We start from the raw sequence: 56,935 nt of genomic DNA on the forward strand, positions 1-56,935 counted from the left end.
GGCGTCGAGGAAGCGGGCGAGCGGCAGGGTGGCGGCGCCGACCGTCACCGCGTCCGTCCCGAGCCGGCCCAGCTCGATGGAGGTCTGCGCGCAGGGGTGGTGCAGCGCGTAGGCGGCGGTGGCCTCGCGGACCGCGTCGAGCAGCCGTGGGCCGATCATCAGGCCGGTCCAGCCGGACAGCACGATGCGCTCGGGGTTGAAGAGGTTGACGAGGTCGGCGATGCCCGCACCGAGGTACTCGGCGGTCTCGTCGAGCAGCGCGACGGCCGCCGCGTCGCCGGCCTCGGCGGCGTCGAGGAGGGCGGCGATCGCGGCCTCCTCGCTCACCCCGGTGGGCGCGTCCCAGCGTTCGATGAGCGCCTCGGCGCCGACGTAGGCCTCCAGGCAGCCGCGGGCGCCGCAGCGGCAGCGCCGCCCGCCGACCTGGAGGGTGGTGTGGCCCCACTCCCCCGCGCTGCTGCTGGCGCCGCGGTACGGCTTGCCGTCGGCGACCACGCAGGCGCCGACCCCGGAGCCGAGCAGCGCGATCACGGCGTTGCGGGCGCCACGCCCGGCGCCGAACCACATCTCGGCCTGGCCGAGGGTCTTGGCGCCGTTGTCGATGTGGAGCGGCAGGGCGGTGCCCTCGGCGAGCAGCGCGCCGAGGGGGACGGCGTCCCAGTCGATGGTCTGGCCGTGCACGACCGCGCCCGCGCCGCCGGTGCCCTGCTCGACGATGCCGGGCACGCCGATGCCCACGCCGAGCACGAGGGCGGGATCGACGCGGCTGTCCTCCAGGACGACGGACAGGCCGTCGAGGATGAGCTGGACGACCAGGGCGACGTCGTGACCGCTGTCGGCCAGCGGGCGGTCGGTGGAGGAGAGTTCGGTGAGGGCGAGGTCGAAGAGGGTGACGCGGACCCGGGTCTCGCCGACGTCGACGCCGATGAGGAAGCCGTGGCGGGGGGCGACCTTGAGCATCACGCGGGGGCGTCCGCCGTCGGACTCGACGGAGCCGGCCTCCTCGACGACGCCGTCGGCGATGAGCTCGGCCACGACGTTGCTGATGGAACCTGTGCTCAGGCCGGTGTCCCTGGCCAACTCCTGACGGCTGAGGGGTCCTTCGAAGTACAGGTGACGCAAGAGCGCCGAACGGTTGCCCCGCCGCAGGTCGCGTACGGTCCGCTTGCCTCGGTCTGCCATGGTGCTCCCTCCCCGGCTGAATCTATCGCTGCGCCAAGTCTTGACGCCAGGTTTTCTCAGACGTTAAATCACGCCTTGAATTAAGGCGTGACGTTCTTCACTTCCCGAAGGCACCCACCCTGGAGAGGGATCCCCGGTCATGCACATCACCCGTACCACGGCCGCCGTGACGCTCGCGGCCGCGCTCATCGCCTCCGCCACCGCGTGCGGCGGCGGCTCCTCGACCGACGGCAGCGGCAACGGCAGCCCCAAGGAGCTCACCTACTGGGCCAGCAACCAGGGCGCCAGCCTCGAGGCGGACAAGGCGACCCTGACGCCCGAGCTCAAGAAGTTCGAGAAGCAGACCGGGATCAAGGTCAAGCTCGAGGTCATCCCGTGGTCCGACCTGCTGAACCGGATCCTCGCCGCGGCCACCTCCGGCCAGGGCCCCGACGTGCTCAACATCGGCAACACCTGGTCCGCCTCGCTGCAGGCCACCGGCGCGCTGCGCCCCTTCGACGCCAAGGCCTTCGACGCCATCGGCGGCAAGGACCGCTTCGTCTCCTCGGCCCTGGGCGCGACGGGCGCCGAGGGCAAGGACCCGGCCGCGGTCCCGCTGTACTCGCTGGCGTACGGCCTGTACTACAACAAGAAGATGTTCGCCGACGCGGGCATAGCCAACCCGCCCGCCACCTGGGACGAGCTCGTCGCCGACGGCAAGAAGCTCACCAAGGGCGGCAAGTACGGCCTCGCCGTCGAGGGCGGCAACCTCTCCGAGAACGTCCACCACGCCTTCGTCTTCGGCAAGCAGCACGGCGCCGACTTCTTCGACGCCTCGGGCAAGCCGACGTTCACCACCCCCGAGGCGGTCGCGGCCGTCAAGCAGTACATCGACTTCATCGCCAAGGACAAGATCGCGGCCCCCGGCAACGCCGAGTACGCCGCCAACCAGTCCGTCGCCGACTTCGCCACCGGCAAGGCCGCCATGCTGCTGTGGCAGGCCGCCGGCTCCTCGCTGAAGTCCCACGGCATGAAGCCCGAGGACTACGGCGTCGCCCAGGTGCCGTTCCAGGCCGCGGGCGCCTCCGGCGACACCGCCGTGAACTCGATGGTCGCGGGCATCAACCTGGCCGTCTTCAAGAAGACCGACAACGTCGACGGCGCGCTGAAGTTCGTGAAGTTCATGACCAGCGACGACGAGCAGAAGCTCCTCAACGGCACCTACGGCTCGCTCCCGCCGGTCAAGGCCGCCCAGTCCGACCCGGCCTTCGCCACCCCGGACCTGAAGGTCCTCGCGGACGCGCTCGCCAACAGCGCGGCGCCGCTGCCGCAGGTCGCCAACGAGAGCCAGTTCGAGACCGCCGTCGGCACCGCGATGAAGGACCTGTTCGCCGACGCCGCCGCCGGCAAGCCGGTCACCACCGAGAGCGTCAAGGCCGCCCTCGAAAAGGCCCAGCAGCAGATGCCGGCGTCGTGAGCGTGAAGGAACCGATGACCGCCACCGTGCCGCCCGTCCGGCACAGCTCCAAGACGCCTTCCCCCGGCGGCCGGCGGGCCGCCGGGGGGAGGGCCCCGCTGTCGCGGCTGCGCCTTCCGGTGCGGCTGCGGCGCGCGTCGCTCCCGTACGTCCTGCTGCTGCCGGCCCTCGCGCTGGAACTGCTGATCCACCTGGTGCCGATGGTCGTCGGCGTCGTGATGAGCTTCAAGGAGCTCACGCAGTTCTTCATCAGCGACTGGTCCGCCGCCCCCTGGAAGGGCCTGGACAACTACCGCGTGGCGGTGGACTTCAACGCCCCGGTCGGCGAGGACCTGCTCAAGTCGTTCCTCGTCACCTGCGAGTTCACGGTGCTGGCGGTCGGGCTGTCCTGGCTGTTCGGCACCGCCGCCGCGATCCTCATGCAGGACGCCTTCCGCGGCCGGGGACTGCTGCGCGCGGTCTTCCTGGTGCCGTACGCGCTGCCGGTCTACGCGGCGGTGATCACCTGGTCGTTCATGTTCCAGCGGGACACCGGCATGATCAACCACGTCATCCACGACCAGCTGCACCTCACCGACGGCCGGCCCTTCTGGCTGATCGGCGACAACAGCTTCTACGCGCTGGTGACGGTGTCGGTGTGGCGGCAGTGGCCGTTCGCCTTCCTGTGCCTGATGGCCGGTCTGCAGAACATCCCGCGCGAGCTGTACGAGGCGGCGGCGATGGACGGCGCCGGGATCTGGCAGCAGATCCGCAGGATCACCCTGCCGTCGCTGCGCCCGGTCAACCAGGTGCTGGTGCTGGTGCTGTTCCTGTGGACGTTCAACGACTTCAACACGCCCTACGTGCTGTTCGGGCGGGCGGCGCCGGACGCCGCGGACCTGATCTCGATCCACATCTACCAGTCGTCCTTCGTGACCTGGAACTTCGGCTCCGGCTCGGCGATGTCCGTGCTCCTGCTGCTGTTCCTGCTCGTCGTGACGGTGCTCTACCTGCTCGCGACCTCCCTGAGGAGGAAGGATGCCTGACGTCCGCAGCCCCATGGCCGCGCCGCGCTCCTTCGTGTGGACCCGCCGGATCGTGCTGACCGTGCTGACGGCCTTCGCGCTGGCGCCGGTGTTCGTCATGGTCGTCTCGTCGCTGAAGCCGCTGCAGGACGTGCAGGGCCCGTTCCGCTGGTTCCCCAGCGGCTTCACCCTGCGCCCGTACGCCGACATCTGGCACACCGTGCCGCTCGCCCGGTACTTCGTGAACTCGCTGCTCGTGGCGGGCGGGGCGACGCTGTGCTCGGTCGCGGTGGCGATCTTCGCGGCGTACGCGGTGAGCCGCTACGACTTCAAGGGGCGCCGCTTCTTCTCGGTGACGATCCTGTCCACCCAGATGTTCCCCGGCATCCTCTTCCTGCTGCCGCTCTTCCTGATCTTCGTCAACCTCGGGAACGCGACGGGCATCGCCCTGTACGGCAGCCGCGGCGGCCTGATCCTGACCTACCTCACCTTCTCGCTCCCCTTCTCCATCTGGATGCTGGCGGGCTACTTCGACTCGATCCCCCGGGACCTGGACGAGGCCGCCATGGTCGACGGCTGCGGGCCGCTGGGCGCGCTGTTCCGGGTGGTCGTCCCGGCCGCCGTGCCCGGCATCGTCGCGGTCTGCGTGTACGCCTTCATGACGGCCTGGGGCGAGGTCCTCTTCGCCTCCGTCATGACCAACGACACCACCCGCACGCTCGCCGTCGGCCTGCAGGGCTACGCCACGCAGACCGACGTGTACTGGAACCAGGTCATGGCCGCCTCGCTCGTGGTGAGCGTGCCCGTGGTCGCCGGGTTCCTGCTCCTGCAGCGCTACCTCGTCGCCGGGCTGACCGCCGGCGCCGTCAAGTGAGCCCCACCGCCCCTCAGCGTCCCCCGAACGAAAGGCAGTCCGTGACCCTCGACCTCAGCGCCCTCCCCGACGGATTCGTGTGGGGCGCCGCGACGGCCGCTTACCAGATCGAAGGAGCCGTGGCCGAGGACGGCCGTGCACCATCCATCTGGGACACCTTCTCCCGAACGCCGGGGAAGGTCGCGAACGGCGACACCGGTGACGTCGCCTGCGACCACTACCACCGCGTGCCGGAGGACATCGGCCTGATGGGCCGGCTCGGTCTGGACGCGTACCGCTTCTCCCTCGCCTGGCCGCGTGTGATGCCGCAGGGCGGCGGGCCGGTCAACCCCGCCGGCCTGGCCTTCTACGACCGGCTGGTCGACGGCCTGCTGGAGGCGGGCATCACCCCCTTCCCCACCCTGTACCACTGGGACCTGCCGCAGGCACAGCAGGACCGCGGCGGCTGGCCGGAGCGCGAGACCGCGCTGCGCTTCGCCGACTACGCGGCCGTGGTGGCCGAGCGGCTCGGGGACCGGGTCACCCACTGGGCGACGCTCAACGAGCCGCTGTGCTCGGCCTGGATCGGCCACCTGCAGGGCGTGATGGCCCCCGGCCTCACCGACCTGACGGCCGCCGTCCGCGCCTCGTACCACCTGCACCTGGGCCACGGCCTGGCGGTGCAGGCGCTGCGCGCCGCGGTCCCGCACGCGCAGATCGGCATCGTCAACAACCTCAGCCCCTGCGAGCCGGCCTCCGACCGCCCCGAGGACGTCGCCGCGGCGCTGCGCTCCGACGGCCACACCAACCGCTGGTGGCTGGACCCGATCCACGGCCGCGGCTACCCGCAGGACATGCTGGAGCTGTACGGGGTGGAACTGCCCGTGCAGACGGGCGACATGGAGACCATCGCCGCGCCGCTGGACTGGCTGGGCCTCAACTACTACTTCCGTGACATCGTTGCCGACGACCCGTCGGGGCCGGTCCCCCACACCCGTGCCGTACGCGTCCCGGACGTCCGCCGCACCGCGATGGACTGGGAGGTGCACGCCGGCGGTCTGGAGCGGCTGCTGCTGCGGCTGACCGAGGAGTACGGCGCCCGCAAGATCTACGTCACCGAGAACGGCTCGGCGTACGAGGACCACGTCGGCCCCGACGGCCAGGTCCACGACCCCGAGCGCACCGCCTACCTGGAGGAGCACCTGGCGGCCTGCGCCCGTGCCGTGCGCGGCGGCGCCCCGCTCGCCGGCTACTTCGCCTGGTCGCTGCTGGACAACTTCGAGTGGGCGTACGGCTACGCCAAGCGCTTCGGCCTCGTCCACGTCGACTACGAGACCCAGCGCCGGACCGTGAAGGGCAGCGGCCGCCGCTACGCCGACATCATCGCCGCCCACCGGCGCCGCGCCCGCAGCGCGGCCTGACCTCCCTCGCCATCCCGTCTCCACCCCCCACACAGGAGATCCGCGATGCCACACTCCTCCCACGTCAGACGCCTGGTCGCCGTGCTCGCGGCGGTCGCCGCGGCGTTAGCCGGGTTGGTGCTCGCCGGACCGGGAGCGGCCGCCGCCACGGCCGTCCAGGTCACCATGACCATCACCTCCGACGGCAGGACCGTCGTCAAGGGCCTGCAGGCGCAGACCCCGGCCGCCTTCGAGGCGGGCAACGGCAGCGGCGGCACGGTCATCACGGTGGACCCCGCCGCCCGCTACCAGCCCTTCGAGGGCGGCGGGGCGTCCTTCACCGACAGCGCCGCCTGGCTGATGAACTCCTCCGGCGCCCTGCCGGCGGCCACCCGTGACGCCACCATGCGCAAGCTGTTCTCCCCCACGGAGGGCATCGGCCTGGGCTTCCTGCGCAACCCGATGGGCGCGTCCGACATCGCGCGCAGCCACTACACGTACGACGACACCTGCTGCGACCTGTCGGACTTCTCCATCTCCCGGGACCTGGCCGACGTCCTGCCGCTGACCCAGCAGGCGCGGCAGCTCAACCCGGCACTGAAGATCATGGCGGTGCCGTGGTCGGCGCCGGCGTGGATGAAGGACAACGGCAAGCTGACCCAGATGGGCAAGCTGAAGCCGGAGTTCTACGACACCTACGCGCAGTACTTCGTGAAGTACCTGCAGGCGTACGAGCAGCGCGGCGTCCACGTCGACTACGTCTCGGTGCAGAACGAGCCGCAGTGCTGCGGCGCGAACAGCGGCTACCCCACGATGGAGTGGACGGCGGCCACGCTGCTGGACTTCACCAAGAACCACCTCTTCCCGGCGTTCCGTTCGGCCGGGATCACCACCAAGGCGCTGATCCACGACTGGAACCACGGCGACTGGAACACCACCGGCGCCGGCCAGCTCGCCGACGCCGCCCTGCGCGGCGACCCGCTCTTCGGCGGCGTCGCCTGGCACGGCTACGCGCCCACCCCGCCGAACTACGCGCTGGGCAGCACCGTCCAGAGCCAGTACCCGGGCGTGGCACAGTACGAGACCGAGCACTCCGGCGGCACCTGGGTCACCGACCAGCAGCTGGAGGACCTGCGCGACATCACCGGCTTCACCCGCAACTGGGCCCGCTCCTACGTGAAGTGGTCGCTGGCACTGGACCAGGCGATGGGCCCGCACGCGGGCGGCTGCGGCACCTGCACCGGCCTGATCACGGTGCACAACGGCGACGCGCGCAGCGGGCAGGTCGACTACACCGTCGAGTACTACACGATGGGCCAGCTGACGAAGTTCGCCCGCGCGGGCGCGGTGCGGATCGGCAGCAACGCCACCGACCCGGTGTGGAACACGGCCTTCGTCAACACCGACGGGCAGCGGGTGCTGGTCACCCACAACTCCTCGTCGTCCGCCCAGCAGGTCACGGTCCGCGAGGCCGGGCAGCACTTCTCGTACAGCCTGCCCGCCCGCGCCACGACCACGTTCACCTGGTCCGGTGCGCCGACCGGCGGCGGGGGCGGCGACGGGGACGGCATCAGCACCTCCGCCTGGTACCAGGTGGCCGGCGCCGGCTCCGGCAAGTGCGTGGACGCCAAGGACCGGGGCACCGCCAACGGCACCGCGGTGCAGCAGTGGAGCTGCGTCGCCGGGCAGGCCAACCAGCAGTGGCAGTTCCGCCCGACCGACGGCGGCTACTACCGGGTGGCGAACCGCAACGCGACCGCCACCGAGCAGGTCTGGGACGTCACCGGCGGGGCGTCGGCGACGGCTGACTCCGTGCCGGTGCAGACCTGGCAGTGGTCCTCGGGCGCCAACCAGCAGTGGAAGCCGGTGCTCCAGGCGGACGGGTCGTACGTCCTCACGGCCCGGCACAGCGGCAAGTGCCTGGACGTCACGGCGGCCTCGACGGCCGACGGCGCCCTGCTGCAGCAGTACACCTGCAACGGCACCGCCGCGCAGTCCTTCCGGCTGACACCGGCGGGCTGACCGACCCCGCGCGGCGCCGGCGTACGAGGCAGACGCCGGTGCCGCGCGGCACCAGCGCCCCCTCCGGGGCACCGGGGCCCCGGAGGGGGCGCACTGTCGGCGCCGCGCGCCATACTCACGCCATGGACGCCTTCACGCCCGACGTCTCCGCGGCGCCCCGGCCTGCCCCCGCGTGGGTGGAGTCGATGGGCGGCCCGCTGATCGTCGTTCCCGTCTCCGCCCTGTCCGCCTGGGGCGGCTGCACGGAGCAGGGGATGGTCGTCGGTGACGGGGACGTCCCCGACGACTACGACCGGGCCTGCGCCGTGGACGACCTCGCGGGGGTGATCCCCGTCGGCCGTGACGGCGGACAGGGGCTGGTCCTCGGGGACATGCCCGCCAGGACGTGCTACCTCCCGGCGCACCGGGCCTTCCTGCGCTGGGGCGGCGCCGACTCCGAGGCCGAACTGGTCGCGGCGGCCGAGGCGGTTCTCGCCGATCCCGCCGTCGAGTGGGAGGCGTCCGGGACGTGGCGGACCGACGGGCCCGCGGTGCTCATGGACTCCGCCGAGGCGGGGGGCCTGCTGGGCGTGGAATACCCCGGCGGAGGCAGGCCCGAACAGGCCCCCGTCCCGCTGCCTCCCGGGCACTGGGCGGTACGCGCCTTCCAGACGAGGGCCGGCGACCGCACCTCGCTCGGTCTGGTGCGGCTCGTGCCCGCCGCCTCGTGAAGCCCGTCAGGCCAGGGTGTCCCACCGCCGGGTGAGGCGGTCGGCGCCCGCGTCGGTCAGCGAGCCCCACAGGCGCAGCCGGGCGATGCCGCCGTCGGGGTAGGTCTCCAGGCGTACGTGGGTGGCGGGCGGGACGTCGACCAGGAAGCGGTGGACGGTGTCGGGCTGCAGGGGGGTGCGGGGCAGGATCTCGAACCACTCGCCGTCCTCGCCGTCGCGGCCGAGCAGGGCGGCCCAGCCGGGGGCGTTGCCCTTGTAGTAGCCGGTGTCGATCTCGGCGGCGCGGACGACGCCCTGCCCGGCGAGGCGGTAGCGCGCCCAGTCGTGGCCCTTGTCGCGGCGGCGGCGGGTCTCCCAGCCGTCGCCCATGCGGCGGGACGTGCCCGGCAGGATCGGGTTGAGCGGGGAGGAGTAGAAGCGGTCGGAGACGTCCTCGGCGGTGCCGCCGTTCTCCAGCGCGACCAGGTCGAAGGTGCCGAGCGCGGTCAGCCACGCCGGGTCGGGGACGACCTCGCCGTGGACGCGGAGCCGGGCGATGCCGCCGTCGGGGAACTGCTTGAGCCGCAGGTGGGTGAAGCGGCGCTCCACGGCCACCTCGAAGCCGTTGGCGGCGTGGCCGCCGACGGCCGTGCGGGGCACGAGTTCCGTCCACCGCACGCCGTCGGCGAGGAGGTCCGCGGGCGCGGCGGCCAGGGGCGCGCAGGTGGCCTCGACGGCGATCTGCTGGGGGTGGTTGCCGCGGAAGTGGGCGGTGTCCACGACCAGGCCGCGCACGACCCCGGGGGCGGCCAGGCGGATCAGTGCCCAGTCGTGGTCGGCGTCGGCGGGGTGCGGGTCGGCGGCGTCGGTGCCGCGGCGGCGGCGGGTCTCCCAGCCGTCCATGACCTGGCCCTTGTGGCCGAAGTGCTCGGCGCGGAACTCGGGGCGTCCGGGGACGAGCAGGTTCTCCCGCTCGGCGAAGAACTCGTCGTTGGCGGCGATCACCCCGGCGCCCAGGCGCCGGTCGGCGAGGTCGACGAGGCCCGTGAAGGGCAGGTCGGCGCCGCGGTAGTCGGCGTAGGGGTCCCCTCCGGGGTACGGCTGGGCGGCGCCGGTGTACCGGGGTGTGGCGGTCACGCGTTCTCCCTTGCGATGAGGCGGCCGGAGGGGTGGGCCGGGGTGCCGTGGTCGGCGATCCGCTCGCCGCGCAGCCAGGTGCTCCGTACGACCCCCTGGAGGGTGCGGCCCGCGTAGGCGGTGACCCGGTTGCGGTGGTGCAGCGCCGACGGGTCCACGGTGAAGCTCTCGTCGGGCGCCAGGACGGCGAAGTCGGCGTCGTGGCCGGGCGCGACGGCGCCCTTGGTGGTGAGTCCGGCCAGGCGCGCCGGGCCCCGCGCCATCCAGCGGACCACGTCGGCGAGCGTGGCGCCACGCCGGCGGGCCTCGGTCCAGATCGCGGGCAGGCCGAGCTGGAGGGAGGAGATCCCGCCCCAGGCGGCGCCGAAGTCGCCGGTGTCGAGGTGCTTGAGGTCGACGGTGGAGGGCGAGTGGTCGGAGACGACGCAGTCGAGGGTGCCGTCGAGCAGGCCCTGCCACAGGGCCTCCCGGTTGCCCGCCTCGCGGATCGGCGGGCAGCACTTGAACTGGGTCGCGCCGTCCGGGACCTCCTCGGCGGTGAGCGTCAGGTAGTGCGGGCAGGTCTCGGCCGTCAGGCGTACGCCGTCGCGGCGGGCGGCGGCGATCAGGGGCAGGGCCTCGGCGGAGGACAGGTGCAGGACGTGCACCCGGCAGTCCAGGCGGCGGGCGAGGGCGATCAGCGACTCGACGGCGGCGTTCTCGGCGGCGCGGGGGCGGGAGGCGAGGAAGCCGGCGTACGCGGGCCCGGAGGGCTGCGGGGCGCGGTCGATGAGCCGGGGGTCCTCGGCGTGGACGATCAGCAGCCCGTCGAAGCGGGCGATCTCGCGCATCGCCTCCTCCAGTTCGGCCGGGGCGAGCTGCGGGAACTCCTCGACGCCGGAGGGCAGCAGAAAGCACTTGAAGCCGAAGACCCCGGCGTCGTGGAGCGGGCGCAGGTCCTTGGTGTTGCCGGGGACGGCGCCGCCCCAGAAGCCGACGTCGGTGTGGATCCGGCCGCGGGCGGTCGCGCGCTTGACCTCCAGGTGGGCGGTGGTGGTGGTCGGGGGGACGCTGTTGAGCGGCATGTCGACCAGCGTCGTGACGCCGCCGGCGGCGGCGGCCCGGGTGGCGGTCTCGAAGCCCTCCCACTCGGTGCGGCCGGGGTCGTTGACGTGCACGTGGGTGTCGACCAGGCCGGGGAGCAGGGCGTCCGCGCCGAGGTCGACCAGGCGGGCGCCGGGAGGGGGCTCGGTCCCGTACGGCAGGACGGCGGCGATCCGGCCGCCGGCGACGGCCACGTCGGCGGGGCGCTCGCCCTGCGGTGTGACCACCCGTGGTGAACGCAGCACCAGTTCGATCCCGTCAGCGGCCTCGGACACGCGTTCCCCTTCCACCGGCGTCCCACAGAAATTCAACGTTCTGTTGAAATGCATCCTCCGCTCGCGCGCGAGCCCGCGTCAACCCCTGCCCGGGCACCACGGGAGGCTCCGGCAGTACAGTTGGAGAATTCCACCCAATGGAATGCGTTTTCCACGCCCACCGGCCACCGCCGCGCCCACGACCGCCCCGAACGGCGATCGCATGCCTGGTCAGGGTCGGTAGGCTGCACCACTACACCGTCCGCCTGGGGAGGAAACGTGGCGTCAGACCGCGCCGGGGGCGTGCAGTCCCTCGAACGCGCCTTCGACCTGCTGGAGCGGATGGCCGACGCGGGCGGGGAGGTGGGCCTCAGCGAACTGTCCGCGAGCAGCGGGCTGCCCCTGCCCACGATCCACCGTCTGATGCGCACCCTGGTCGACTGCGGCTACGTGCGCCAGCAGCCCAACCGCCGCTACGCGCTGGGACCCCGGCTGATCCGCCTCGGCGAGAGCTCGGCCCGCCTCCTGGGCACCTGGGCCCGCCCCTACCTGGCGGAACTGGTCGAGGCGACCGGCGAGACCGCCAACATGGCGCTCCTGGACGGGGACGAGGTCGTCTACGTCGCCCAGGTCCCCTCGCGGCACTCGATGCGGATGTTCACCGAGGTCGGACGGCGCGTCCTGCCGCACTCCACCGGCGTCGGCAAGGCCCTGCTGGCGCACGTCCCGCCGGAGGAGGTACGTGCCCTGCTGGCCCGCACCGGGATGCCGGCGGCCACCGAGCGGACCATCGTCGACCCGGACGCCTTCCTCGCGGAACTGGAGCACATCCGCGGCCAGGGCTACGCCGTGGACGACAACGAGCAGGAGGTCGGGGTCCGCTGCCTGGCGGTCACCGTCCCCGACTCCCCCACGGCCGCCGCCATCTCCATCTCCGGACCCGCCGGACGGTTGACCGAGGCGGCCACGGAGAAGATCGTGCCGGTGCTGCACGGTGTGGCACGGCAACTGTCGTCCGCGCTGGCCAGCAACGGCGCCGCCTAAGGCGGGGCGTCACGATTCCACCCCTCGGGTCCGGTGCCGTGCGGGCGGTGACGGTGCCCGCGTTGGCCGCCCTCCTGGTGCTCGCGCCGGGGCGCCGCCGGCACCGCGTGAGGCCGCGCCGCCGGACACGGTGCCGCCGAGCGGCGGGGCCGGCGTCGCGGCCATCGGGGTCGCACCCATCGCGCTCACGCTGCGGATGCCGCTCGCCCAGGCCCTCGCGCGCGACGTCGAGCCGACGCGGATGCGCCGGCCCGGCCGGCGCGGAACCGGTGCGAGGGCCCGCCCAGGGCGGCTCGGGGCACCTCACGGCGGTCCCACGGCGGCTTGACCTCGAGCGCACTCCAAGGCCTACGGTCCTACCGTAGCGACCACGACCCCGGACGGGGAGAACCATGCAACTGGGCCTGCACCTCACGAAATTCGACCATCCCCAGGGACCCGCCGGGCTCGCGCCCGCGCTCGCGGCGGCCGGCGAGGCCGCCGAGTCGGCCGGCGCGGGCTGGCTGTCGGTGATGGACCACTACTTCCAGATGGAGAACAACGGGGGCGCCGAGGCGGCGATGCTGGAGGCCTACACGACGCTGGGCTTCCTCGCCGCCCGCACCTCCTCCGTACGGCTGGGCGTCCTCGTCACGGGGATCACCTACCGCCATCCCGGCCTGCTGGCGAAGATCGCGACCACCCTCGACGTACTGTCGGGCGGCCGGGCGACCCTGGGCCTCGGCGCGGCCTGGTACGAGCGTGAGCACCTGGGCCTGGGCGTGCCCTTCCCGCCGCTCGCGGAGCGCTTCGAGCGGCTGGAGGAGACGCTGCGGATCTGCCTGCAGATGTGGGACCAGGACGACGACGGCCCCTTCAAGGGCACGCACTACTCACTGGCCGAGACCCGCTGCACGCCGCCCCCGGTGAGCACCCCCCGCCCCGAGATCATGATCGGGGGCGGCGGCGAGCGGAAGACGCTCCGCCTGGTCGCCCGGTACGCGGACGCCTGCAACCTCTTCGCCTCCTCGACCGCCGACGTCGCGCACAAGCTGGACGTGCTGCGCGCGCACTGCGACGAGGCCGGACGCGACTACGCGCGGATCCGCAAGACCATGCTCTTCGTCGGCGACTCCCTCCGCGCCGGCGACACCGACGCCTTCGTCGCCGAGATGGCCGGTTACGCCGAACTCGGCATCGACACGGTCATCGTGGTCCCGCCGGACGCCGAACCGGCCGGCTGGATCGACAGCCACTGCGCGCCGGCCGTCCCCCGGCTGGCCGAGCTCGGCTGACCGGCCCCGCGGGCACCCCGCGTCACTCGGGACGCGGGGTGCCGAACAGCTCGATCGCCCGCCGGACCTCGGTGAGGGCACCGGCCAGGGCGCTGACGGAGCCGAGCGCCCCGGCGATCGCGAGTAGGCCGCGACGCAGCCGCAGGACGTCCGGGACGCCGGCGGTCGCGGCGGCGGCCAGCGCGGAGAGCTCGTCCTCGGCGATGTGCCGGTCCGGTAAGTTGGCGCGGTACCCGGCGAGTTCACGGCGACACCGGGCGACCGCGGCCCGCAGGGCGGTCACCCTCGGATCGAGGGTCCCCTCGTCGTCGACCGCCGCGCGGGCGGCCATGTCCTTCACCACAGATACGTCCCCCACAGGTAGGCCCCCGGTGATTCCCATGGACGGCCGGCCCCATCCGGTCCGCCGTATCGGGGAGGACAGTAAACGCGACGGAGCGCTTCCCCCGCTATACGGAGAGCGAAATCCGCCGTAACTTCCTGCCTCACGTGACGACTTGCCGACATTAACGTCCGGGGGCCGCGGTTCGGTTCCAGTCAACGAGTTCCCAGTGCCCCGCGCCGTCACGCCGCCACCGGGCCATCGAGGCGTTGACCACGCGCGCGTCACCCGGCGGCGGGGGCCCGAGCAGCCGGCGCAGCGCCAGCACCACCGCGTCGTGCGTGACGAGCAGCAGGGGCGGCCCCGGACGGGCGACGGCGTCCGCAAGGAAGTCCCCGACGCGGGCCTCGACGTCCCGCGGCGACTCCCCGCCCGGCGGGCGGTAGGCCGCCTCGCCCTCGCGCTCGCGCCGCCGCGCCTCCTCGGGGAAGCGCTCGCGGACCCCCTGCGGGGTGAGCAGTTCCAGCAGGCCCATGCCGCGGTCCCGGAGGCGTTCGTCGTAGGTGACGGGCGGGCGTTCGCGGCCCGCGGCCGTACCGGCCTCCTCGACGGCGCGCAGGGTCTGCCGGGCCCGCTCGAAGGGTGAGCAGCGCACGCGGCCGGGCGCCTCGGCGCCCGGCAGGGCCAGCAGGTCGCGGCCGAGCCGGGCCGACTGCTCCCGCCCGAGCGCGGTCAGCGCCACGTCGGCGTCCCTGACCCCGTCCAGGGACCTGCCGCGGGCGAAGGCCGCGTTCGCCTCGCTCTCGCCGTGACGTACGGCGATGATCCAGCGCGTCATGGCCGGTCCTTTCCCCCGCTCCCCGTCCACGGTATCCAGGGGGCATGGAACGCGACGCGGGCACGGGCGCCATCGCCGGGCTGCTGCTGGCGGCCGGCGGGGGCAGGCGGCTGGGCGGCTGCCCGAAAGCACTGCTGGAGTACGACGGCCGGCCGCTGGTCGAGCACGCGGCGCGGGCCCTGCGCGCCGGCGGCTGCGACCCGGTGCACATCGTGCTGGGCGCGGCCGCCGCGCAGGTGCGCCGACAGGCCGCCCTGGACGACTACGCCGTCACCGTGAACCCGCACTGGGAGCAGGGCATGGGCTCCTCGCTGCGCGCCGGCCTGGAGGCACTGGCGGGCACCGGCGCGCCGGCCGTGGTCGTGGCACTGGTGGACCAGCCCGGGATCGGCGCCGCGGCGGTGGCCCGGGTGGTGGCCGCCTACGCCTCGCCGCGCACCCTCGCCTGCGCCACGTACGGCGGCAGGCGGGGCCACCCGATCCTGCTGGGCGCGGCCCACTGGGCGGCGATCGCCGCGAGTGCGGCCGGGGACCAGGGGGCACGCTCCTACCTGAGGCGGCACGAGGAGGCGATCGCACGCGTCGAGTGCGGGGACGTCGCGGTCCCCGCCGACATCGACACCCCCGACGACCTGTGGCTGCTGGCGCACCCGCCGGAGCCCCCTGCACCGGGTGCCACAAAACGTTGAACTTCCACCATGCAAAAACTATGCTCCACCCAGCAGAAGCGCCCGTACGGTCGGCGCGCCTCGCAGCCGAAAACCGCCCCGTCCGGCACCCCGTGCCAGGGCCGGAGCGCGGTGGCCGCCCGGCTCCCCCGGCCGCACGGCACCCCTCATCGGCAAGAGGAGAGTCAGGTTCATGTCCGCACCAGGGACCGCACCGCACGCCGTCGTCGCCGACACCGCACCCCCCGTCGAGCGCGCGGAGGAGGTGCTCACCGACGCGGCGCTCGCCTTCCTCGCCGAACTGCACCACCGGTTCGCGCCCCGCCGCGCCGAACTCCTCGCCAAGCGCAAGGACCGCCGCGCCGAGATCGCCCGCACCGGCACCCTGGACTTCCTCCCGGAGACCGCCCACATCCGCGAGGGCGACTGGCGCGTCGCCGACGCCCCCGCCGCGCTCGACGACCGCCGGGTGGAGATCACCGGCCCCACCGACCGCAAGATGACCATCAACGCCCTCAACTCCGGCGCGCGGATCTGGCTCGCCGACTTCGAGGACGCCTCCGCCCCCACCTGGGAGAACGTCATCGGGGGCCAGGTCAACCTCATCGACGCCTACGAACGCCGCATCGACTTCACCTCCCCCGAGGGCAAGACCTACGCCCTGCGGGACGATACGGAACTCGCCACCGTCGTCACCCGCCCCCGCGGCTGGCACCTCGACGAGCGCCACCTGACCGTCGACGGCGAGCCCGTCCCCGGCGCCCTCGTCGACTTCGGCCTGTACTTCTTCCACAACGCACGGCGCCTGCTCGCCAAGGGCAAGGGCCCCTACTTCTACCTCCCCAAGACCGAGTCCCACCTCGAAGCCCGCCTGTGGAACGACGTGTTCGTCTTCGCCCAGGACCACCTGGGCATCGCACAGGGCACTATCCGCGCCACCGTCCTCATCGAGACGATCACCGCGGCCTTCGAGATGGACGAGATCCTCCACGAGCTGCGCGACCACGCCTCCGGCCTCAACGCGGGCCGCTGGGACTACCTGTTCTCCATCGTCAAGAACTTCCGCGACGCCGGCGAGCGCTTCGTCCTGCCCGACCGCAACGCCGTGACGATGACCGCGCCCTTCATGCGCGCCTACACCGAACTACTGGTCCGCACCTGCCACAAGCGCGGCGCCCACGCCATCGGCGGCATGGCCGCCTTCATCCCCTCCCGGCGCGACGCCGAGGTCAACGCGGTCGCCTTCGAGAAGGTCAAGGCCGACAAGGACCGCGAGGCCCACGACGGCTTCGACGGCTCCTGGGTCGCCCACCCCGACCTGGTGCCGATCGCCCGCGCCTGTTTCGACGCCGTCCTCGGCGACCGGCCGAACCAGAAGGACCGGCTGCGCGAGGACGTCCACGTCACCGCCGCCGACCTGCTGGCCGTCGACTCCCTGGAGGCGAAGCCCACCTACGAGGGACTGCGCAACGCCGTCCAGGTCGGCACCCGCTACATCGAGGCATGGCTGCGGGGCATGGGCGCCGTCGCCATCTTCAACCTCATGGAGGACGCCGCCACCGCCGAGATCTCCCGCTCCCAGATCTGGCAGTGGGTCAACGCGGGCGTCGTCTTCGCCGACAACGGCGAGAAGGCCACCGCCGACCTCGTACGCTCCCTGGCCGGCCGGGAACTCGCCGCCATCCGCGAGGACATCGGCGAACAGGCCTTCGCCGCGGGCCGCTGGCAGCAGGCCCACGACCTGCTGCTGAAGACGGCGCTCGACGAGACCTACGTCGACTTCCTCACCCTGCCCGCGTACGAACTGCTCGACTGACCCTCCCGCGCGGGACCCCGGCCGCACCCGTCGGGGCCCCGCGCGTCACCCCCGCCGCACGTGCCGGCCGTCCCGGGAAAACACACGCACCGGTCCAGGGGGCGCTGGCATGATCGTCGGCATGCCAGCACCACGACCGCGCGCCGTGCGGCCCAGCCTGCACATCCCGGTGGACTTCGAGGCGGACGGGCCCATCCCCGGCCCGTACCCCATGCTCAGCCTCGGGGCCGCCGAGGGCAGCGAACCGGCCGCAGCGACGGCCGACTCCGGCCGCCTCGACATGAAGACGCGGTACGCGGCCGAGGCCGGCGTCCCGCTGCGCGCCGTCGCCAAGGGCACGGCCGAACTCTTCCCCGACCGCATGGCCTGGAGGGGCACGCCACATGCCCTTTGACCACAACGACCACTACCACCGGCTGCTCCTGCGCAAGGTCCCGCCCGGCGCCCTCACCGCCCTGGACGTCGGATGCGGCACCGGCCGCTTCGCCCGCCGCCTGGCCGCCCGCGGACTGCGGGTCGACGCGATCGACGCCTCCCCGGAAGCCGTGGCCGCGGCCGGGACCGCGCCCGGGGTCACCTTCCGCGTCGCCGACATCACCCGCGTGGACCTCCCCACGGCCCACTACGACCTCATCACCAGCCTGGCCAGCCTGCACCACGTACCGTTCGACACGGTCACCGCGCTGCGCGCCGCGCTCGCCCCCGGCGGGACCCTGCTCGTCCTGGGCTGCTACCCCGAGCGCACCCCCGCCGACTGGGCGGTCAGCCTGGCCGCCGTCCCCGTCAACGCCGCCGCCCGGCTCGCCGTCGCCACCGCCGACCGGATCCGCGGCCACCACCCGCAACCGGTCCGGGCACCCGTACACCCACCGGGCACACCCCTGCCGCAGATCCGCACCGAAGCGGCACAACTGCTGCCGGGCAGCCGCATCCGACGCCTGCTGTTCTGGCGCTACCTGCTGGCGTACCGCGAAGGGACGGGCGGCTGAACCGTCCGGCCGGCCCGCTCAGGCCTGGCCGGTGTCGAAACGGCTGACCTTGCCGTCGTCCACGGTGAAGCGCCACTTGGTACGCATCTCGCCCCACGCGTCGTTGCGGTAGTCGGCGATCAGGGTGAGCCCCGCCGAGTCCTGGGACTGCACGTCCATGTGACCGTGGGACTCGAAGATCTCGCGGTCCGCCCACTCCTTCAGATTGCGGTCGGAGCCGTCGTCGGACATCGTCGCGTTCTCGGCGAGCGCGGCCTCGAAGGCCTCGCGGTCCCCGGCGTTCACCGCCGAGACGAAGGCGCGGACGGCCGGCTCGTTGAGGGCGTCGGTGCGGATCATCGCTGCTGCTCCCTGTGCTCACGGGTCGTGCCCCCAGCCTCGCCCGAGCGGCCGCGGCGCGCTACCCGGAGCCCGGCGGCCACCCCGCCGTTCACCCGCGGGGACCGCCATGGCTGGCCCGGCGACGGGACCACGGGGACCCTTGGACCCAGTCCGGCGACCCGAGAGCGACGGCAGGAGCACACGCGTGGCGAGTGGGGGCGAGGACCTCACCGACGAAGGACGCGACGTACTGCGGTACGTCCGGCTGCTCCCCGTCGTGCTGCTCGTCGGCGGCTTCCTGGTCGACTACCTGACCCCCGCCCAGTTCAGCGCCACCGCCTTCTACTCCGTGGCCCCCATGCTCGCGGCCCCCCTGATGTCCCTGACCGGCACCGTGCTGGTCGGGCTCGGCGCCGTCGCCGCCGACGCGGGCATCCTCAGCCACTTCGGCTACATCAGCGGCCCCGGCGGCATCAGCGAACTGCTGTCGATCAGCGCGGTCGCCGTCGTCGCCGTGTTCATCAACCGCCTGCTCCACATCCGGGACGTCCGGCTGCGCTCCGCACGCAGCGTCGCCGCCGCCGTGCAACGGGCCGTGCTGCCCGAACCACCGCGGCGCGTCGGGCCGTACCGCATCGCCGCCCGCTACGAGACCGCGGAGGCCGAGGCGGAGATCGGCGGCGACCTCTACGCCGTCCAGGAAACGCCCTACGGGCTGCGCTGCATCATGGGCGACGTGCGCGGCAAGGGCATGGCGGCCGTGGAGGCGGCCACCGTGGTGCTCGGCGCGTTCCGCATGGCCGCCGACGAGGAACCCACCCTCGCCGGGGTGGCGACACGGATGGACCGGGCGCTGTGGCGCGAGGCCGAACGCCGCGAGGGCATGGACCGCCTGGAGTGGTTCGCCACCGCCGTCCTCGCCGAGTTCCCGCCCGGCGGCACCGCACTGCGCCTGGTCAACCGCGGCCACCCGCCCCCGCTGGTCCTGCACGACGGCACCGTGCGCTACGCCGAACCCGCCGGTCACGCCCTGCCCCTGGGCATGGGCCTCGGCGACGTGACCGACGAGGCCGACACGGTCCCCTTCCCGCCCGGCTCGGCCCTGCTGATGCACACCGACGGCGTGACCGAGGCGCGCGACGCCGACGGCACCTTCTACGACCCCGTCACCCGGCTGGCCGGGGTGCCGTTCACCGGCCCCGCCGAACTGCTCGACGCCCTCCTGGACGACGTCCACGCGCACACCGGCGGCCCCCGCAGCGACGACATGGCGCTCCTGGCGGTCTGCCGGGACTGAACCGCCCGGCTCCATGGCCTGGGGCGCCCGCGGCGCGCGGTGTTCTCGACCCTCGCATTACTTTTCTCCACCCGTCTGTCAGCGTCGGCCCCTACCCTGCTGCCGTGAACGCGCCCGCCCTCCGCCAGCTCCGCGCCGTCCTGGAACGTGCCCTGGCCGACCCGCACATCGCCACGTCCCGTTCCCGGGAGGAACGGCTGAGAAAGGCCACCGCCGTGCTGGAACGGGCGGCCGCTGACGTACCGTCGCAGGCGCTGCGCAGCCTCGACGACCTGTTCGACGACGCAGTCCTCGGCCACCCCGGCCGGCCGGAGACCGTGCTCGGCCGCATCGCGGCAGGCCTGTACCGCACCCGGGCCGGGCAGGTCGGCAGGGAGCTCACCCCGGCGAGCCAGCGCGACATCATGGACGGCATCGCCGACCTCAACCGGGCGGCCGGGCGCCCCCCGTTCGGGTGGCAGGCCCGCGGGATGCGCCCGTGGTCCAAGCACACCAAGGAGCCCCTGGACTTCACCGGGCACATCGTGCTGCGCCGGGCGCTGAGCACCCCCGTGGAGCCGCGCCGCGAGCCGTACCGGCTGCGGCTGCTGGCGGCGCTGGAGGTGTTGTGGGCGACGGCGGTGCCCCGCGAGGGCCTGGTGGCCGCCGACGTCACCGACCTGTCCGGGCAGGAGTCCCGCATCCGGCTCACCGTGAACCTGCCCGGCCGGACCGCCGCGACCCGGCAGGAGTTCACGCTTCCCCGGTCGGCCCGGGCCGCGCTGCGGCTCTGGCTGCCGGTGCGCCGGGAGGTCGTCGCCCTGCACCTGGACGCCGGACCCGACCACCCCGCCAACCAGGCCCTGTTCGTCACCCTGCGGCACACCGTGGCCGAGCCGGCCTCGGGCGCCGCCCGGATGGTGCCGCCCGGCATCCGCATCACCGGGAACGGTCTGGAGACCGACTACAGCAAGTGGGCCCGCAGGCTCAACGGCGACCACGCCGGGCAGAAGGGCTGGCCGGTGCCGACGGACCTCTACACCGTCGCCCGCGGCGGCGCCGTCCGGCGCGAGGCCCAGGGCCGCTCCCAGGGCCGCGGCCCCGCGGCCCGCTAGACCGGGCACAAGCGGCCCGGGCGCAGGCGGCCGGGGCAACGCCGAACGCCGGGCCCCGCCCGGGCAGGGCGGGGCCCGGCACCGGCCGGGGGGCCGTCCCTCCCCCGGCCGGGGTCAGCGCAGGACCGCGGCGGTCATCCCGCCAGGCCCGCGATCCGCGCGAGCCGCCGGGCCTCGTCACGGGTGGCGCGCGCGATGGCCTGCTCGTCGGCGGTGACGAGCCGGCCGTCCTCCACCACCGGCCGGCCGTTCACCAGGGAGAGGGTGACGGGGGCCGCCGCTCCGAGGACCAGCGCGGTGACCGGGTCGGCGATCGAGGAGTGGGCGAGGGTGTCCATCCGCCACAGGACGAGGTCGGCGAGCTTGCCCGGCTCCAGGGAACCGATCTCCGCGGCCCGGCCGAGTACCTGGGCGCCGCCGTACGTGCCCAGCCGCAGTGCCTGACGGGCGGTCAGTGCGGCCTCGCGGTGGGCGCCGAGGCGGTTGATGAGCAGCGCGTTGCGCAGCTCGGTGTGCAGCTCGCCCGATTCGTTGGACGCGGTGCCGTCCACGCCGAGGCCGACCGGGACGCCGGCGGCGAGCATGTCGGGGACGCGGGCGATGCCGGCGGCCAGGCGTGCGTTGGAGGAGGGGCAGTGGGCGACACCGGTCCGCGTGCGGGCGAAGGCGGCGATGTCCGAGTCGCCCATGTGGACGCAGTGCGCCATCCACACGTCCTCGCCGAGCCAGCCGGTGGACTCGAAGTAGTCCGTCGGCCCCATGCCGAACAGCTCCTTGCAGAACTGCTCCTCCTCCACCGTCTCGCTGCCGTGGGTGTGCAGCCGCACGCCCTTGCGCCGGGCGAGTCCGGCGCCCTGGCGCAGCAGTTCGGTGGAGACCGAGAACGGCGAGCACGGCGCGACGGCGATCTGCGTCATGGCGTCGGGGGAGGCGTCGTGGTGCCGGTCGATCGTCTCCTCGGTGGCGACGAGCGCCTCGTCGAGGCTCTCGACGGCGAAGTCCGGGGGCAGGCCGCCGTCGGACTCGCCGCGGTCCATCGAGCCGCGGGCGAGGGTGAAGCGCACGCCCATGTCCGAGGCGGCCCGGATGATGGAGCCGGACAGGTCGCCGGTGCCGCGCGGGAAGACGTAGTGGTGGTCCATGGCGGTGGTGACCCCGCCGCGGGCCATCATCGCCAGGGAGCCCTGGGCGGCCGCGTGGGTCATCCGCTCGTCGATGCGGGCCCAGACGGGGTAGAGGGCGACGAGCCAGTCGAAGAGGTTGTGGTCGGTGGCCAGGCCCCGGGTGAGCCACTGGTAGAAGTGGTGGTGGGTGTTGACCAGGCCGGGGGTGAGCAGGTGACCGGTGCCGTCCACCCTCCGTACGACGCCGTCGAGTGCGGCGGGGGCGGGGCCCGCGCCGACGGACTCGATGCGGTTGCCGGCGACGACGACGTGGCCGGCCGGGTGTTCCGTGCCGTGCGCGTCGACGGTGGCGACGGCGCAGTTCTCGATGACGATGCGCTCTGCTGCGGCGGTCATGGCGGGGCCTCTCAGTCCGTCACCGGGATGCGGGGCTCGGTGCCGGCGCGCAGGACCGTGCCCTCGATGAGGCCGTAGGGGCGGTCGGCCGCGAAGTACACCGCGCTGTCGGGGGTGTCGTTCTTCAGGCCGAACGGCTCGAGGTCGACGAGGAAGTGGTGCTTGTTGGGGAGCGAGAGCCGCACCTCGTCGATCTCGGGGCGGTGCTCGACGACCCGGTCGCCCATCGCGTACAGCGTCTGCTGCAGGGAGAGCGAGTAGGTGCCTGCGAAGGCGTCGAGGAGGTGGCGGCGGACCTCGGCCCAGGACTCCTCCCAGGGCGGGGCGGGGTCCTCGTCGCGGGTCCAGCCGAACCGCCAGCGGGCGCTGACCTCGGTGGCGAGGACGCGGTCACGGGTCTCCGGCAGCGTGGTGTAGCGGTCCTTGACGAAGCCCCAGAACTCGGAGTTGGTGGTGTTCATGACCACGAGGTCCTTCAGTCCGGAGACGACCTGCCACCGCCCGCCGTCGAAGGTGACCTCGGTGGTGCGGGTCTCCCGGCCGCCGCGGACGAAGGAGTGCTCCTGCGTGATCCGCTCCCAGGCGTACTCCTCGATGCGGATCCTGGCCCGCTCGATGGACCCCTGGCTCGTGACGAAGTGCCGGGCGAGATGGATGCCGAACTGCTCGGGGGAGTCGATGCCGTACTGCTTGGCGAAGGCGAAGACGGTGTTCTTGGTGGTGTCGGTGGGCAGTACGGCGGCGTTGCTGCCGGAGTAGTGGACGTCGTCCATGGCGCCGGAGAGGGCGACCGAGACGTTGAGGTCCCTGACGTGGTGGGTCCCGCCGTCGCGGGTGACGCGGACGACGCGGGTCTCCGCCTTGCCGTACTGGTTCTGGCCGAGTCGGGTGGGCGACATGTCGGTGCTAGCTCCCTCGGTATACGGAGTAGCCGAACGGGTTGAGCAGCAGCGGTACGTGGTAGTGCTCGCCCGGCTCGACGGCGAAGACGATCGCCACCTCCGGGAAGAAGGCTCCGCTGTCCCTGGTGCGGGGGGCGTCCTGCTGGTCCTCGGCTCGACTGCGGTGGGCGGTGCTCTCACGGGAGAGGTAGGGCTCGGTGGCGAACTCCAGCCGTACGTGGCTCGTGCCCTCCGGCGGGTCGGGCAGGTCCTTGCAGCGGCCGTCGGCGTCGGTCGCCGAGGCCCCGTGCGGCACCCAGGGGGCCCCGCTCCCGGTGCGCACCGACAGGGCGACGGCGACGCCCCGTGCGGGGCGGCCGGCGCTGGTGTCCAGGACGTGCGTGGAGACGGAGGTCATGAGGGGTCCTCTGCGGCGGTCTCGACGAGCCGGGTGAGCCTGATGCGGTTGATCTTCCCCAGTTCGGTGCGGACGATCTCGCGTTCGGTGCCGGTGTCGTTGCCGGTGCGCTCCTTGAGCGCGGCCAGCATCTGCTCCCCGGTCCTGCCGGTGGCGCAGATGAGGAAGACGTGGCCGTGCCGCTCCTGGTAGGCGAGGTTCAGTGCGAGCAGTTCCTCGCGTTCGGAGTCCCGCACCCCGCCCTGTTCGCGGGCGGAGACCGGGTCGCCGGGCCGGGGGCGGCCGATCGGCGGGTGTCCCGCCATCGCCTCGGCCAGGTCGCCGGCGGTGAGGCCGGCCGTCGCGGTGTCGGAGGCGGCGAGCAGCGCGTCGAGGGTGTCGTACGGGCGGGCCGCCATGACGGCGGCACCCCAGGAGCGGCTCGCGCAGACCTCGTGCAGCAGCGCGACCGCCTCCGGTCCGCCGGCGGCGTTGAGCCGGGCCAGGCCCGGGGATGGGCTGGAAGTCACAACGGCACGCTAGGAGCCCTCACCACGTGACGTCAACAGTTTGTTGAAAAATGGCGCCGATGACGCCCGGACGGACGCCTCGGGACGGCTAGCGGCCTTCCTTCGCCGCGTTCTCCCTGTTGAGGTAGTTGTAGACGGTGAAGCGGCTCACGCCGAGCGCCGACGCGACCGTCTCCACCCCGTGCCGCACCGAGAAGGCGCCGCGCTCCTCCAGAATGCGGACGACCGTCTGCTTCTCCTTGCGCCCGAGCTCGGACAGCGCCTTGCCGTGCCGGCGCTCGAGGTCGGCCAGGATGTGGTCGAGCGAGTCCGCGAGGTGCGGCAGCCGTACGGCGACCACCTGCGCGCCCTCCCAGCTGAGCACGACGTCGTCACCGCGCGCCTCGCCCGGGGGCACCAGTTCGGCGCCCATGGCGTCGGCGAGCGGCTTGATCGCCGCGCTGAGCGGATGCTCGACCGGCCCGGTCACCGGTCCGCCTCCCCCACGACGTTGACCTGCAGCGACACCCGGGTCGCGCCGGCCTCCAGGGTGCGCCGCAGCAGATCGCCGACCACGGCGACCACCTGCTCGGTGCCGCCCTCGGCCGAGTTGCCGAAGGGCCCGACGTCGACGGCGTCCAGCCCGGCCGCCTCCAGGACCTCACGCCCCACCACGGCGTGCCGCGGGGGCTCGTCCAGGTCGAACGGCTCGGTGGTGAATTCGAGTTTCAGGCGCACGTCCACAACCTAGCTGGTCAGGGGCTTTCCGGGACATCCCCCTTGACAGCCGCCCGTCGGCTCGTGGAGTCTTCCGTTAAGTAGAAACTACTTTCCGCAATACGGAAGGGCGCATGTGATGGGCTTCGACTCCACGCGCTTCGATGTGAACCTCTCGATCCTCTTCACCGAACTCCCGCTCCTGGAGCGCCCCGCGGCGGCCGCCGCGGCCGGCTTCTCCGCGGTCGAGCTGTGGTGGCCGTGGACCCGGATGCCGACCCCTCCGCAGGCCGAACTCGACGCGCTGCGCGGCGCGCTGGAGGGGGCCGGCACCCAGTTGGTGGGGCTGAACTTCTACGCGGGCGAACTGCCCGGCCCCGACCGCGGCGCCCTGTCCGTGCCGGGCGAGGAGTCCGCGCGCTTCCGCGCCAACATCGACGTCGCCGCCGACTTCGCCCGCTCGGTGGGCTGCACGGCGCTCAACGCGCTGTACGGCAACCGGGTGGACGGCGTGAGTCCCGATGCGCAGGACGAACTCGCCCTGGAGAACCTGGTGCGGGCCGCGCACGCGGCCGACCGGGTCGGCGCGGTGTTGCTGGTCGAGGCCCTCAACAAGCCCGAGTCGCCGCGCTATCCGCTGGTGAGCGCGGCCGCCGCGGTCGAGGTGGTCGACAAGGTCAACGCCGAGACCGGCCTGGGCAACGCAAGGTTCCTGCTGGACCTGTACCACCTGTCGATGAACGGCGAGGACCTGCCCGCCGTCATCGACGCCTACGCGGACCGCACCGGCCACGTCCAGATCGCCGACGACCCCGGCCGCGGCGCGCCCGGCACGGGTTCCCTGCCGCTGTCCGCCCTCCTGGACCGGCTGCGCGACCGGGGCTACGACGGCTGGGTGGGGCTGGAGTACAAGCCGGGCGCGCAGGGCAGCGCCGCCTCCTTCGACTGGCTCGCCGACGCCGACAAGTAATCCGGAGAGGACATCATGACCACCACACTTCCCGCGGTCGCGTGGATCGGCCTCGGCATCATGGGCTCCCCGATGTCGGAGAACCTCATCAAGGCCGGGTACTCCGTCACCGGCCACACCCTGGAGCAGGACAAGCTCGACCGCCTGGCCGCGGCCGGCGGCACGCCCGCCGCCTCGGTCGCGGAAGCCGTGAAGGACGCCGACGTGGTCGTCACCATGGTCCCCGCCTCCCCCCAGGTGGAGGCCGTCGCCTACGGCGAGGACGGCATCCTGGCGAACGCCCGGCCGGGCGCGCTCCTGATCGACATGTCGTCGATCACCCCGCAGACCTCCGTCGACCTGGCGAAGGCCGCGGCCGAAAGGCACATCCGGGTCCTGGACGCCCCCGTCTCCGGAGGCGAGGCGGGAGCCGTCGAGGCGGTGCTGTCGATCATGGTCGGCGGGGCGCGGGCCGACTTCGACGAGGCGCGGCCCCTTTTCGACGCCCTCGGCAAGACCGTCGTCCTGTGCGGTCCGCACGGCGCCGGCCAGACCGTGAAGGCGGCCAACCAGCTGATCGTCGCAGTCAATATCCAGGCGTGCGCGGAGGCCGTGGTCTTCCTGGAGAAGTCCGGCGTCGACCTCACCGCGGCCCTGGAGGTGCTGGGCGGCGGCCTGGCCGGATCCACGGTGCTGACCCGCAAGAAGCGCAACTTCCTCGACCGCGCGTACGCCCCGGGCTTCCGCATCGACCTGCACCACAAGGACATGGGCATCGTCACCGACGCCGCCCGGAACGTCGGCGCCGCACTGCCCGTCGGCTCGGTCGTGGCGAACCTCGTCGCCTCACTGCGGGCCCAGGGCGACGGCGGCCTGGACCACTCCGCCCTGCTGCGCGGCGTGGAGCGCCTTTCCGGTCTCCCGGTCACCGGCTGACCCCCGACTTCCGGGCGGCGGCGCCCTGACCTGTCCTGTCGCGCCCGATGGGGCGCCGCCGCCCGGAACCACGAACGTCCGCGCCGCCGAGAACTTCTGAGGGGTAGGTCGAGGCGGCGCGGACCGGTCTCCGCCCGGGGACCCGTTCCGCGGCCGGGCCGGACGCGGAGCGGGTCCCCGGGCGGCTGCGTGCACCGGCGCGACCGGGACGGCAAGACGGGTGCGCGACGGGCTCCCCTTGCGGGACCATGGACGGCAGGACCGTCCCGGCGAGCACCCTGCGCCGCCGCACCGCCGCACCGCCCAGGAGTCGCGAACCATGGCAGAGAGCGTGCCCGTGCGCTGTCCGGCCTGCCGCCGGGAGCACGCCTACACCGCACCCACCTTCCCCTGCGCCTGCGGCACACCGCTGGCCCTGCCGATCCTGCGCGGCGGCATCCCGCTGCAGATCCGCCACCGGTCCTGGGACGACTCCTGGGTGGCCATGCGCTGCCCGGACTGCGGCCGCGACGAGCAGTGGCCGCAGCCCGAACTCGGCTGCGACTGCGGGGCGGTGGTCCGGCTGCCGGTGGACACCCGGGCCCTGCGGATGCCCGAGCGGCGCCCCGTCCCGCCGGTGCGGCAGGCCGGCCCCGGGCCCGTGGCGCCCGCGCCGCGGCCGCCGTTCCGGCCGGTGACCATCCGTACCGCGCGGGACGCGGTCGCCGCCGCCGCGCAGTACCTGAAGTGGCTCGGCTTCGCGGGCGTACGCTCCGCGGAGGACCGCTCGGCCAACGGCATCGACCTGCGCGGTGAGGGTGTCGTGGCCCAGGTCGACCCGACGACGCGGCCGACACCGCTGCGGGAGGTGGAGACCCTCTGGCTCAACTGCCTCAACGAGGACTCCACCGGCGCCTTCTTCTCCCTGGCGGGCTACGCCCATGACGCGCGGCTGCGCGCGGACCGGCTGGGGGTGCCGCTCTTCGTCATGGACCTCACCGGCACGCCGCAGCCGGTCAACGACGCCGCCGACGTCCTGATCAGGACGGGCCCGCACGCCACGCCCTGAGCCGGGACGAGCTCAGCCCCGCCCTTCACCGTCCGTGGTCACTCGGGTCGCGCGACCGCCGCTCCCGGGGGAGTATCGAGAGGTTCCCCCTCCGTACGGCAACCCCAGGACTACGTCAAGGACGCAGCGATGTCTACGGCCCTTCTGAAGCGCAAGCTCGACAAATCCTTCCGCCGTCTGGACACGGACGGCAACGGATATGCCGAGCGCGCCGACTTCCAGGACGTCGGCGCGCGGCTGATCCACGGCTTCGGCATGTCCCCCACCTCGCCCAAGGGAAAGGCGGTGGCGGTACGGCTCGACGCCGTCTGGGCGGAGCTGGCGGCGTACGCCGACAGAGACCGCGACGGCCGGCTGTCCTCCGCGGAGTACCACCACGGCATGACCAAGGCCTTCATCGAGGGACCGGCCTTCGACCCGGTCTTCCACCCGGCGGCCGAGGCCGTCGCCCATCTGTGCGACACCGACGGCGACGGCCACGTCGTGCGCGGGGAGTTCGAGGTCCTGCAGCGGGCCTTCAACACGCCCGTCACGGACATCGCCGCCGCCTTCAACCGCATCGACACCGACGGCGACGGGTGTGTGAGCACGGCCGAGCTGGTGGCGGCCATCCGCGCCTACTACATCGGCACCGACCCCGAGGCCCCCGGCAACTGGCTGTTCGGGCCGCTCTAGCGAACCGCCGGGGCCCTCCCCGGGGCGGTCGTGGAGCCCGGCCGCCGCGCCCGGGAGGTCAGGGCGGGGCGGCCGGTGGCGCGGTCGGGCCCGGGCTCAGGTGCCCGTGAGCGGGATGATCTCGGTGGGCGCGTGGCCGGGTTCGGTGGCCAGCTCCTCGAACTCCACGACGTTGCCGATGTCGTTGGTGACGCTCATGGCGATGTTGGTGACCCGTTCCAGGATCGCCTCGACGACGACCGGCACCCGGTACTCGGCCGCGAGCTTCTTGGCCTGCTCGAAGGCCGCGCCGAGCCCGGCCGGGTCGGTGACCCGGATCGCCTTGCAGCCCAGGCCCTCGGCGACCTTGACGTGGTCGACGCCGTAGACGCCCAGCTCGGGCGAGTTGACGTTCTCGAACTCCAGGTTGACCTGGAAGTCGATGTCGAACGCCCGCTGCGCCTGGCGGATCAGGCCCAGGTAGGAGTTGTTCACCAGGACGTGGACGTACGGGATCCGGTGCTGCGCGCCGACCGCGAGCTCCTCGATCATGAACTGGAAGTCGTAGTCGCCCGAGAGGGCCACCACCGGCGTCCCCGGGTCGGCCTTCGCCACGCCCAGGGCGGCCGGCACGGTCCAGCCGAGGGGGCCGGCCTGGCCGCAGTTGATCCAGTGGCGCGGCCGGTAGACGTGCAGCATCTGCGCGCCCGCGATCTGGGAGAGGCCGATCGTGGTGACGTAGCGGGTGTCGGGGCCGAAGGCGCGGTTCATCTCCTCGTACACGCGCTGGGGCTTGATGGGGATGTCGTCGAAGTGCGTACGGCGGTGCAGGGTCGCCTTGCGCTCCCGGGCCGAGGCGGCCCAGGCGCCGCGGTCGGGCAGTTCGCCGGCGGCCTTGAGTTCGGCGGCCACGTCGACGAAGAGCCGCAGCGCGGCGCCGGCGTCGGAGGCGATCCCGTAGTCGGGGGCGAAGATCTTGCCGATCTGGGTGGGTTCGATGTCGACGTGCACGAAGGTGCGGCCCTCGGTGTAGACGTCGATCCGGCCGGTGTGGCGGTTGGCCCAGCGGTTGCCGATGCCCAGGACGAAGTCGGACTCCAGGAAGGTCGCGTTGCCGTAGCGGTGCGAGGTCTGCAGGCCGACCATGCCCGCGTTGAGGTCGTGGTCGTCCGGGATGGCTCCCCAGCCCATCAGGGTCGGCACCACCGGGGTGCCGGTCAGTTCGGCGAACTCCACCAGCAGACCGGCCGCGTCGGCGTTGATCACCCCGCCGCCCGCGACGATCAGCGGCCGCTCGGCGGCGGTCATCATGGCCAGCGCCTTCTCGATCTGACGGCGGGTGGCGGCCGGCTTCCAGACCGGCAGCGGCTCGTACGTCTCGGGGTCGAACTCGATCTCGGTGAGCTGGACGTCGACCGGCAGGTCGATCAGGACCGGGCCGGGACGCCCGGAGCGCATCAGGTGGAAGGCCTTCTGGAAGACGCCGGGGACCTGGGCCGCCTCCAGGACGGTGGTGGCCGCCTTGGTCACGGGCGCGGCGATGGCCGCGATGTCCACGGCCTGGAAGTCCTCCTTGTGGATCACCGCGGTGGGCGCCTGCCCGGTGATGCAGAGGATCGGGATCGAGTCGCCGGTCGCGGAGTAGAGGCCGGTGATCATGTCGGTGCCGGCGGGCCCCGACGTGCCGATGCACACGCCGATGTTGCCGGGGGCGGTGCGTGTGTAGCCCTCCGCCATGTGCGAGGCGCCCTCCACGTGCCGGGCCAGCGTGTGCTGGATGCCACCGGAGGCCTTGAGGGCGGCGTAGAAGGGGTTGATCGCGGCGCCGGGCACGCCGAACGCGGTGTCCACGCCCTCGCGCTTGAGGATCTCCACTGCCGCTCGGGCGGCGGTCATTCGAGGCATTCGGTCACTCCTGCGTCGTCCTGCGGTCCAGGTTGTCGCGCCCGGTGCTCCATATTCCGCATTACGGAAGTTGTCTTTTATTATGCGGAACTACTGTGAACATAGGGCGCCCCCGGCGCGCGGGTCAAGAAGGGGACGCGAAAGCCGTTCGGCAATCGGGTCGATCGATGTCGGTACCAACCAGTAGGGTTCCGCTCGCCCTTCACATCGGCTTCACACGGACCCCAGGTGATCTCCTTGACCACGCCGACGCCGTCGCCCGCGCAGTCCCAGCACCCGTCCCAGCCCCAACCCCAGCCGCAGGCACAGGCGGTGCCGCCGGCCGCTCGGCCGAGGCCGCTGCCGCCCTTCGGGCAGGAGGTGCCCGGTTACGGACGCTCCTGCCTGTTCTGCGGCTCGGTGCCGGCGGTCCAGGCGACCGTCCGGGGCCACCAGGGCATGGTCGTGATGATGCGCTTCCTGAAGGTCCGGGCGCCGTTCTGCCGGCGCTGCGGCATCGCCAAGCACCGCGAGATGGTCTCCAACAGCCTGGTGCAGGGCTGGTGGAGTCCGACCTCGATGCTGTTCAACCCGCTCACCCTGCTGGTCAACCTGTTCCAGCGCTGGAAGATCAACCGCCTGCCCGAGCCGGTCCCCGGCGCCCCCGGCACGCCCGCCGACCCCGGCCGGCCGATCCTGCTCCGCCCCACCGCCCTGGGCCTGCTGATACCCGTCATCCTCATCGGCGGCGGCTGGCTGGTGTTCCACGACGACGCCGAGTACGCCGAGGTCGGCGACTGCGTCCACAGCAGCGGCGACGTCCTCTTCCCGGACGTGTCGGTCGTCGACTGCGGTTCCGCGAAGGCCGAGTTCGAGGTCGTCGGGCGCTTCGACGACACCGCCGACACCGGCCGCTGCGACGCCTACCCGCGCACGGTGGCCACGTTCCGGGCGGAGCACGGCTCGACCAAGTACGTCCTGTGCCTGGCGCGGAACGACAACACCTGACCGCCGCCCGCGCGGACCGCCGGACCGGGCCTCAGCCGCGGCTCCACTTCTGGTCGTCCGCGCCGGTGCAGCTCCACAGCCGCAGCCTGGTGCCGTTGACCCCCGGTGATTCCTCCGCCTCCACGCACTTGTCGGCCTGGACGTTGACCAGGTCGTGAGCGGCGTTGAGGCGGAACTGCTGGGCGCCGGTACCGTTGCAGTCCACCAGCTGGACGGCCGCGCCGTCGTCCCGCGAACCGCCCGCGACGTCCATGCACTTGCCCCGGGAGCGGATGCTGCCGTCCGGCTTGATCTGCCAGGACTGCGCCGCGCTGCCCGTGCAGTCCCAGATCTGCAGCGGCGAGCCCCACGGAGGGCTGCCGTCGATGCAACGGCCCGAGTCGTGGCTCCGGATCGCCGTGCCGGAGCCCGCGGCGGAACGGGACGGGCCGGCGGTGGGATGCTGCACCGCTCCCCCGCCCGTGGCGCCGGCCGTGGCCTTGCCCCCGGTCGCGCTCGGGGTGGCGGTCGGGCCGCCTCGGGAACCGGCCTCCGGCGACCGCCGCCCGGTGTCCCCGGGGGACGGTGACCGCCCGCCGGAGGGGCTCGCAGTGGCGGGGCCGGCCCCCGGTGCCTCGCCGGCCGGGCCCTCGTCCGCGAGGGTGGCGGCGGCCGGGCCGTGGTCCTCCTCACCCGAACCCCGCACGAGGAACGGCACGCAGACCAGCACGCCGACCGCGAGACCCGCGCCGAGCAGCAGGAGCGGGCGGGACCACCCGCGGCGCGCACGGGAAGGCGCGGGCTCCGCCGCGGCGGGGGCCTGCGGGCCCGTCCCCACAGCCGTCGCCGGCAGGTGCCCCTCGTCGTGCGCGGGCGCGGGCGCGGTACGGGACGCGAAGGCGAGCCCGGCCGCGAAGCCGTCCGCGTAGGAGGACTCCGGTTCCGCGGCCTCCTCGGGCCGCTCGGGAAGGGCGGCGGCCTGCCTGGCCCGCAGCGTCGGGGCGTCGCCGCCGGTCCAGTCCGGGGGGTTCCGGCTGGTGGTGGCGGATGCGTCGGCGATCGCGGACGTCCTCCGGGTCCGCCGTGGCAGCGCCGTACCGGCGGGGGACGGCGCCGCCGGGGTCTCGTCGGCCGTGGGCGCCGGCCCGTCGGGAGAAGCCGTCATGAATCCTTCCAAACCCAGATGTGCACACAGCAGCCCCGCCGCGTGGTCCGGAGCTGCTTTCGGCACACCGTCCCCCAGGGGCATCCGCGCTGCGCGGTCAGCCCGGACAGGGCTCACGCGGCAGTGCAGCTCGCACCCTAGCAACCGCTCCCGGCCGTGACGACGCGCCTGATGACGGCACTGTGGCCGCCCGGTGAACGGAGGTCGTCCTGTGGGTGACGGTGTCCCTCAGGGCCTGCGGCGGTGGGGTTCCCACGTGCGGCGGACGTCGTTCCACAGGTAGCGGGTGCCGGCGCCCTCGGCCCCGCCGGTCGTGGCCCAGACACCCTGCGGGTGGTCGCCGAGGGTGTCGGTCCAGGCGATCTCCAGGCCGGCGACCTCCGGATGGCCGAGGTCCAGCCGCTGGAACTGGGCGACCGCCTCGACCGGCAGCAAGGGGTGCACCTGCACCCGGGTGCGGGAGGCCTCGTCCTCCAGCCGGAGCACCCCGCCGCCCTCGCGCCGGACCGAACCGAGTTTCTGCACCGCCGCGATGAAGGCGGCCGCCGTCCGTTCCTCCTCGGTGGCCCCGCGCCGCCGCCACAAGCCCCAGCCGCCCACGCGCGCCGCCGTGATCTCGCCGAGCCTGGTCCCCACCGCCTGCAGGAACGAGCTCAGCAGGACCACCCCGCCCGCACCGACCACCGCGGACACCAGCTCCGGGATCGCGGACTGGTCACCGCTCCCCGGCCGGGCGTCCTCCCAGTGAGCCATCCCCGTCGCCCCCATCTCCCGTACGTCTCCGGTGTGTTGTCAGGGTAACGGCGGCGGCTACTGTGGCGCGCGTGATCATCTGGCTGAACGGCACTTTCGGCGCGGGCAAGACCACGACGTGCTCGCACCTGGTGCGGCTCGTCCCCGGCGCCCACGTCTTCGACACCGAACAGGTCGGTTTCATGCTGGGGCACGTGCTGCACGAGGCCGTGCCCGTACGGGACTTCCAGGAGTGGCCCCCCTGGCGGGCGCTCACCGTGGCGTCGCTCGCCCAGGTGCACGCCTACCTCGGCGGGACGCTGATCGTGCCGCAGACCGTGCTGGTGGAGGGGTACTGGCGGGAGGTCGAGGCGGGGCTGGAGCGGGCCGGGCTGCCCGTGCGGCACTTCCTGCTGCACACCGACCCCGCCACCCTCACCCGCAGGATCGAGCGGGACACGGTGGAGACCGGCGCCCGGCAGTGGCGGCTGGACCACCTGGAGGAGTACGCCAAGGCCCTGCCCTGGCTGCGGGCGGCGGCGACGGTGCTCGACACGACCGCCGCGCCGCCGGAGGCGGTGGCGCGGCAGGTCGCGGACCTCACGCGGGCCTGAAGGACTCCCGCAGCTCGACCTTGCGGACCTTGCCGCTGACGGTCATCGGGAAGGCGTCCATCAGCCGCAGGTGGCGCGGCACCTTGTAGTGGGCGAGCCGGCCGCGGCAGAACTCGCCGAGCTCCTCCACCGTCAGCGCGGCCGCCGGGTCCTTGAGGATGACGCAGGCCAGGATCTCCTCGCCGTACCGCTCGTCAGGGACGCCGACCACCTGGACGTCCGCGATCTTGGGGTGGGCGTAGAGGAACTCCTCGATCTCGCGCGGGTAGACGTTCTCACCGCCGCGGATGATCATGTCCTTGATGCGGCCCACGATCTGCAGGTAGCCGTCCTCCCGCATCACGGCGAGGTCGCCGGTGTGCATCCAGCGGCCGGCGTCGATCGCCTCCGCGGTCTTGTCCGGCTCGTCCCAGTAACCCAGCATCACCGAGTAGCCGCGGGTGCACAGTTCGCCCGCCGTGCCGCGCGGCACCGTCACGCCGTCCGGGTCGACGACCTTGACCTCGACGTGCGGCAGCACCCGGCCGACGGTGCCGGTGCGGCGCTCGAGGTCGTCGTCCCGGCGGGTCTGGGTGGAGACCGGCGAGGTCTCGGTCATGCCGTAGCAGATGGACACCTCGGCCATGTGCATCTCGGCGACGACCCGCTTCATCACCTCGACCGGGCAGGGCGAGCCCGCCATGATGCCGGTGCGCAGCGAGGAGAGGTCGTACGTCGCGAAGTCCGGCAGGTTGAGCTCGGCGATGAACATCGTCGGCACCCCGTACAGCGAGGTGCAGCGCTCCTGCTCGACCGCGCGCAGCGTCGCCGCCGGGTCGAATCCGGGTGCCGGGATGACGATGCAGGCGCCGTGCGAGGTGGCGCCCAGGTTTCCCATGACCATGCCGAAGCAGTGGTAGAAGGGCACCGGCAGGCAGACCCGGTCCTGCTCGCTGTAGCCCACCTGCTCGCCCACGAAGTAGCCGTTGTTGAGGATGTTGTGGTGGGAGAGGGTCGCGCCCTTGGGGAAGCCGGTCGTGCCCGAGGTGTACTGGATGTTGACCGGGTCGTCGCAGGACAGTTCCGCCCCGCGCTCGGCGAGCTGCTCGTGGGGGACGTGGGCCCCGGCCTCGACGAGGGCGTCCCACGTCGGGTCGCCGATGTACACGACCTCGGTGAGCGAGCGGCACCCGCCCCGCACCTGCTCCACCATGGCGCGGTAGTCGCTGGACTTGAACGCGGTGGAGGCGACCAGCACCTCGATGCCGGCCTGGTCGAGCACGAACGCCAGCTCGTGGACGCGGTAGGCCGGGTTGATGTTGACCATGATCGCGCCGATGCGGGCGGTGGCGTACTGGACGAGCACCCACTCGGGGCAGTTGACGGCCCAGATGCCCACCCGGTCGCCCTTGCCGACGCCCTTGGCGAGCAGGCCGCGCGCCACGTCGTCGACGGCGGCGCCGAACGCGGCGTAGGTCCAGCGGCGGCCGCTGGGGACGTCGACCAGCGCGTCGCGGTCCGGCCAGGCGGCGACGGCCCGGTCCAGGTTGCGGCCGATGGTGTCGCCGAGCAGCGCGGTGGTGCCGGTGCCGCTCGCGTACGACGGCTCGACGGGGCTCGCGGGGGTGCTCACCTGTGGTCCTCCTCGCGGTACTCGGTGCCGACGGCACCCTCGGCGGTGCGCCGGCGCAGCTCGATGCGGCGGATCTTGCCGGACACGGTCTTGGGCAGCTCGGCGAACTCGATGCGCCGCACCCGCTTGTACGGGGCGAGCACGGCCCGCGAGTGCGCGAAGAGCGCCGCGGCGGTCTCCGGGCCCGGCTCCCAGCCCTCGGCGAGGACGACGTACGCCTTGGGCACGGCCAGCCGCAGCGGGTCGGGCGCCGGGACGACGGCGGCCTCCGCCACGCACTCGTGCTCCAGCAGGGCGCTCTCCAGCTCGAAGGGGGAGATCTTGTAGTCGGAGGCCTTGAAGACGTCGTCGGCGCGCCCGATGTAGGTGATGTAGCCGTCGGCGTCGCGGGAGCCGATGTCGCCGGTGCGGTACCAGCCGCCGGCCATGGCCTCGGCGGTGCGCTCCGGGTCGCCCTCGTAGCCGGTCATCAGGCCCACCGGGCGGGCGGACAGGTCGAGGCAGATCTCCCCCTCGTCGCCGGGCTTGCCGGTGACCGGGTCGAGGAGTTCCACCGTGTAGCCGGGGCTCGGACGGCCCATGGAGCCCGGCTTGAGCGGCTGCCCGGGCGGGTTGGAGACCTGGACGGCCGTCTCGGTCTGGCCGAAGCCGTCCCGGATGGTGAGGCCCCAGGTGCGTCGCACGTGCTCGATGACCTCCGGGTTGAGCGGCTCGCCGGCGGCGACGACCTCGCGCGGCGGGGTGCGCAGCGCGCCGAGGTCGGCCTGGATCAGCATCCGCCAGACGGTGGGCGGCGCGCAGAAGCTGGTGACGCCGGCCCGGTCCATCTCGGCCATGAGGCGGCCCGCGTCGAAGCGCGCGTAGTTGTGGATGAAGACCGTCGCCTCGGCGTTCCACGGCGCGAAGAGGTTGGACCAGGCGTGCTTGGCCCAGCCGGGCGAGGAGATGTTGAGGTGGACGTCGCCGGGGCGCAGGCCGATCCAGTACATCGTCGCCAGGTGGCCCACGGGGTAGGACAGGTGGGTGTGTTCGACGAGCTTGGGCTTCGCGGTGGTGCCCGAGGTGAAGTACAGCATCAGCGGGTCGTCGCCGCGGGTGTCCCCGTCGGGCGCGAAGTCCGCGGGGGCGTCGTACGCGTCCTCGTAGGCGTGCCAGCCCGCGGGCGCGCCGCCGACGGCGATCCTGGTGTACTCCCCCGGCACCTGGTCGAACTTCGCCGCGTCCGCCGCGCGGACGATCACGTGCCGGGCCCGGCCGCGCTCCACGCGGTCGGTGAGGTCGGCGGGACCGAGCAGCGGGGTGGCCGGGATGACCACGGCCCGCAGCTTCATGGCGGCCAGGGCGGTCTCCCAGAGCTCGGTCTGGTTGCCCAGCATGACCACGATCCGGTCGCCGGCGCCCACCCCGAGGCCGCGGAGGCGGTTCGCGACCCGGGCCGAGCGCTCGGACATCGCGGCGAAGGAGACGGCCGACTCGGTGCCGTCCTCCTCGACGATGTGCAGGGCGGTGCGGTCGTTGTCGCGGGCGATGACGTCGAACCAGTCCAGCGCCCAGTTGAAGTGCTCGGGCCGCGGCCAGCGGAAGCCCTCGTACGCCGCCTTGTAGTCCTCGCGGTGGCGCAGCAAGAAGTCCCGGGCCTCCCGGAACTCTTCCGTCCGGCTGGTTGCCGTCATGTGTCCTCCTCGTTGCCGGCCCGCTCAGTAGCATCCTGTTGTCAGTGACGAGGCTCTCACTACCCCCGGACGGGGGTGAAGGAGCGGCGAGGGCGTGACGGGATCGGGCGAGGCGGCGGAGCTGCGGGCGGCGCTGCTGCGGATGAGGCGCACCAGCGGTCTGCCGGTGGCCTTCGGAGGGCTGCTCCCGGAACCGGGGCGGCTGCGGATCTCCGAGCTGTCCGGCACGGCCACGGCCTCCCTCCAGGGGCTCACCGTCACCGCGGGCAACGGCCTCGGCGGCAAGACGATCGCGCTCTCCCGGCCGCTCGCCGTCACCGACTACAGCACGTCGCGGGTGATCAGCCACGAGTACGACGCGGCGGTGGGCGCCGAAGGCCTGCGCTCGGTCCTGGCGGTGCCGGTGGTCGTACGGCGCCGGGTGCGCGGGGTGCTCTACGGTGCGCTGCGCCATCCGCTGGCGCTCGGCGACCGCCCGGTGAGCGCCGCGGTGGAGGCCGCGCGCGAACTGGAGCAGCGGCTGGTGGTCCGGGACGAGGCCGACCGCCTGCTGTCGACGTGCCGGCAGCCGACCACGGGCGACCCTGCGGCCTGGGAGGAGGTCCGCGAGGCCCACGGGGAACTGCGGGCGCTGGCCGGCCGGGTCGCCGATCCGCTGCTGCGGCAGGAACTGCTCGCCGCGTGCGGCCGGCTGGCGGCGGCGACCGGCGCCGCCGGTGCCGGGCAACGCTCCCCCACCGGGTGGCCGGTGGCGCTCTCCTCCCGGGAGCTGGACGTACTGGCGTGCGTGGCCACGGGGGCCACCAACGCCGCCGCCGCCGACCGGCTGGGGCTGCGCCCGGAGACGGTCAAGAGCTACCTGCGCTCGGCCATGCGCAAGCTCGGCGCCCGCACCCGCCTCGAGGCGGTCGTCGCCGCCCGCCGTGCCGGCCTGCTCCCCTGAGGTGCCGGCCCGCGCGGACCGCTGCGGCCCCGGTGCGACATTGACGACAAAGCGGCCGCGTCGGCCGCTCCCCGGTGGCGCGTTCACCCGCAAAGCACCGTGAGCGGGGCAGGACCGGAAGTCCGGACAAGCCGCCATGTTCGGTTCACCCAGGGTTATTTTGGGGTTTGACCGCCGGCGGGATCGGACCGATCATTCGGGGTGTGTCCACCGGCACGCGCGGGACGGGGGCCGGCCTGACGAATGGTCCGGTGTTCAACAGACCGTTGCCCCCGTGCGTTTCCCGATGTGCCGCCCATTGCACGACATCCATTCGGCGACGGCGGTGAATTTCCCTACACCGGACGGAAGTCGAAGGGCCGCGCCCGCACCGGCGGATTTCCGTGGCTCTTTGCATAACATTGTCCCGGACACGACACGAGGGGAGCGGCGACCGTGGAGCAGGTCTTCGACGTGCCGGCCAGACCCCGACCCGACCAGGTGATCGGGCGAGGTGACGTCCTCGCGCGGGCCCGCGGGCATCTGGCCCAAGGGGGCAGCCTGCTGCTGTACGGACCTGCCGGAATCGGGAAGTCCACCGTATTGCGGACGCTCGCCGAGGAATACGGTGGCGAGCCGACGGTACTGCGCTGTTCCGCCACGGAGTCCGAATCGCACCTGCCCTTCCTCGCCCTGGTCGATCTGCTCGGCCTGGTCGCCGACCAGGTGTCCGACAGCCTGCCCGCACCGCAGCGGGCCGCGCTGGAGTCGGCGCTCACCGGCCGCGGGGAGTCCTCCCTGCAACGGGACGGGCTCGCGCTGCGGCTGGCCGTGCTGTCGGTGCTGCGGGCACTGGCCGCCGACGGCCCGGTGCTGATCGTCGTGGACGACCTGCAGTGGATGGACCCCGCCAGCGCCGAGCTGCTGGCCTTCGCGGCCCGCCGGGTCGCCGAGCTGCCGGTGCGGGTGCTGGGCGCCGTACGCACCGAGGCCGATCCGCAGGACCAGCACGACCGCTACCTGCGCGCCTTCCCGCAGGACGTGCGCACGCTGCGGGTGACCCCGTTGTCCCGGCCGGAGGTCTCCGAACTCCTCGACGGGCGCGGTCACACCGGGCTGCCGCGGGCGGTCGTCCGGGACATCCACCGCACCAGCGGCGGCAATCCGCTCTTCGCCCTGGAGCTCGGCCGCGCCCTCGCGGAGAGCCGCACCCCGCCCCGCCCCGGGGAGCCGCTGCCGGTGCCGACCTCGCTGCGCACCCTGGTGCTCAACCGGCTCGAGATGCTCTCCGCGGACACCCGCCGCACCCTGCTCATCGCCAGCGCGGGCGCCCGCCCGACCCTTGCGACGCTGCGCAGCGCCGGCCGCGCCAACGCCGAGAGCGAGACGGGCGTGGCCGCCTCGCTCGGCCTGGTGGAGATGGACCACCACGACGGCACCGGCCTGGTGCGATTCGCGCACCCGCTGATATCCGCGGCGCTGTACGCGGAGGCGACCCCGGAGGACCGGCGCAGCGCCCACGCCGCGCTGGCGTCGGCGGCCGGCGACCCGATCGAGCGGGCCCGGCACCTGGCGCTGGCGACGAGCGGCAAGGACGAACGGGTCGCGGCGAGCCTGGCCGAGGCCGCGGACGAGGCCCGGGCCCGCGGCGCCCCCTCGGTGGCCGCCCAACTCGGCCTGCTGGCCGCCCGGCACACCCCCGAGGGCGCGGTGCCCACCGCGGACGAGCGGCGGCTGCGGGCCGCCGAGGACGCGCTGACCGCCGCCGAGCCCGAGCTCGCCCGGGCCACCGCCCGCGAGGTGCTGGCGCAGGCCACGGTCCCGGCGGACCGGGTGCGGGCGTGGAGCGTGGTGATCGACTCGGTCGGGCAGGCCCTGTCCGAGGTCGACGACGTCTTCCCGCAGGCCCTGGCGGACGCGGGCGACGACCCGCGGCTGCAGGGCCTGGTGCGCTACCAGCTCGCCTGGCGGGCCCTGGTGGACGGCCAGATGCACGAGGCGCGCGCCGAGGCCGCCCGCTCGGCGGCGCTCGCCGCGCGGGCCGGCGACCGGCGCACCGAGTTGCTGGCGCTGTCCTTCAAGGCGCTCAACGAGACGTTGGTAGGGCATCCCGACGCCGCCGCGACCCTGGCCCAGGCCTCCGCGGAGCCGCAGGACCCGGACGTGGCCATGAACCACAACGGCCCGGTCTACATCCGCTCCCGCTACCTGCTGATGAGCGATCAGCTCGACGAGGCGCGCACCGCGCTGACCTGGCTGGCCGGTGAGGCCCGTCAGCGGGGCGCGGTGGAGAGCGAGGTCTACTCGGTGCGCAGCCTCGCCGAGATCGAGCTGCGCTCCGGCCGCTGCGGCACGGCGCTGGACCTGGCCCGCGAGAGCCTGCGGCTGGCCGAGGACACCGGCATCGGCGAGGGCTTCGCGCTGCAGATCTCGGCCCTGACGGAGGCGGCGGGCGGCACGGTGGAACGCGCCCTGTCCCTGGCCGGGGACGCGGTGCGGCGGGCCGAGGCCGACAGCGACATGCCGTACATGACACGCGCGTTGTACGCGCTCGGGCACGCGCGGCTGGTCGGCGCCGACCCGCAGGGCGCGGTGGACGCGCTGCGGGTGGTGCGCGCGCTGGAACGCGAGATGGGCGTGACGGAGCCCGCGCGCGGCCGCTGGCAGGGCGACCTGGCCGAGGCACTGGTGCTGACCGGCGCGCTCGGTGAGGCGCGTGAGGTCATCGACGAGACCCGCAGGCACGCCCTGCGGCTCGGCCGGCAGAGCATCCTGGCCGTCCTGGAGCGCGCCGAGGGGATGCTGCTCGCCGCCCGCGGCGACACCGACGGGGCGGTGGCGGTGCTGAACGGGGCCCGGCAGCGGCTGGTCGCGCTCGGGTACGGGCTGGAGGAGGCGCGCGCCGTCTTCGCGCTGGCCCAGGTGGAGGCGGACCGGCGCAACCGCGCGGCGGCCCGGGTGGCGCTGGACGAGGCAGGCCGGTTGTTCCGGCGGTCGAAGGCCCTGCCGTGGCTGGGGCAGGTGGGCCCGGCCCCGGCGGCCCCCTCGGCGGCCGCGCCGCCGGAGCTGGACGGGCTGGCCTCGATGGAACGTCAGGTGGCCGCGCTGGTCCTGGAGGGTGCCACCAACCGGGAGATCGCCGCGACGCTGTTCATCAGCGTGAAGACGGTCGAGGCGACCCTGACCCGGGTCTACCGCAAGCTCGGCATCCGCTCACGGGTGGACATCGTGCGACTGGCCGCGGGCCGCCGGGCCGGCTGAGGCGAGCCCGGCCCGGCGGCGCTGTTCGGCGCACACCGGACACGTGACGTGACCGAGGGGTTTCCCTACGCAACCGGGGTTAGGGGGTTCCCTCATTGGGGCGCGGGGGCCGCGACCCTAGCCTGGGTCCCGCACAGAGCAAGCAGGTTGACCCGTCCCACGAGTGCACGTGCGCCAACTCGCCCCTCGTTCACGGTCGTCGACGATGACGTCGGCCCAGGCCGTGCCGTACGCGTGGGATGAAGCGCCGCCCCACCGGTGACCCGCGCGTTCCCCCCACCGGCATCCTGAGGAGCTCCACGTCAGGGCTCGACCGTGCGAGGAAGGCCGCCGCGGTCGCGGCGACCGCGGCCGCCGGGGCGGCGGCCCGAATGAACTCCTGACCATGAGTCAGGCTGCGCCAGGGGTCGCTGCGGGCTGCCACGAGCCGCCCGCAGCGACCCCTCTCCATGTCAGCGGCCGCGGTCGGCGGCGTCGACCGCGGCGTAGATGCGGTCGAAGACGGGCCCCAGGCTCTCCAGCTCGCCCGGCTCCAGCGGGTCCAGGACCATCCGGCGCACCGTCTCCACGTGCGCGGGCGCGGAGGCCACGAGCTTCTCGTACCCTTCGGGCGTGAGGATCGCCAGGGTGTAGCGGCCGTCCCCGGGGTCCGGCTCGCGGCGGACGAAGCCCTGGTGCTCCAGGCGCCGCACCACGTGCGACAGCCGCGACAGGGACGAGCTCGCCCGGTCCGCGAGCACGCTCATCCTGATGGTGTGCCGCTCCTGCTCGGAGAGCATCGCGAGGACGTGGTACTCCATCCAGTTCAGGTCGGCGTCGCGCTCCAGCTCGCGTTCCAGGGCCGGCAGGAGCCGGGCCATGACCCTGGCCATCGACATCCACGCGGTCAGCTCTCCGCCCTGCAGCCAGCGCGGCTCCATCGCGGCGGGGGCGGGCGGTACCGCTGTGTTCTTCGTCATGCTCCCCAGGCTATCGGACCGCTTGAAGCTTCAAGTCGATCTGCTACAGTGCACTTGAAGCTTCAAGTTGAAGCTTCAATTCGTACCCCCCAGCACCGCACAGATCGGGAATCACGCCTCATGACCAGGATCGGCATCATCCTCGGCAGCACCCGCCCCGGCCGGAACGGCGAGAAGGTCGCCCACTGGGTCGTCGAGCAGGCCGCCAAGCACGCCGGCGACGCGACCTTCGAGCTCGTGGACCTCGCCGACTACCCGCTCCCCCACCTCGACGAGCCGATCCCGCCGGCCATGGGCCAGTACCAGAACGCCCACACCAAGGAGTGGGCCGCCAAGATCGCCGGCTTCGACGGCTTCATCTTCGTCACCCCGGAGTACAACCACTCCACCTCGGGCGTGCTGAAGAACGCCATCGACTACCTGCACGCCGAGTGGAACCACAAGGCGCTCGGCGTCGTGTCCTACGGCTCCGTGGGCGGCGCCCGCGCCGCCGAGCACCTGCGGCTGATCGCCGGCGAGCTGAAGATGGCCGACGTGCGCTCCCAGGTCGCGCTCTCCCTCTTCACCGACTTCGTCAACTTCAGCGAGTTCGCCCCCGGCGAGCACCAGGCCGCCAGCCTGTCGACCCTCATCGACGAGGTCATCGAGTGGAGCAGCGCTCTGGCGCCGCTGCGCGGCTGACCCCGCACCGGTCCGGCGACCGGGCAGGGCACGCGAGGACCGGGGCCGAGCGGGGTGATCCTCCGCCCGGCCCCGGCGTGCTGCCCGTTCCGGTCAGGCGAAGCGCACGTCGTGGTGGTCGGCCTCCGGGTCGGAGGCGGCGAGCAGCCGCCTGCCCTCGGCCTCCAGCGCGTCACGGTCGGCGGCCGCGAGCGGCGCGAACGACACCACCGTGACGACCGCGGAGCCACGCGACCGGTCGGTGCTCCAGGTGCCGGCCACGAATCCGTCGACGAGGACCGTGCCGCGGACGATGCCGTTGGCCGTCATCACCCGGCGGACGTGCTCCCGGGCGAGGATCCGCGAGCGGTCGGCGTGGGAGAGCACGAGGTTGTCGAAATCCGCGACGAAGCGGGCGCCCACCGGCAGGTCCGGGTCGGGCAGGGGCGCGGCGTCGGGGGCGTCGTAGAGCACCCGGCCGTCCTCGTCGCGGTAGCCGCGCAGATCCATCGAGGCGAAGACCTCGCGCAACCCGGTGAGCCCCGACCACTTCTGCGCGTCGGCGACGGAGGCGGGGCCGAAGGCCGCCAGGTAGCGGCGCACCAGCTCCTGGGGGTCGCAGGCCGCGGCAGGGGGACGTCCGAGCCAGGACCCGGCCGTGGTGTACGCGGTCCGTCCGGACACCCCCCAGACGCCGCGCGGCGGCACCTGCACCAGCGGCAGCCAGTTGCGCAGCGCGTTGACCAGGGAGGCGGGATCGGCGTCCGGCCAGCGCGGGCCGAGCAGGTCGCGCAGCTCGCCCGGGGTGCGCGGCTCTTCCTCGACCAGCGCCCGGCAGGCGGCGACGGCCTCGTCGCGGTCCACCCCGCGCACCCCCGGGCCCCAGGTGCCCTGGGCGATCTGCCGGTCCAGCAGCGGCTGCAGCACCGGCCGCAGCCGCAGGGCGTCGTCCGCGGTGACCAGGTGGACGGTGCCGCGCAACAGCGCGATCCGGACGACCCCCCGGTCCAGCAGCAGACGGGACAGGTCGCCGAAGGCGAAGCCGTCGAGCCGGGTCCACAGCGCGGCGTACGCCGCGTGCGGGGCCTGGGACTGAAGGCCCACCAGATGCCCGACCGCCTCCAGGGGGCCCATCGCCGACCGCTCCAGCAGCAGTTGCCGGTCCAGCAGGGCCCGGTTGAGCGTACGGCGGCCCAGTACGGCCCCCGGTGTCGTCCTGCGCATGCGGACACCGTACGGCCCGGAAGAACTCGGGGGTAACGCTCGCCCCGGCCGTGCCCGGGAGTGTAGACATAGCCTATGGCCGGGCCGAGCGATCACCGCGCCTCCAGGGAGCGGGGGCTGCGAGCGCTGCTGGCCGGACGCAGCGTGGCGGGACAGGTCTTCCTGCTGCAGGTCGTGGTCGTGGTGCTGCTGGTCGCCGCGGCGGTCGTCGAACTCGTCGTCCAGGCACGGCACGACAGCCAACAGGAGGCCCGCAACCGGTCGGTGGCGGTGGCGACCACCTTCGCGAGCTCGCCGGGCATCGTGGCGGCGCTGGAGTCGCCCGACCCGACGGCGGTCCTGCAACCGGAGGCCGAACGGGCCCGCCGGCTCTCCGGTGTGGACTTCATCGTGGTGACGGACCGGCAGGGGATCCGCTACACCCACCCCAAGCCCGACCGCATCGGCAAGACGTTCGTCGGGGACATCGAACCGGTCCTGCACGGCCGGATGGTCACCGAGAACATCGTCGGCACCATCGGCCCGCTGGTGCAGGCGAACGTGCCGGTCCTCGACGACCGGGGCGAGGTCGTCGGCATGGTGTCCTCCGGCATCACCATCGCCAAGGTCAGCGGCGCGGTCAACGACCAACTGCCGGTCATGCTGGGCGTCGCGGCAGCGGTGCTGGCCCTGGCCACCGGCGGCACCTGGCTGATCGCCAGACGCCTCACCCGGCAGACCAGGGGCCTCGGCCCGGTCGAGATGACGCGCATGTACGAGCACCACGACGCCGTACTGCACGCCGTGCGCGAGGGCGTCCTCATCCTGGACGGCGACCGGCGGCTGCTGCTCGCCAACGACGAGGCACGACGTCTGCTGGACCTGCCCGCCGACGCGGAGGGCCGGCCCGTCACAAGGCTCGGGCTCGACGAGCGGGCCTGCGAACTGCTGGCCTCCGGCCGCGACGCCACCGACGAGGTGCTGCCCGCCGGCGACCGGCTGCTGGTGCTCAACAACCGCCACACCGACCGCAACGGCGGCCCGCCGGGCAGCGTGGCGACCCTGCGCGACGCGACCGAACTGCGGGTGCTGTCCGGCCGCGCCGAGACCGCCAGGACCCGGCTGCGGCTGCTGTACGACGCGAGCATGGGCATCGGCACCACGCTGGACATCAGCAGGACCGCCGAGGAACTGGCGCAGGTCTCGGTACCGCGCTTCGCCGACTACGTCACCGTGGACCTCGCGGCACGGGTGCTGCGCGGCGACGAGCCGCTGACGGGCCCGTCGGTGGAGATGCGCCGGGTCGCGGTGAACGGCATCCGCGACGACCACCCGCTGTACCCCGCGGGGCACCCGCTGCTCTTCGTGCCGTCCAGCCCGCAGGCGGCCGGCATCGCCGGCGGCAGGGCCGTCCTGGAGCCCCGGCTCGCGGACTCCCCCGGCTGGCAGGCGCAGGACCCGCAGCGCAGCGCCCGGGTCGTCGGCTTCGGCATCCACTCGCTGATCTGCGCCCCGCTGAGCGCCCGCGGCGTGCTCCTGGGGATGGCCAACTTCTGGCGCTCGCAGGCCCCGGAGCCCTTCGACGAGGATGACCTCACGCTCGCCGAGGAACTGGCGGCGCGGGCCGCGGTGTGCATCGACAACGCCCGCCGCTACACCCGCGAGCACACGATGGCGGTCACCCTGCAGCACAGCCTGCTGCCGCGGGAACTGCCCCGGCTGACCGCCCTGGACGCTGCCTACCGCTACCTGCCCGCGCAGGCGGGGGTGGGCGGCGACTGGTTCGACGTGCTGCCGCTGCCCGGAGCGCGGGTCGCCCTGGTGGTGGGCGACGTCGTGGGCCACGGGCTGCACGCGGCCGCCACGATGGGCCGGCTGCGCACCGCGGTGCACAACTTCAGCACCCTGGACCTGCCGCCCGACGAACTGCTCGGGCACCTCGACGAGTTGGTCGGCCGGATCGACCAGAACGACTCCGGGCCCGCCGGCGACGGCGCCGCCCCCGCGGGCGCCACCGTCGCGGGCGCGACCTGCCTGTACGCCGTCTACGACCCGGTGACGGGCACCTGCACGATGGCCCGCGCCGGGCACCTGCTCCCCGCGGTCGTGCACCCCGACGGGACCGTGGAGTTCCCCGACGTACCGGCCGGGCCGCCACTGGGCCTGGGCGGACTGCCCTTCGAGGCGGTGGAACTGACGCTCCCCGAGGGCAGCAGCCTGGTGCTGTACACCGACGGCCTGGTCGAGGACCGCGACCGGGACATCGACGAGGGCCTGGAACTCCTGCGCCGTTCCCTGTCCCGGGCCGGCCGCGACCCCGAGCAGACCTGCCGGGACGTCTTCGAGACCATGCTGCCCGCCCGGCCCGGCGACGACATCGCGCTCCTCGTCGCCCGCACGCGGGTCCTGCCCGCCGACCGCGTCGCGGACTGGGACGTGCCCAGCGACCCCGCCGCGGTCTCCGGCGTGCGCGCGGCGGTCCAGCGGCGGCTGGCGGCGTGGGGGCTGGAGGAGCTGTCCTTCACGACGGAGCTGCTGCTGAGCGAGCTCATCACCAACGCCATCCGGTACGGGGCCGAACCCATCCGGGTGCGCCTGATCCTCGACCAGGCGCTGATATGCGAGGTCTCCGACGCCGGCAGCACCTCCCCGCACCTGCGCTACGCGGCCGCGACGGATGAGGGCGGGCGGGGGCTGTTCCTCGTCTCGCAGTTCGCCGAGCGCTGGGGCACGCGCTACACGCCCGAGGGCAAGGTGATCTGGGCCGAGCAGCTGCTGCGGTAGCCGTCCGGGGTGCGTTCTGTGGGGCCCGGTTGTCGTGTGCGGGTTGTTTGCGCCTGCGCACAACAGCCGGGCGACCCGGCGCAGCCGCCCGCACCTTCACACCCCGCACAGCCCCGCAGGGCGCGCACCGTGGATCGGGTCGTCCACGCCCCTCAGGGGACGCCCCGATCCCCCGTGGCGGTGGGCCACGATCTCCGCGGCGATGGACAGCGCGGTCTCCTCGGGCGTGCGGGCGCCGAGGTCGAGCCCGATCGGGCTGTGCAGCCGGGCCAGTTCGGACTCACCGAGGCCCGTCTCGCGCAGCCGGGCCAGGCGCTGCTCGTGGGTGCGCCGGGAGCCCATCGCGCCGACGTAGGCGACGGGCATGCGCAGGGCCCGCTCCAGCAGCGGTACGTCGAACTTGGCGTCGTGGGTGAGGACGCAGACGACGGTGCGGCCGTCGACCGGGGTGCGCTCCAGATAGCGGTGCGGCCACTCGACGACGACCTCGTCGGCCTCCGGGAAGCGCCGGGCGGTCGCGAAGACCGGGCGTGCGTCGCAGACCGTCACCCGGTAGCCGAGGAACGTGCCGACCCGCACCAGGGCGGCGGCGAAGTCGATCGCCCCGAACACCAGCAGGCGCGGCGGCGGGGTGGCGACCTCGACGAGCAGGGTGAGCGGCTCACCGCAGCGGCTGCCGTCCGCGCCGATGTTGACGGTGGCGGTGCGGCCCGCGTCCAGCAGGGCGTGGGCCTCGGCCGCGGCGGTGCGGTCCAGATCCGGGTCGCCGAGGGTGCCCTCGTACGATCCGCCGGGGCGCACCAGGAGGGTGCGGCCGGGCAGGCCGGCGGGACCCGCCACGACCCTCGCCACGGCCGCCGCCTCCCCGCGGGAGGCGGCGGCCAGTGCCGCGGTGAGCTGCGGCTGCGCCCCGGGCACGATCCGCTGGACGAAGATGTCGATGACGCCGCCGCAGGTCAGCCCCACGGCGAAGGCGTCGTCGTCGGAGTACCCGAAGCGCTGGAGGACCGGCTCGCCGGTCTCCAGCACCTCTTGGCAGAGTTCGTAGACGGCGCCTTCCACGCACCCGCCGGACACGCTGCCGACCGCGGTGCCCTCGGCGTCGACGGCGAGCGCGGCGCCGGGCTGCCGGGGGGCGCTGCCGCCGACCGTGACGACGGTAGCGACGGCGAACGGCCTGCCCTGGGCGGACCAGCGGTCGAGCTCGTCGGCGATGTCCAGCATGGCGGGGACTCCTTCTAGCTGACGCCGAGCCAGCCCTCGAGCGGGTGCAGGGCGAAGTAGACGACGAAGACGGCCGTGAGCACCCACATGAAGACCCCGGGCTCACGGAACCTGCCCTGGGCCGACTTGATCGCGGTGTACGCGATGACCCCGGCGCCGACCCCGGCGGTGATGGAGTACGTGAAGGGCATCAGGGCCACGGTGAGGAATACGGGCACGGCCACCGAGCGGTCGCCCCAGTCCACGTGCCGGGCGTTGCCCATCATCATGGCGCCGATCACCACCAGGGCCGCCGCGGCGACCTGGCCGGGGACGATCTGCGCCAGCGGGGTGAAGAACAGCCCGGCGGCGAAGAGCACGCCGGTGACCACGGAGGACAGGCCCGTACGGGCGCCCTCGCCGACGCCGGTCGCGGACTCGACGAAGACGGTCTGACCGGAGGCCCCGGAGAACCCGCCGACCGCGCCGCCCGCGCCGTCGATGAACAGGGCCCTGCCGAGCCCCGGCATGCGTCCCTGGTCGTCGGCGAGCTCCGCCTCCGTGCCGACGCCGATGATGGTGGCCATCGCGTCGAAGAAGCCGGCCAGCACCAGCGTGAAGACGATCATGCCGACGCTCAGGGCCCCGATGTGCTGCCACCCGCCGAACTCGACCTGCCCGAACAGCCCGAAGTCGGGCGCGGAGGCCAGGTGTCCGGGCAGTTCGGGGACGGTCAGTCCCCACACCTTCGCGTCGGTGCCGCCGGCCGCGTGGACGGCCACGGCCAGGACGGTACCGGTGACGATGCCGATGAGGATGGCACCGGGGGTCCCGCGCGCCTGGAGCATGAAGATCAGCAGCAGGGTGACGCAGAAGACCAGCACCGGCCAGCCGGCCAGCTGTCCGCCGGCACCCAGGGTGAGCGGGCTGCCCTCGCCCCGGCCCACGAACCCGGCGTTGACCAGCCCGATGAGGGCGATGAACAGGCCGATGCCGATGGTGATCCCGTGCTTGAGCGGCAGCGGGATCGCGTTCATGATGACCTCCCGCAGACCGGAGACCACCAGAGCCACGATCACCACGCCGTACAGCACGCACATCCCCATCGCCTGGGGCCAGGTCATGTGCGGGGCGACCTGCGTGGCGAGCACCCCGGAGACGGACAGCCCCGCGGCGAGAGCGAGCGGCACCTTGCCGACGAGGCCCATGAGGAGGGTGGAGACGGCGGCGGCCAGCGCGGTCGCCGTGATCAGCCCGGTCTGGCCGAGCCGGTGCCCGTCCACGTCGGGCCCGGACAGCAGCAGCGGGTTGAGCAGCAGGATGTACGCCATCGCCATGAAGGTCGTCAGACCTCCGCGGAGCTCGCGGGCGACGGTCGAGCCGCGTGCGGATATGTGGAAGTACCGGTCGAGCCTGCCGCGTCCGGCCGGCGGGCGCGGCTGCGCGCCGGGACCGTCCGGGGCGGTTCTGTGCAGGGCTGACGGGGTCGACTGGGTCATGCGGTGCCACTCCCAAGGTTCACAGGGACACCCGGACGGCCTGCGCCGTGCGGGATTTGGGATGGTCCGCAGCACGACCCGGGGGACGGCCCGAGAGTGGTGCGGCGACCGCCCGGCGCCGGACGGCGCCGGGCGGAGCTGTCTCACGTACCGGTCAGGTGCTCCGGCCGCACCGGTACGCGGGCCAGGGCCAGACCGGTCGCCGCGCGGATCGCGGCGACGACGGCCGGGGTGGAGGACAGGGTCGAGGCCTCGCCGACGCCGCGCAGCCCGTACGGGGCGTGGTCGTCGGCGAGTTCGAGGACGTCGACCGGGATAGGCGGCGTGTCGAGGATGGTGGGGATCAGGTAGTCGGTGAAGGACGGGTTGCGCACCGTGGCCTTGTCGGAGACGAGGATCTCCTCCATGACGGCCAGGCCCAGGCCCTGGGTCGTGCCGCCCTGGATCTGGCCGACGACCGACAGCGGGTTGAGCGCCTTGCCGACGTCCTGGGCGCAGGCGAGTTCGACGACCTTGACCAGGCCGAGTTCGGTGTCCACCTCCACGACGGCGCGGTGCGCGGCGAAGGAGTACTGGACGTGCCCGCGACCCTGGCCGGTGCGCAGGTCGAAGGGCTCGGTGGGGCGGTGCCGCCACTCCCGCTCGACGTCGATCGCCTCGTCGCCCAGCACCTCGGCGAGCTCCGCCAGCACCTCCCCGCCGTCGGTGACGACCTTGCCCCCCTCCAGCAGGAGTTCGGCGGTGGCCCAGGCGGGGTGGTGGGTGCCGAGCTTGGCGCGGCCCATCTCCAGGACGCGTTCGCGCACCGCCTCGCAGGTGTGCTTCACCGCGCCGCCGGTGACGTACGTCTGCCGGGAGGCGGAGGTGGAGCCGGCCGAACCGACCTGGGTGTCGGCGGGGTTGATGGTGACCTGGGTGACGCCGAGTTCGGTGCGGGCGATCTGGGCGTGGACGGTGACGCCGCCCTGGCCGACCTCGGCCATCGCGGTGTGGACGGTGGCCACCGGCTCGCCGGCGATCACCTCCAGGCGGACGCGGGCGGTGGAGTAGTCGTCGAAGCCCTCGGAGAAGCCGACGTTCTTGATGCCCACGGCGTAGCCGACACCGCGGACGACGCCCTCGCCGTGGGTGGTGTTGGACAGCCCGCCGGGCAGCGCGCGGACGTCCACGGCGCCGCCGGCGCTCTCCCACTCCCGCTCGGGCGGCATCGGCATCGCCTTGACGCGGCGCAGCAGTTCGGCGACGGGCGCCGGGGAGTCGACGACCTGCCCGGTGGGCAGCGTGCCGCCCTGGGACATGGCGTTGAGCCGCCGGAACTCCACCGGGTCCATGTCGAGCGCCGCCGCGAGCTTGTCCATCTGCGCCTCGTAGGCGAAGCAGGCCTGGACCGCCCCGAAGCCGCGCATGGCGCCGCAGGGCGGGTTGTTGGTGTAGAGCGCGAGCGCCTCGATGTCGACGTCGTCGATGACGTACGGGCCGGCGCTGAGGGAGGAGGCGTTGCCGACGACGGCCGGGGAGGAGGAGGCGTAGGCGCCGCCGTCCAGCACGATGCGGCACCGCATGTGGGTGATCTTCCCGTCGCGGGTGGCGCCGTGTTCGTAGTGCAGCTTGGCGGGGTGCCGGTGGACGTGCCCGAAGAAGGACTCGAAGCGGTTGTAGACCATCTTGACGGGCCTGCCGGTGCGCAGCGCCAGCAGGCAGGCGTGGATCTGCATCGACAGGTCCTCGCGGCCGCCGAAGGCGCCGCCGACGCCGGAGAGCGTCATGCGGACCTTCTCCTCGGGCAGGCCCAGGACGGGCGCGATCTGGCGGAGGTCGGCGTGCAGCCACTGGGTGGCGATGTAGAGGTCGACGCCGCCGTCCTCGGCGGGGACGGCGAGGCCCGACTCGGGGCCGAGGAAGGCCTGGTCCTGCATGCCGACCTCGTAGTCGCCGGTGACGACCACGTCGGCCCGCCGGGCGGCCGCGTCGGCGTCGCCGCGGACGATCGGCTGGCGGTGCACGACGTTGGGGTGCGGGACGTGGCCGCTGTGGTGGTCGGTGCGGCCCGCGTGGAGCAGGGGCGCGTCCGGGGCGGTGGCGGTCGCCTCGTCGACGACGACGGGCAGCTGCCGGTACTCGACCTTGATCTTGGCGGCGGCGCGCCGGGCGGTCTCGGGGTGGTCGGCGGCGACCAGCGCGACCGGTTCGCCGTGGTGGCGGACCCGGCCGGGGGCCAGGACGGGGGTGTCCTGGATCTCCAGCCCGTAGTGCCGCACGGCGGTCGGCAGGTCGTCGTAGGTGAGCACGGCGTGCACACCGGGCTGGGCCAGCGCCTGCGAGACGTCGAGGGAGACGATCTCGGCGTGCGCGTGCGGGCTGCGCAGCGTGTGGCCCCAGAGCATGTCCTCGTGCCACAGGTCGGAGGCGTAGGCGAACTCCCCGGTGGTCTTGAGGACGCCGTCGGGGCGCAGGGTGGACTCGCCGATGCCGCCGCGGGTCTCGCTGCCCTGGGTGGTGGGGGTGGGGGTGCGGGTCACGCCCATGGCGTCAGGCCTCCGTCCCCGTGCGGGCGGCCGCGAGGCGGACCGCGTCGAGGATCTTCTCGTAGCCGGTGCAGCGGCACAGGTTGCCCGAGAGCGCCTCACGGATGTCGCCGTCGGTGGGCTGGGCGTTGCGCTCCAGCAGTTCGTCGGCGGCGACCAGCAGCCCGGGGGTGCAGAAGCCGCACTGGACGGCGCCGGCGTCGATGAAGGCCTGCTGGACCGGCGACAGCTGCGTGGCCGGGCCGGCCGGACGCGCCTGCCACTGCTGTGCGGCGCCCGGGTCGGTGCCGGGGCCCGCCTCCCCCGTGGCGCGCTCCTTGGCGAAGTCCGCCAGGCCCTCGACGGTCACGACCTCGCGGCCCTGCACCTGGCCGGCGGCGACCAGGCACGCGCACACCGGCACTCCGTCCAGCCGGACCGTGCAGGAGCCGCATTCGCCCTGCTCGCAGGCGTTCTTGGAGCCGGGCAGGCCCATGCGCTCGCGCAGGACGTACAGCAGGCTCTCGCCCTCCCACACGTCGTCGGCGTCCTGGCGCCGTCCGTTGACGGTGAAGGTCACGCGCATCGGGCGCTCCTCTCGTTGCCGCGGTACTCGTCCCAGGTCCAGCCGAGGGTGCGGCGGGCCATGACCTGCAGTGCGTGGCGGCGGTAGGCGGCGCTGCCGCGTACGTCGTCGATGGGGCTGGCGCAGGCGGCGACCAGCTCCGCGAACTGGCGGGCCACGGACGGCGGGACGCTCCCCGCGCTGTCCCACAGGCCCTCCTCCTCCAGCGCCGCGGTCAGGAACTCCTCGGCGGTGGTGGCACGGACCGGGGTGGGCGCGGCCGAGCCGATGCCCGTGCGCACCGTGCGGGTGGCCGGGTGCAGGGCCAGGCCGAAGGCGCAGACCGCGATGACCATGGCGTTGCGCGTGCCGACCTTGGAGAACTGCTGGGGGCCGTCGGCCTTGGCGATGTGCACGGCGCGGATCAGCTCGTCCGGCGCGAGGGCGTTGCGCTTCACCCCGGTGTAGAACTCCTCGACCGGGATGAGCCGGGTGCCGCGTACGGACACCGCCTCCACCTCGGCACCGGCGGCGAGCAGCGGAGGGTGCGAGTCCCCGGCAGGCGACGCGGCGCCGAGGTTGCCGCCGACGCTGCCGCGGTTGCGGATCTGCGGCGAACCCACGGTGCGGGCGGCGAGCGCGAGGCCGGGCAGTTCCCTGCCCAGGGCCTCGATGACGCGGGCGTAGGGGACCGCGGCGCCCAGCCGTACGGTCTCCTCCCCCACCTCCCACTCGTACAGGTCACGGACCCGGTTCAGGTCCAGCAGGACATCGGGCCGGCGGTGGTCGAAGTTGATCTCGACCATCACGTCGGTGCCACCCGCGATGGGTACGGCCGTGGGGTGCTCCGCCTTGGCGGCGAGGGCCTCCTCCCAGGTCGCGGGACGCAGGAAGTCCATGAGCGCTCTCTTCTTCGTCGGGGGACGGGATGGCTTTTCATGTCCTGTTCACGCTGTGTGACCCAGTACACGTCCGGGCACCGTGCCGGGTGCAGTCACCGAACGCATGAAGCACTTCGCTGGTCGGTAGGCTGGTCTTGTAGATTCCTCCGAAAGACGCGGACCTGAAACCTGTCGGCATCGACACGGCAACACCGATGCAATCGAGTGGGCGCCACCCTGGTACCGCCTCAGAGACGGAAGCGTTCGAGACAAGGCGACGACGATGCGGCTGCGCGCACTGCTGGACACCGATGCCCTCGGCCTGCGGCTGCTCGGCGGCGAGGAGGAGCTGGACCGCACGGTCCGTGGCGTGATGACCACCGACCTGAAGGACCCCAGCCGCTACCTCTCCGGCGGCGAGCTGGTGCTGACCGGCCTGGCGTGGCGCCGCGCGCCGGACGACTCCGAGCGCTTCGTGCGGATCCTCGCCGCGGCCGGTGTCGCCGGTCTCGCGGCCGGCGAGGCCGAGCTGGGCTCGGTCCCGGACGACCTGGTCCTGGCCTGCGCCCGGCACCGGCTGCCGCTGTTCGCGGTCGACGAGGACGTCGCCTTCGCCTCCATCACCGAGCACGTGGTGCGCCAGGTGTCCACCGAGCGGGCCGGGGACCTGGCCGCCGTGGTGGAACGGCACCGCCGGCTGATGACCTCCGGGCCCGAGGGCGGCGGGCCCGACGCCGTCCTGGACCTGCTCGGCAGCGACCTCGACCTGCGCGCCTGGGTGCTGTCCACGACCGGCCGCAGGATCGCCGGCTCCGACCACCCGCTGCCCGCCGGCGTACGGGCCGAACTCGCCGGCGAGCACCTGGCCGCCGCCCGGACGGACCGCCCCTGGCCGCACCGCGCCTACACCGCGGGCCGCCACTACTCGCTCTTCCCCATCCGCAGCGGCGACCCGGCCGACGACATCCGCGGCACCCTGCTCTCGGACTGGTTCCTGGCGGTCGACGCCGACACGGGCGACTGGCCGGCCGAACGCCTGGACCTGCTGGACGGCGTCACCCAGCTCATCGCCGTCGAGCGCGACCGGCGGGACGCCTCGCGCACCGTGCGCCGCCGCCTCGCCGCAGAGGTGATGGACCTGGTGCAGACCGGCGCGCCGCCGGGCGAGATCGCCGCGCGGCTGCGCGTGGCCGCGCCCGTACTGGTGCCGGGGCTCGGCACCGCGCCGCACTGGCAGGTCGTCGTCGCCCGCGTGGACTGGGCGGGTGGCGGGCCGGCCGCCGGTCCGGTCGCCCAGGCCCTGCTGGAGGAGGCCCTGGTCGATCCGGGCGCGGTGGGCCCCGACCCGGCCGACCGCATCGCCGTCGCCCACACGGGCGAGGAGGCGATGGCCCTGGTCCCCCTGTCGTCGCTCGAGTCCGACGGCGCCGCCCCCGAACTGTCCGCCCAGGGGCTGCTCTCCGTCCTGCGCGGGCCCCTCACCCGGGGCCTCGACGGCGACGGACGGCTCACCATCGGCGTCAGCGCCACCGTCCACTCCGCCGACGGGCTGCGCGGCGCCCTGGAGGAGGCCCGCCACGCCCGCCGCGTCGCCGCGGCCCGCCCGGGCCGGGTCTGCGTCGCCGGCCACGAGGAACTGGCCTCGCACGTCCTGCTGCTGCCCTTCGTCCCCGACGACGTCCGCCGCGCCTTCACCGCCCGGCTCCTCGACCCGCTGCGCGCCTACGACCGGCGGCACCGCGCGGAGCTCATCCCCACGCTCGAGGCCTTCCTCGAGTGCGACGGCTCCTGGACGCGCTGTGCGAACCGGCTGCATCTGCACGTCAACACTCTGCGCTACCGCATCGGCAGGATCGAGCAACTGACGGGCCGCGACCTGTCGCGTCTGGAGGACAAGCTCGACTTCTTCCTGGCCCTGCGGATGAGCTGACGGCGGCCCGCCCGGTCGGCGGAGGCCGGCACGCCGCGTGCGCCGCGGTCGCCGTGGATCTTGACCCGTGGTCGCGGCTCGGGCAGGCTCGGTCAGAAATTCGGGGGGCCGGGTGTTCGAGTTCGATGTCCTGGGGTCGTTGCGTGTGCGCCGGGAGGGTCGGACGGTGGCGCTGCCGGCCCCGATGCTGCGCCGCCTGTTGTGCCTGCTGCTGGCGGGGGGGCGGGCGGCCGGTGTCCGCCGGGCGGTTGCAGGACGCGTTGTGGGAGGGCGGGCCCCCGCCGAGCTGGCGCAAGACCCTGAAGGTCCACGTGCACCGGCTCCGCCGTGAGCTGGGCCTGGAGGAGCGGCTGCACCACGGGCCGCAGGGCTTTCGCCCTGCCGCCGCCCGGGGTCCCCGTGGGATCCCGAAGGGCCGTGGGGACCCCGGTGACGACCACCCCGACGGGGGGCGTCCGGGAACCGGGTCCGGTCAGAGCGCGCAGTCGCGGTTGGGGATGTACAGATCGAGCCAGGTGTTGGACCCGACGACGCCGTCCACGCCACCGGGCGTCCGGTTGCAGCGCTGCACCGCGCGAACGGCCTCGTCGGTCTTCGTCCCGAACTCGCCGTCCTCGGACAGCCAGTAGTCGTAGGCGCTGCTCCCCACGTTGATGAGGCACTGGATCTGCTTCACGGCGGCCGCCGTGCTCGCGTTGTAGGGGCCCTTCTTGAGCGTCGGGCGGTACCAGTCGTTCACGTAGTTGCACTCTCCGTAGGTGTCCGCCGCGTGCGCCGCGGTCGGTGCCACCAGCCCTCCCAGGCACAGCGCGGCGACGGTGGCACCCACGGCGCCGATGCGGGCACGGTTCATGCGCATGATCTGTCCCCTCCACGAACTGCCGGATACGCGACCCCCCTTCGAGGGCCGGTGAACAGCGTCCGCCCCGCCGGATGCGGTACGGATGCGCCGTGGTTGCGCCACGGTTGCGAGCGGGACCGGCCAACTGGGAGGCAGGAAATCGATCACACGCCGTCCGCCCTCTTGGCGTGGCACCCGGTGTCGTGCTGGACTTCGGCCCAACCGGCTCGATGACGCGCTTCGGGGAGGGCAAGTGGCGGACACCGCCATGTCGGACGCAGAGGTGGGACCGACGGTGCCGGGCGGTGGTGCGCCGCCCGACGTGTCGCGGCTGCGGGGCCGCGGGTGTTGGGCGGAGGCCGCACAGTTGCTGGCGCCCCACGCGGAGCGGTCGCCGGCGGCGGCGACGCAGCGGGCGGCGTTGCTGATCGAGCGCTGCATGTTCACCCTGGACGGCTGGGCGGAGGCCGAGGACGCCCTGCGCTCAGCGGAGGCCCTGGCCCGTACGGACGACGAGCGCGGCGAGGCCGCCTGCGAACGCGGCAACCTCGCGTACGTGGCGACGCTCTTCGGGATCCGCGACCGGGCCGACGAGGCGCGCGCCGCCTTGATGCGCAGCGCCGCGCTGCTGGCACCCGGTGCTGCGGGGCGGCCGCTGCTGGACTTCCGGCGCGGCCTGATCGCGGAGAACCTGGGCGACGA

General features: G+C 73.5%; 51 protein-coding genes (1 of these 51 cut by a window edge). 26 read left to right on the forward strand and 25 right to left on the reverse strand.

Annotated elements, in window-relative coordinates; translation table 11 throughout:
- Window positions 1–1,182: ROK family transcriptional regulator (locus PV341_RS04525; protein ID WP_500356788.1), on the reverse strand; the 1,182-nt coding region annotated here is incomplete at its 3' end.
- Between the two features lie 139 nt (window positions 1,183–1,321).
- Between PV341_RS04525 and PV341_RS04530 the strand changes: the two genes are divergently transcribed.
- The 6 genes from PV341_RS04530 (at window position 1,322) to PV341_RS04555 (ending at window position 8,627) form a co-directional block, all read left to right on the forward strand.
- Window positions 1,322–2,638 carry an ABC transporter substrate-binding protein gene (locus tag PV341_RS04530; RefSeq protein WP_500321649.1) on the forward strand — a complete coding sequence of 439 codons (1,317 nt, stop codon included), beginning with the start codon at window positions 1,322–1,324 and terminating at the stop codon, window positions 2,636–2,638.
- A 14-nt stretch (window positions 2,639–2,652) separates the two neighbouring features.
- Window positions 2,653–3,663: a carbohydrate ABC transporter permease gene (locus PV341_RS04535; protein WP_500356824.1), complete on the forward strand. Its 1,011-nt coding sequence runs from the start codon at window positions 2,653–2,655 to the stop codon at window positions 3,661–3,663.
- Window positions 3,656–4,516 carry a carbohydrate ABC transporter permease gene (locus PV341_RS04540; RefSeq protein WP_499514741.1) on the forward strand — a complete coding sequence of 287 codons (861 nt, stop codon included), beginning with the start codon at window positions 3,656–3,658 and terminating at the stop codon, window positions 4,514–4,516. The genes PV341_RS04535 and PV341_RS04540 overlap by 8 nt, the downstream gene beginning before the upstream one ends.
- 41 nt (window positions 4,517–4,557) lie before the next feature.
- Complete coding sequence (locus tag PV341_RS04545; protein WP_500321650.1) at window positions 4,558–5,916, forward strand: GH1 family beta-glucosidase; 1,359 nt, start codon at window positions 4,558–4,560, stop codon at window positions 5,914–5,916.
- A gap of 45 nt (window positions 5,917–5,961) precedes the next feature.
- Window positions 5,962–7,917, forward strand: coding sequence for an RICIN domain-containing protein (locus PV341_RS04550; protein WP_500356790.1), 1,956 nt, complete (start codon window positions 5,962–5,964; stop codon window positions 7,915–7,917).
- Window positions 7,918–8,039: 122 nt separating this feature from the next.
- Entirely contained in the window at window positions 8,040–8,627 is a 588-nt protein-coding gene (locus PV341_RS04555) for an Imm21 family immunity protein (RefSeq protein WP_500321652.1), read from the forward strand.
- Window positions 8,628–8,633: 6 nt separating this feature from the next.
- Here PV341_RS04555 and alc read toward each other — a convergent pair whose 3' ends face one another.
- Together alc and allB are read right to left on the reverse strand one after the other, a co-directional pair.
- The gene (gene alc / locus PV341_RS04560; protein ID WP_500356792.1) at window positions 8,634–9,743 is read right to left on the reverse strand and encodes an allantoicase; all 1,110 of its coding nucleotides are present in this window, start codon (window positions 9,741–9,743) and stop codon (window positions 8,634–8,636) included.
- Window positions 9,740–11,101: an allantoinase AllB gene (gene allB / locus PV341_RS04565; protein WP_500356794.1), complete on the reverse strand. Its 1,362-nt coding sequence runs from the start codon at window positions 11,099–11,101 to the stop codon at window positions 9,740–9,742. Before allB ends, alc begins: the two co-directional genes overlap by 4 nt.
- A gap of 258 nt (window positions 11,102–11,359) precedes the next feature.
- Between allB and PV341_RS04570 the strand changes: the two genes are divergently transcribed.
- Both PV341_RS04570 and PV341_RS04575 read left to right on the forward strand, forming a co-directional pair.
- Window positions 11,360–12,124: an IclR family transcriptional regulator gene (locus PV341_RS04570; RefSeq protein WP_500321655.1), complete on the forward strand. Its 765-nt coding sequence runs from the start codon at window positions 11,360–11,362 to the stop codon at window positions 12,122–12,124.
- Window positions 12,125–12,516: 392 nt separating this feature from the next.
- Window positions 12,517–13,398, forward strand: a complete 882-nt coding sequence (locus PV341_RS04575) for an LLM class F420-dependent oxidoreductase (protein ID WP_500321656.1) — start codon at window positions 12,517–12,519, stop codon at window positions 13,396–13,398.
- Between the two features lie 22 nt (window positions 13,399–13,420).
- Here PV341_RS04575 and PV341_RS04580 read toward each other — a convergent pair whose 3' ends face one another.
- Together PV341_RS04580 and PV341_RS04585 are read right to left on the reverse strand one after the other, a co-directional pair.
- Window positions 13,421–13,729 (reverse strand): DUF5955 family protein, encoded by a 309-nt coding sequence (locus PV341_RS04580; protein WP_500356795.1) that lies wholly within the window; start codon window positions 13,727–13,729, stop codon window positions 13,421–13,423.
- 175 nt (window positions 13,730–13,904) lie between these two features.
- The gene (locus PV341_RS04585; protein WP_500321658.1) at window positions 13,905–14,558 is read right to left on the reverse strand and encodes a histidine phosphatase family protein; all 654 of its coding nucleotides are present in this window, start codon (window positions 14,556–14,558) and stop codon (window positions 13,905–13,907) included.
- A 44-nt stretch (window positions 14,559–14,602) separates the two neighbouring features.
- Here PV341_RS04585 and PV341_RS04590 point away from each other — a divergent pair, with 44 nt between their 5' ends.
- The 4 genes from PV341_RS04590 to PV341_RS04605 all read left to right on the forward strand — a co-directional run bounded on the left by PV341_RS04590 (window position 14,603) and on the right by PV341_RS04605 (window position 18,031).
- The gene (locus PV341_RS04590; RefSeq protein WP_500321659.1) at window positions 14,603–15,247 is read left to right on the forward strand and encodes a nucleotidyltransferase family protein; all 645 of its coding nucleotides are present in this window, start codon (window positions 14,603–14,605) and stop codon (window positions 15,245–15,247) included.
- A 172-nt stretch (window positions 15,248–15,419) separates the two neighbouring features.
- Window positions 15,420–17,042, forward strand: coding sequence for a malate synthase A (gene aceB / locus PV341_RS04595; RefSeq protein ID WP_500321660.1), 1,623 nt, complete (start codon window positions 15,420–15,422; stop codon window positions 17,040–17,042).
- Window positions 17,043–17,163: 121 nt separating this feature from the next.
- Entirely contained in the window at window positions 17,164–17,436 is a 273-nt protein-coding gene (locus tag PV341_RS04600) for a hypothetical protein (RefSeq protein ID WP_500356797.1), read from the forward strand.
- Complete coding sequence (locus PV341_RS04605; RefSeq protein WP_500356799.1) at window positions 17,426–18,031, forward strand: class I SAM-dependent methyltransferase; 606 nt, start codon at window positions 17,426–17,428, stop codon at window positions 18,029–18,031. The genes PV341_RS04600 and PV341_RS04605 overlap by 11 nt, the downstream gene beginning before the upstream one ends.
- An 18-nt stretch (window positions 18,032–18,049) precedes the next feature.
- On the opposite strand, the gene PV341_RS04610 is transcribed toward PV341_RS04605, so the two are convergent.
- Entirely contained in the window at window positions 18,050–18,370 is a 321-nt protein-coding gene (locus PV341_RS04610; protein WP_500356800.1) for a nuclear transport factor 2 family protein, read from the reverse strand.
- Window positions 18,371–18,557: 187 nt separating this feature from the next.
- Between PV341_RS04610 and PV341_RS04615 the strand changes: the two genes are divergently transcribed.
- Both PV341_RS04615 and PV341_RS04620 read left to right on the forward strand, forming a co-directional pair.
- Window positions 18,558–19,649 carry a PP2C family protein-serine/threonine phosphatase gene (locus PV341_RS04615; protein ID WP_500321664.1) on the forward strand — a complete coding sequence of 364 codons (1,092 nt, stop codon included), beginning with the start codon at window positions 18,558–18,560 and terminating at the stop codon, window positions 19,647–19,649.
- Between the two features lie 104 nt (window positions 19,650–19,753).
- Entirely contained in the window at window positions 19,754–20,743 is a 990-nt protein-coding gene (locus PV341_RS04620) for a hypothetical protein (protein WP_500321665.1), read from the forward strand.
- A gap of 134 nt (window positions 20,744–20,877) precedes the next feature.
- Here the strand turns inward: PV341_RS04620 and PV341_RS04625 are convergent, their stop codons facing one another.
- From PV341_RS04625 to PV341_RS04650, 6 genes are all read right to left on the reverse strand, one after another.
- Window positions 20,878–22,263: an 8-oxoguanine deaminase gene (locus PV341_RS04625; RefSeq protein ID WP_500321666.1), complete on the reverse strand. Its 1,386-nt coding sequence runs from the start codon at window positions 22,261–22,263 to the stop codon at window positions 20,878–20,880.
- 11 nt (window positions 22,264–22,274) lie between these two features.
- A complete protein-coding gene (gene pucL / locus PV341_RS04630; RefSeq protein ID WP_500356801.1) occupies window positions 22,275–23,162 on the reverse strand; it encodes a factor-independent urate hydroxylase in 888 nt (295 codons plus the stop codon).
- Window positions 23,163–23,169: 7 nt separating this feature from the next.
- Window positions 23,170–23,562, reverse strand: coding sequence for a hydroxyisourate hydrolase (gene uraH, locus PV341_RS04635; RefSeq protein WP_500321668.1), 393 nt, complete (start codon window positions 23,560–23,562; stop codon window positions 23,170–23,172).
- On the reverse strand, window positions 23,559–24,071 hold the full coding sequence (uraD, locus tag PV341_RS04640; RefSeq protein ID WP_500321669.1) for a 2-oxo-4-hydroxy-4-carboxy-5-ureidoimidazoline decarboxylase: 513 nt from the start codon (window positions 24,069–24,071) through the stop codon (window positions 23,559–23,561). The genes uraH and uraD overlap by 4 nt, the downstream gene beginning before the upstream one ends.
- Before the next feature lie 88 nt (window positions 24,072–24,159).
- Window positions 24,160–24,540 carry a helix-turn-helix domain-containing protein gene (locus PV341_RS04645; RefSeq protein WP_500321670.1) on the reverse strand — a complete coding sequence of 127 codons (381 nt, stop codon included), beginning with the start codon at window positions 24,538–24,540 and terminating at the stop codon, window positions 24,160–24,162.
- Window positions 24,537–24,788 (reverse strand): YkoF family thiamine-binding protein, encoded by a 252-nt coding sequence (locus PV341_RS04650; protein ID WP_499514719.1) that lies wholly within the window; start codon window positions 24,786–24,788, stop codon window positions 24,537–24,539. Before PV341_RS04650 ends, PV341_RS04645 begins: the two co-directional genes overlap by 4 nt.
- A gap of 118 nt (window positions 24,789–24,906) precedes the next feature.
- Here PV341_RS04650 and PV341_RS04655 point away from each other — a divergent pair, with 118 nt between their 5' ends.
- From PV341_RS04655 to PV341_RS04670, 4 genes are all read left to right on the forward strand, one after another.
- On the forward strand, window positions 24,907–25,737 hold the full coding sequence (locus tag PV341_RS04655; RefSeq protein ID WP_500321671.1) for a TIM barrel protein: 831 nt from the start codon (window positions 24,907–24,909) through the stop codon (window positions 25,735–25,737).
- 15 nt (window positions 25,738–25,752) lie between these two features.
- Window positions 25,753–26,652: a 2-hydroxy-3-oxopropionate reductase gene (locus tag PV341_RS04660; RefSeq protein WP_500321672.1), complete on the forward strand. Its 900-nt coding sequence runs from the start codon at window positions 25,753–25,755 to the stop codon at window positions 26,650–26,652.
- Between the two features lie 319 nt (window positions 26,653–26,971).
- Window positions 26,972–27,700 carry a hypothetical protein gene (locus PV341_RS04665; RefSeq protein ID WP_500321673.1) on the forward strand — a complete coding sequence of 243 codons (729 nt, stop codon included), beginning with the start codon at window positions 26,972–26,974 and terminating at the stop codon, window positions 27,698–27,700.
- Between the two features lie 129 nt (window positions 27,701–27,829).
- Window positions 27,830–28,375: an EF-hand domain-containing protein gene (locus PV341_RS04670; RefSeq protein WP_499514715.1), complete on the forward strand. Its 546-nt coding sequence runs from the start codon at window positions 27,830–27,832 to the stop codon at window positions 28,373–28,375.
- Between the two features lie 96 nt (window positions 28,376–28,471).
- Here PV341_RS04670 and gcl read toward each other — a convergent pair whose 3' ends face one another.
- Complete coding sequence (gene gcl, locus PV341_RS04675; protein ID WP_500356803.1) at window positions 28,472–30,259, reverse strand: glyoxylate carboligase; 1,788 nt, start codon at window positions 30,257–30,259, stop codon at window positions 28,472–28,474.
- Window positions 30,260–30,496: 237 nt separating this feature from the next.
- Between gcl and PV341_RS04680 the strand changes: the two genes are divergently transcribed.
- Window positions 30,497–31,246, forward strand: a complete 750-nt coding sequence (locus tag PV341_RS04680; RefSeq protein WP_500356805.1) for an LppU/SCO3897 family protein — start codon at window positions 30,497–30,499, stop codon at window positions 31,244–31,246.
- Window positions 31,247–31,277: 31 nt separating this feature from the next.
- Here the strand turns inward: PV341_RS04680 and PV341_RS04685 are convergent, their stop codons facing one another.
- Together PV341_RS04685 and PV341_RS04690 are read right to left on the reverse strand one after the other, a co-directional pair.
- On the reverse strand, window positions 31,278–32,390 hold the full coding sequence (locus PV341_RS04685) for a ricin-type beta-trefoil lectin domain protein (protein WP_500356807.1): 1,113 nt from the start codon (window positions 32,388–32,390) through the stop codon (window positions 31,278–31,280).
- A gap of 228 nt (window positions 32,391–32,618) precedes the next feature.
- Window positions 32,619–33,143 carry a hypothetical protein gene (locus tag PV341_RS04690; protein WP_500356809.1) on the reverse strand — a complete coding sequence of 175 codons (525 nt, stop codon included), beginning with the start codon at window positions 33,141–33,143 and terminating at the stop codon, window positions 32,619–32,621.
- Window positions 33,144–33,214: 71 nt separating this feature from the next.
- On the opposite strand from PV341_RS04690, the gene PV341_RS04695 reads away from it, so the two are divergent.
- Window positions 33,215–33,736 (forward strand): AAA family ATPase, encoded by a 522-nt coding sequence (locus PV341_RS04695; protein WP_500321678.1) that lies wholly within the window; start codon window positions 33,215–33,217, stop codon window positions 33,734–33,736.
- Here PV341_RS04695 and PV341_RS04700 read toward each other — a convergent pair.
- Window positions 33,723–35,348: an AMP-binding protein gene (locus tag PV341_RS04700; RefSeq protein WP_500321679.1), complete on the reverse strand. Its 1,626-nt coding sequence runs from the start codon at window positions 35,346–35,348 to the stop codon at window positions 33,723–33,725. The genes PV341_RS04695 and PV341_RS04700 overlap by 14 nt on opposite strands.
- Window positions 35,345–37,021 (reverse strand): AMP-binding protein, encoded by a 1,677-nt coding sequence (locus PV341_RS04705; protein ID WP_500321680.1) that lies wholly within the window; start codon window positions 37,019–37,021, stop codon window positions 35,345–35,347. The genes PV341_RS04700 and PV341_RS04705 overlap by 4 nt, the downstream gene beginning before the upstream one ends.
- A 94-nt stretch (window positions 37,022–37,115) precedes the next feature.
- Between PV341_RS04705 and PV341_RS04710 the strand changes: the two genes are divergently transcribed.
- On the forward strand, window positions 37,116–37,964 hold the full coding sequence (locus PV341_RS04710; protein WP_500321681.1) for a helix-turn-helix transcriptional regulator: 849 nt from the start codon (window positions 37,116–37,118) through the stop codon (window positions 37,962–37,964).
- 435 nt (window positions 37,965–38,399) lie between these two features.
- Window positions 38,400–41,204 carry a helix-turn-helix transcriptional regulator gene (locus tag PV341_RS04715; protein WP_500321682.1) on the forward strand — a complete coding sequence of 935 codons (2,805 nt, stop codon included), beginning with the start codon at window positions 38,400–38,402 and terminating at the stop codon, window positions 41,202–41,204.
- 452 nt (window positions 41,205–41,656) lie between these two features.
- On the opposite strand, the gene PV341_RS04720 is transcribed toward PV341_RS04715, so the two are convergent.
- Window positions 41,657–42,163: a MarR family winged helix-turn-helix transcriptional regulator gene (locus tag PV341_RS04720; RefSeq protein ID WP_500321683.1), complete on the reverse strand. Its 507-nt coding sequence runs from the start codon at window positions 42,161–42,163 to the stop codon at window positions 41,657–41,659.
- A 120-nt stretch (window positions 42,164–42,283) separates the two neighbouring features.
- On the opposite strand from PV341_RS04720, the gene PV341_RS04725 reads away from it, so the two are divergent.
- On the forward strand, window positions 42,284–42,844 hold the full coding sequence (locus tag PV341_RS04725; protein ID WP_500321684.1) for an NADPH-dependent FMN reductase: 561 nt from the start codon (window positions 42,284–42,286) through the stop codon (window positions 42,842–42,844).
- Window positions 42,845–42,937: 93 nt separating this feature from the next.
- Here PV341_RS04725 and PV341_RS04730 read toward each other — a convergent pair whose 3' ends face one another.
- Window positions 42,938–44,047, reverse strand: a complete 1,110-nt coding sequence (locus PV341_RS04730; RefSeq protein WP_500321685.1) for a winged helix DNA-binding domain-containing protein — start codon at window positions 44,045–44,047, stop codon at window positions 42,938–42,940.
- A 75-nt stretch (window positions 44,048–44,122) separates the two neighbouring features.
- Between PV341_RS04730 and PV341_RS04735 the strand changes: the two genes are divergently transcribed.
- Complete coding sequence (locus tag PV341_RS04735; RefSeq protein WP_500356811.1) at window positions 44,123–46,810, forward strand: SpoIIE family protein phosphatase; 2,688 nt, start codon at window positions 44,123–44,125, stop codon at window positions 46,808–46,810.
- Between the two features lie 96 nt (window positions 46,811–46,906).
- Here PV341_RS04735 and PV341_RS04740 read toward each other — a convergent pair whose 3' ends face one another.
- The 5 genes from PV341_RS04740 to PV341_RS04760 form a co-directional block, all read right to left on the reverse strand.
- Window positions 46,907–48,034 (reverse strand): XdhC family protein, encoded by a 1,128-nt coding sequence (locus PV341_RS04740; protein ID WP_500356813.1) that lies wholly within the window; start codon window positions 48,032–48,034, stop codon window positions 46,907–46,909.
- Between the two features lie 14 nt (window positions 48,035–48,048).
- Complete coding sequence (locus PV341_RS04745) at window positions 48,049–49,512, reverse strand: NCS2 family permease (RefSeq protein ID WP_500321688.1); 1,464 nt, start codon at window positions 49,510–49,512, stop codon at window positions 48,049–48,051.
- Between the two features lie 143 nt (window positions 49,513–49,655).
- Window positions 49,656–52,037, reverse strand: coding sequence for a xanthine dehydrogenase subunit D (gene pucD, locus PV341_RS04750; protein WP_500356814.1), 2,382 nt, complete (start codon window positions 52,035–52,037; stop codon window positions 49,656–49,658).
- 4 nt (window positions 52,038–52,041) lie between these two features.
- Window positions 52,042–52,602: a (2Fe-2S)-binding protein gene (locus tag PV341_RS04755; RefSeq protein ID WP_500321690.1), complete on the reverse strand. Its 561-nt coding sequence runs from the start codon at window positions 52,600–52,602 to the stop codon at window positions 52,042–52,044.
- On the reverse strand, window positions 52,593–53,480 hold the full coding sequence (locus tag PV341_RS04760; RefSeq protein ID WP_500356815.1) for an FAD binding domain-containing protein: 888 nt from the start codon (window positions 53,478–53,480) through the stop codon (window positions 52,593–52,595). The genes PV341_RS04755 and PV341_RS04760 overlap by 10 nt, the downstream gene beginning before the upstream one ends.
- A gap of 265 nt (window positions 53,481–53,745) precedes the next feature.
- Here PV341_RS04760 and PV341_RS04765 point away from each other — a divergent pair, with 265 nt between their 5' ends.
- Entirely contained in the window at window positions 53,746–55,392 is a 1,647-nt protein-coding gene (locus PV341_RS04765) for a PucR family transcriptional regulator (protein WP_500321692.1), read from the forward strand.
- A 472-nt stretch (window positions 55,393–55,864) separates the two neighbouring features.
- On the opposite strand, the gene PV341_RS04770 is transcribed toward PV341_RS04765, so the two are convergent.
- Window positions 55,865–56,251 carry a peptidoglycan-binding domain-containing protein gene (locus PV341_RS04770; protein WP_500321693.1) on the reverse strand — a complete coding sequence of 129 codons (387 nt, stop codon included), beginning with the start codon at window positions 56,249–56,251 and terminating at the stop codon, window positions 55,865–55,867.
- A 250-nt stretch (window positions 56,252–56,501) separates the two neighbouring features.
- On the opposite strand from PV341_RS04770, the gene PV341_RS04775 reads away from it, so the two are divergent.
- Window positions 56,502–56,935: the 5' portion of a hypothetical protein gene (locus PV341_RS04775; protein ID WP_500321990.1), read on the forward strand. It continues 334 nt past the right edge of the window; 434 of the gene's 768 nt are visible here — the first part of the coding sequence; its start codon is at window positions 56,502–56,504; the stop codon falls past the right edge of the window.

Source organism: Streptomyces sp. PA03-1a, assembly GCF_033792805.1.
GTDB lineage: Bacteria > Actinomycetota > Actinomycetes > Streptomycetales > Streptomycetaceae > Actinacidiphila.

Coding starts and splice junctions, on each gene's coding strand:
- PV341_RS04530 (WP_500321649.1), top strand. CDS start 1,322: ATGCACATCACCCGTACCACGGCCGCCGTGACGCTCGCGGCCGCGCTC.
- PV341_RS04535 (WP_500356824.1), top strand. CDS start 2,653: ATGACCGCCACCGTGCCGCCCGTCCGGCACAGCTCCAAGACGCCTTCC.
- PV341_RS04540 (WP_499514741.1), top strand. CDS start 3,656: ATGCCTGACGTCCGCAGCCCCATGGCCGCGCCGCGCTCCTTCGTGTGG.
- PV341_RS04550 (WP_500356790.1), top strand. CDS start 5,962: ATGCCACACTCCTCCCACGTCAGACGCCTGGTCGCCGTGCTCGCGGCG.
- PV341_RS04555 (WP_500321652.1), top strand. CDS start 8,040: ATGGACGCCTTCACGCCCGACGTCTCCGCGGCGCCCCGGCCTGCCCCC.
- PV341_RS04575 (WP_500321656.1), top strand. CDS start 12,517: ATGCAACTGGGCCTGCACCTCACGAAATTCGACCATCCCCAGGGACCC.
- PV341_RS04580 (WP_500356795.1), bottom strand. CDS start 13,729: ATGGCCGCCCGCGCGGCGGTCGACGACGAGGGGACCCTCGATCCGAGG.
- PV341_RS04585 (WP_500321658.1), bottom strand. CDS start 14,558: ATGACGCGCTGGATCATCGCCGTACGTCACGGCGAGAGCGAGGCGAAC.
- PV341_RS04590 (WP_500321659.1), top strand. CDS start 14,603: ATGGAACGCGACGCGGGCACGGGCGCCATCGCCGGGCTGCTGCTGGCG.
- aceB (WP_500321660.1), top strand. CDS start 15,420: ATGTCCGCACCAGGGACCGCACCGCACGCCGTCGTCGCCGACACCGCA.
- PV341_RS04600 (WP_500356797.1), top strand. CDS start 17,164: ATGCCAGCACCACGACCGCGCGCCGTGCGGCCCAGCCTGCACATCCCG.
- PV341_RS04605 (WP_500356799.1), top strand. CDS start 17,426: ATGCCCTTTGACCACAACGACCACTACCACCGGCTGCTCCTGCGCAAG.
- PV341_RS04610 (WP_500356800.1), bottom strand. CDS start 18,370: ATGATCCGCACCGACGCCCTCAACGAGCCGGCCGTCCGCGCCTTCGTC.
- PV341_RS04625 (WP_500321666.1), bottom strand. CDS start 22,263: ATGACCGCCGCAGCAGAGCGCATCGTCATCGAGAACTGCGCCGTCGCC.
- pucL (WP_500356801.1), bottom strand. CDS start 23,162: ATGTCGCCCACCCGACTCGGCCAGAACCAGTACGGCAAGGCGGAGACC.
- uraH (WP_500321668.1), bottom strand. CDS start 23,562: ATGACCTCCGTCTCCACGCACGTCCTGGACACCAGCGCCGGCCGCCCC.
- PV341_RS04655 (WP_500321671.1), top strand. CDS start 24,907: ATGGGCTTCGACTCCACGCGCTTCGATGTGAACCTCTCGATCCTCTTC.
- PV341_RS04660 (WP_500321672.1), top strand. CDS start 25,753: ATGACCACCACACTTCCCGCGGTCGCGTGGATCGGCCTCGGCATCATG.
- PV341_RS04665 (WP_500321673.1), top strand. CDS start 26,972: ATGGCAGAGAGCGTGCCCGTGCGCTGTCCGGCCTGCCGCCGGGAGCAC.
- PV341_RS04670 (WP_499514715.1), top strand. CDS start 27,830: ATGTCTACGGCCCTTCTGAAGCGCAAGCTCGACAAATCCTTCCGCCGT.
- gcl (WP_500356803.1), bottom strand. CDS start 30,259: ATGCCTCGAATGACCGCCGCCCGAGCGGCAGTGGAGATCCTCAAGCGC.
- PV341_RS04685 (WP_500356807.1), bottom strand. CDS start 32,390: ATGACGGCTTCTCCCGACGGGCCGGCGCCCACGGCCGACGAGACCCCG.
- PV341_RS04690 (WP_500356809.1), bottom strand. CDS start 33,143: ATGGCTCACTGGGAGGACGCCCGGCCGGGGAGCGGTGACCAGTCCGCG.
- PV341_RS04705 (WP_500321680.1), bottom strand. CDS start 37,021: ATGACGGCAACCAGCCGGACGGAAGAGTTCCGGGAGGCCCGGGACTTC.
- PV341_RS04720 (WP_500321683.1), bottom strand. CDS start 42,163: ATGACGAAGAACACAGCGGTACCGCCCGCCCCCGCCGCGATGGAGCCG.
- PV341_RS04725 (WP_500321684.1), top strand. CDS start 42,284: ATGACCAGGATCGGCATCATCCTCGGCAGCACCCGCCCCGGCCGGAAC.
- PV341_RS04730 (WP_500321685.1), bottom strand. CDS start 44,047: ATGCGCAGGACGACACCGGGGGCCGTACTGGGCCGCCGTACGCTCAAC.
- PV341_RS04735 (WP_500356811.1), top strand. CDS start 44,123: ATGGCCGGGCCGAGCGATCACCGCGCCTCCAGGGAGCGGGGGCTGCGA.
- PV341_RS04740 (WP_500356813.1), bottom strand. CDS start 48,034: ATGCTGGACATCGCCGACGAGCTCGACCGCTGGTCCGCCCAGGGCAGG.
- PV341_RS04745 (WP_500321688.1), bottom strand. CDS start 49,512: ATGACCCAGTCGACCCCGTCAGCCCTGCACAGAACCGCCCCGGACGGT.
- pucD (WP_500356814.1), bottom strand. CDS start 52,037: ATGGGCGTGACCCGCACCCCCACCCCCACCACCCAGGGCAGCGAGACC.
- PV341_RS04755 (WP_500321690.1), bottom strand. CDS start 52,602: ATGCGCGTGACCTTCACCGTCAACGGACGGCGCCAGGACGCCGACGAC.
- PV341_RS04760 (WP_500356815.1), bottom strand. CDS start 53,480: ATGGACTTCCTGCGTCCCGCGACCTGGGAGGAGGCCCTCGCCGCCAAG.
- PV341_RS04765 (WP_500321692.1), top strand. CDS start 53,746: ATGCGGCTGCGCGCACTGCTGGACACCGATGCCCTCGGCCTGCGGCTG.
- PV341_RS04770 (WP_500321693.1), bottom strand. CDS start 56,251: ATGCGCATGAACCGTGCCCGCATCGGCGCCGTGGGTGCCACCGTCGCC.